Source organism: Desulfoluna sp. HI9BLuna (genome assembly GCF_056829775.1).
Window position 1 is genome coordinate 3017031 of the sequence record NZ_CP186555.1, and the last position, 57671, is coordinate 3074701.

Annotated in this window: 45 protein-coding genes and 1 tRNA gene (1 of these 46 only partly in view); 10 read left to right on the forward strand and 36 right to left on the reverse strand. The window is 58.5% G+C overall.

The features are described 5' to 3' along the window. Positions 1–69: 69 nt before the first annotated feature. The 7 genes from ACOYW0_RS12215 to ACOYW0_RS12245 all read right to left on the reverse strand — a co-directional run bounded on the left by ACOYW0_RS12215 (position 70) and on the right by ACOYW0_RS12245 (position 9803). On the reverse strand, positions 70–1839 hold the full coding sequence (locus ACOYW0_RS12215; RefSeq protein WP_482418696.1) for an acyclic terpene utilization AtuA family protein: 1770 nt from the start codon (positions 1837–1839) through the stop codon (positions 70–72). Between the two features lie 199 nt (positions 1840–2038). After that, complete coding sequence (locus ACOYW0_RS12220; protein WP_482418697.1) at positions 2039–2818, reverse strand: enoyl-CoA hydratase/isomerase family protein; 780 nt, start codon at positions 2816–2818, stop codon at positions 2039–2041. Between the two features lie 346 nt (positions 2819–3164). Beyond that, the gene (locus ACOYW0_RS12225; protein ID WP_482418698.1) at positions 3165–3689 is read right to left on the reverse strand and encodes an acyl-CoA carboxylase biotin carboxyl carrier protein subunit; all 525 of its coding nucleotides are present in this window, start codon (positions 3687–3689) and stop codon (positions 3165–3167) included. Positions 3690–3850: 161 nt separating this feature from the next. Continuing rightward, positions 3851–5341 carry an acetyl-CoA carboxylase biotin carboxylase subunit gene (gene accC, locus ACOYW0_RS12230; RefSeq protein ID WP_482418699.1) on the reverse strand — a complete coding sequence of 497 codons (1491 nt, stop codon included), beginning with the start codon at positions 5339–5341 and terminating at the stop codon, positions 3851–3853. Positions 5342–5516: 175 nt separating this feature from the next. Continuing rightward, positions 5517–7133, reverse strand: coding sequence for an acyl-CoA carboxylase subunit beta (locus ACOYW0_RS12235; protein WP_482418700.1), 1617 nt, complete (start codon positions 7131–7133; stop codon positions 5517–5519). Between the two features lie 478 nt (positions 7134–7611). Beyond that, complete coding sequence (locus tag ACOYW0_RS12240; RefSeq protein ID WP_482418701.1) at positions 7612–8649, reverse strand: acyl-CoA dehydrogenase family protein; 1038 nt, start codon at positions 8647–8649, stop codon at positions 7612–7614. An 11-nt stretch (positions 8650–8660) separates the two neighbouring features. After that, complete coding sequence (locus tag ACOYW0_RS12245) at positions 8661–9803, reverse strand: acyl-CoA dehydrogenase family protein (protein ID WP_482418702.1); 1143 nt, start codon at positions 9801–9803, stop codon at positions 8661–8663. Positions 9804–10640: 837 nt separating this feature from the next. Here ACOYW0_RS12245 and ACOYW0_RS12250 point away from each other — a divergent pair. The 3 genes from ACOYW0_RS12250 (at position 10641) to ACOYW0_RS12260 (ending at position 14923) form a co-directional block, all read left to right on the forward strand. Continuing rightward, positions 10641–12290, forward strand: a complete 1650-nt coding sequence (locus tag ACOYW0_RS12250) for a BCCT family transporter (RefSeq protein WP_482418703.1) — start codon at positions 10641–10643, stop codon at positions 12288–12290. A gap of 21 nt (positions 12291–12311) precedes the next feature. Then, complete coding sequence (locus ACOYW0_RS12255; protein ID WP_482418704.1) at positions 12312–12995, forward strand: S1 family peptidase; 684 nt, start codon at positions 12312–12314, stop codon at positions 12993–12995. Between the two features lie 425 nt (positions 12996–13420). Beyond that, a complete protein-coding gene (locus ACOYW0_RS12260; protein ID WP_482418705.1) occupies positions 13421–14923 on the forward strand; it encodes an HD-GYP domain-containing protein in 1503 nt (500 codons plus the stop codon). 244 nt (positions 14924–15167) lie between these two features. On the opposite strand, the gene ACOYW0_RS12265 is transcribed toward ACOYW0_RS12260, so the two are convergent. From ACOYW0_RS12265 to ispG, 3 genes are all read right to left on the reverse strand, one after another. Beyond that, entirely contained in the window at positions 15168–17318 is a 2151-nt protein-coding gene (locus ACOYW0_RS12265) for a RelA/SpoT family protein (protein ID WP_482418706.1), read from the reverse strand. 195 nt (positions 17319–17513) lie between these two features. Next, complete coding sequence (proS, locus tag ACOYW0_RS12270) at positions 17514–19034, reverse strand: proline--tRNA ligase (protein WP_482418707.1); 1521 nt, start codon at positions 19032–19034, stop codon at positions 17514–17516. A 72-nt stretch (positions 19035–19106) separates the two neighbouring features. Next, a complete protein-coding gene (ispG, locus tag ACOYW0_RS12275; RefSeq protein ID WP_482418708.1) occupies positions 19107–20183 on the reverse strand; it encodes a flavodoxin-dependent (E)-4-hydroxy-3-methylbut-2-enyl-diphosphate synthase in 1077 nt (358 codons plus the stop codon). Positions 20184–20803: 620 nt separating this feature from the next. Between ispG and ACOYW0_RS12280 the strand changes: the two genes are divergently transcribed. Next, positions 20804–21202, forward strand: a complete 399-nt coding sequence (locus ACOYW0_RS12280; protein WP_482418709.1) for a hypothetical protein — start codon at positions 20804–20806, stop codon at positions 21200–21202. 155 nt (positions 21203–21357) lie between these two features. Then, positions 21358–21567, forward strand: coding sequence for a rubredoxin (locus ACOYW0_RS12285; RefSeq protein WP_482418710.1), 210 nt, complete (start codon positions 21358–21360; stop codon positions 21565–21567). 150 nt (positions 21568–21717) lie between these two features. Here ACOYW0_RS12285 and ACOYW0_RS12290 read toward each other — a convergent pair whose 3' ends face one another. From ACOYW0_RS12290 to rpmF, 13 genes are all read right to left on the reverse strand, one after another. Next, a complete protein-coding gene (locus ACOYW0_RS12290; protein WP_482418711.1) occupies positions 21718–22344 on the reverse strand; it encodes an MBL fold metallo-hydrolase in 627 nt (208 codons plus the stop codon). 21 nt (positions 22345–22365) lie between these two features. Continuing rightward, positions 22366–22770, reverse strand: coding sequence for a transcription antitermination factor NusB (gene nusB / locus ACOYW0_RS12295; RefSeq protein WP_482418712.1), 405 nt, complete (start codon positions 22768–22770; stop codon positions 22366–22368). Then, positions 22771–23250, reverse strand: a complete 480-nt coding sequence (ribH, locus tag ACOYW0_RS12300) for a 6,7-dimethyl-8-ribityllumazine synthase (RefSeq protein WP_482418713.1) — start codon at positions 23248–23250, stop codon at positions 22771–22773. It abuts the gene before it with no gap. 103 nt (positions 23251–23353) lie between these two features. Then, complete coding sequence (locus ACOYW0_RS12305; RefSeq protein ID WP_180138515.1) at positions 23354–24583, reverse strand: bifunctional 3,4-dihydroxy-2-butanone-4-phosphate synthase/GTP cyclohydrolase II; 1230 nt, start codon at positions 24581–24583, stop codon at positions 23354–23356. 76 nt (positions 24584–24659) lie between these two features. Continuing rightward, positions 24660–25316 carry a riboflavin synthase gene (locus ACOYW0_RS12310; RefSeq protein WP_482418714.1) on the reverse strand — a complete coding sequence of 219 codons (657 nt, stop codon included), beginning with the start codon at positions 25314–25316 and terminating at the stop codon, positions 24660–24662. A gap of 70 nt (positions 25317–25386) precedes the next feature. Then, positions 25387–26487, reverse strand: coding sequence for a bifunctional diaminohydroxyphosphoribosylaminopyrimidine deaminase/5-amino-6-(5-phosphoribosylamino)uracil reductase RibD (gene ribD / locus ACOYW0_RS12315; protein WP_482418715.1), 1101 nt, complete (start codon positions 26485–26487; stop codon positions 25387–25389). A 63-nt stretch (positions 26488–26550) separates the two neighbouring features. Beyond that, positions 26551–27012 carry a transcriptional regulator NrdR gene (gene nrdR / locus ACOYW0_RS12320; RefSeq protein ID WP_180138521.1) on the reverse strand — a complete coding sequence of 154 codons (462 nt, stop codon included), beginning with the start codon at positions 27010–27012 and terminating at the stop codon, positions 26551–26553. A gap of 44 nt (positions 27013–27056) precedes the next feature. Then, a complete protein-coding gene (locus tag ACOYW0_RS12325) occupies positions 27057–27512 on the reverse strand; it encodes a deoxycytidylate deaminase (RefSeq protein ID WP_180138523.1) in 456 nt (151 codons plus the stop codon). A gap of 76 nt (positions 27513–27588) precedes the next feature. Beyond that, positions 27589–28833 (reverse strand): serine hydroxymethyltransferase, encoded by a 1245-nt coding sequence (gene glyA / locus ACOYW0_RS12330; protein ID WP_482418716.1) that lies wholly within the window; start codon positions 28831–28833, stop codon positions 27589–27591. Positions 28834–29180: 347 nt separating this feature from the next. After that, positions 29181–29639 carry a ribose 5-phosphate isomerase B gene (gene rpiB, locus ACOYW0_RS12335; RefSeq protein ID WP_482418717.1) on the reverse strand — a complete coding sequence of 153 codons (459 nt, stop codon included), beginning with the start codon at positions 29637–29639 and terminating at the stop codon, positions 29181–29183. A gap of 131 nt (positions 29640–29770) precedes the next feature. Beyond that, positions 29771–30001 (reverse strand): acyl carrier protein, encoded by a 231-nt coding sequence (acpP, locus tag ACOYW0_RS12340; protein WP_180138529.1) that lies wholly within the window; start codon positions 29999–30001, stop codon positions 29771–29773. Positions 30002–30019: 18 nt separating this feature from the next. Next, positions 30020–30769, reverse strand: coding sequence for a 3-oxoacyl-[acyl-carrier-protein] reductase (gene fabG, locus ACOYW0_RS12345; protein WP_482418718.1), 750 nt, complete (start codon positions 30767–30769; stop codon positions 30020–30022). Positions 30770–30849: 80 nt separating this feature from the next. After that, on the reverse strand, positions 30850–31032 hold the full coding sequence (gene rpmF / locus ACOYW0_RS12350; protein ID WP_180138532.1) for a 50S ribosomal protein L32: 183 nt from the start codon (positions 31030–31032) through the stop codon (positions 30850–30852). 268 nt (positions 31033–31300) lie between these two features. On the opposite strand from rpmF, the gene gltX reads away from it, so the two are divergent. Both gltX and ACOYW0_RS12360 read left to right on the forward strand, forming a co-directional pair. Then, on the forward strand, positions 31301–32701 hold the full coding sequence (gene gltX, locus ACOYW0_RS12355) for a glutamate--tRNA ligase (protein WP_482418719.1): 1401 nt from the start codon (positions 31301–31303) through the stop codon (positions 32699–32701). Between the two features lie 181 nt (positions 32702–32882). Further along, positions 32883–32956, forward strand: a tRNA-Gln gene (locus ACOYW0_RS12360). Between the two features lie 271 nt (positions 32957–33227). Here the strand turns inward: ACOYW0_RS12360 and ACOYW0_RS12365 are convergent. The 10 genes from ACOYW0_RS12365 to ACOYW0_RS12410 all read right to left on the reverse strand — a co-directional run bounded on the left by ACOYW0_RS12365 (position 33228) and on the right by ACOYW0_RS12410 (position 47025). Next, positions 33228–34112 (reverse strand): hypothetical protein, encoded by an 885-nt coding sequence (locus tag ACOYW0_RS12365; protein ID WP_482418720.1) that lies wholly within the window; start codon positions 34110–34112, stop codon positions 33228–33230. 3 nt (positions 34113–34115) lie between these two features. Continuing rightward, positions 34116–34970 (reverse strand): AmmeMemoRadiSam system protein B, encoded by an 855-nt coding sequence (gene amrB / locus ACOYW0_RS12370; protein ID WP_482418721.1) that lies wholly within the window; start codon positions 34968–34970, stop codon positions 34116–34118. Between the two features lie 429 nt (positions 34971–35399). Continuing rightward, positions 35400–36953 carry an acyl-CoA carboxylase subunit beta gene (locus ACOYW0_RS12375; protein ID WP_482418722.1) on the reverse strand — a complete coding sequence of 518 codons (1554 nt, stop codon included), beginning with the start codon at positions 36951–36953 and terminating at the stop codon, positions 35400–35402. An 864-nt stretch (positions 36954–37817) separates the two neighbouring features. Further along, positions 37818–39161: a sodium ion-translocating decarboxylase subunit beta gene (locus ACOYW0_RS12380; RefSeq protein WP_482418723.1), complete on the reverse strand. Its 1344-nt coding sequence runs from the start codon at positions 39159–39161 to the stop codon at positions 37818–37820. A 58-nt stretch (positions 39162–39219) separates the two neighbouring features. Continuing rightward, complete coding sequence (locus ACOYW0_RS12385) at positions 39220–41310, reverse strand: biotin/lipoyl-containing protein (RefSeq protein WP_482418724.1); 2091 nt, start codon at positions 41308–41310, stop codon at positions 39220–39222. A gap of 18 nt (positions 41311–41328) precedes the next feature. After that, positions 41329–41565: an OadG family protein gene (locus tag ACOYW0_RS12390; RefSeq protein ID WP_180138544.1), complete on the reverse strand. Its 237-nt coding sequence runs from the start codon at positions 41563–41565 to the stop codon at positions 41329–41331. Between the two features lie 777 nt (positions 41566–42342). Then, complete coding sequence (locus ACOYW0_RS12395; RefSeq protein WP_482418725.1) at positions 42343–43524, reverse strand: pyridoxal phosphate-dependent aminotransferase; 1182 nt, start codon at positions 43522–43524, stop codon at positions 42343–42345. Between the two features lie 618 nt (positions 43525–44142). Beyond that, positions 44143–45270 carry a tRNA guanosine(34) transglycosylase Tgt gene (gene tgt / locus ACOYW0_RS12400; RefSeq protein WP_482418726.1) on the reverse strand — a complete coding sequence of 376 codons (1128 nt, stop codon included), beginning with the start codon at positions 45268–45270 and terminating at the stop codon, positions 44143–44145. Between the two features lie 435 nt (positions 45271–45705). Beyond that, positions 45706–46758, reverse strand: coding sequence for a tRNA preQ1(34) S-adenosylmethionine ribosyltransferase-isomerase QueA (gene queA / locus ACOYW0_RS12405; RefSeq protein ID WP_482418727.1), 1053 nt, complete (start codon positions 46756–46758; stop codon positions 45706–45708). 3 nt (positions 46759–46761) lie between these two features. Further along, positions 46762–47025, reverse strand: a complete 264-nt coding sequence (locus tag ACOYW0_RS12410; RefSeq protein WP_482418728.1) for a DUF2065 domain-containing protein — start codon at positions 47023–47025, stop codon at positions 46762–46764. A gap of 303 nt (positions 47026–47328) precedes the next feature. Between ACOYW0_RS12410 and gatB the strand changes: the two genes are divergently transcribed. Beyond that, positions 47329–48774: an Asp-tRNA(Asn)/Glu-tRNA(Gln) amidotransferase subunit GatB gene (gene gatB / locus ACOYW0_RS12415; protein ID WP_482418729.1), complete on the forward strand. Its 1446-nt coding sequence runs from the start codon at positions 47329–47331 to the stop codon at positions 48772–48774. 286 nt (positions 48775–49060) lie between these two features. On the opposite strand, the gene ACOYW0_RS12420 is transcribed toward gatB, so the two are convergent. Next, entirely contained in the window at positions 49061–50272 is a 1212-nt protein-coding gene (locus ACOYW0_RS12420) for a hypothetical protein (protein WP_482418730.1), read from the reverse strand. A gap of 535 nt (positions 50273–50807) precedes the next feature. Here ACOYW0_RS12420 and ACOYW0_RS12425 point away from each other — a divergent pair. Together ACOYW0_RS12425 and sat are read left to right on the forward strand one after the other, a co-directional pair. Continuing rightward, on the forward strand, positions 50808–52250 hold the full coding sequence (locus ACOYW0_RS12425) for an FG-GAP-like repeat-containing protein (protein ID WP_482418731.1): 1443 nt from the start codon (positions 50808–50810) through the stop codon (positions 52248–52250). Between the two features lie 380 nt (positions 52251–52630). After that, positions 52631–53902, forward strand: a complete 1272-nt coding sequence (gene sat / locus ACOYW0_RS12430; RefSeq protein ID WP_482418732.1) for a sulfate adenylyltransferase — start codon at positions 52631–52633, stop codon at positions 53900–53902. Between the two features lie 707 nt (positions 53903–54609). Here the strand turns inward: sat and qmoC are convergent. After that, entirely contained in the window at positions 54610–55782 is a 1173-nt protein-coding gene (qmoC, locus tag ACOYW0_RS12435) for a quinone-interacting membrane-bound oxidoreductase complex subunit QmoC (protein WP_482418733.1), read from the reverse strand. A gap of 103 nt (positions 55783–55885) precedes the next feature. Continuing rightward, positions 55886–57671, reverse strand: the 3' portion of a protein-coding gene (locus tag ACOYW0_RS12440) for an FAD-dependent oxidoreductase (protein WP_482418734.1). Its footprint extends 539 nt past the window's final position; 1786 of the gene's 2325 nt are visible here — the last part of the coding sequence; its start codon lies beyond the right edge, outside the window — the gene reads right to left on this strand; the stop codon is at positions 55886–55888.

Genomic DNA, 57671 nt, shown 5'->3' on the forward strand with positions numbered 1-57671 from the left:
GAGGTGGCTCACCTCGCCGCCGGAGGCACGCTTTTTGAGCCGACTTTAACCATAAAATTCTTATCTCAGTCAGTTTCCCAGCGTTTTCGGCACCTCCATGGGCTGGCATCGGAGGTATTCCCCCAGGGTTTTGGCCTGGGCGTCGATGCGGGAGGAGGCTGCCACGCCATCGCCCAGGATGCCCCGGATGTAAAAATTGACGGCGTTCAGGTTGGGCAGGGACCAGCGGTCCACGGCAAAGGGGGCCAGGTCGGGCAGGAGCTCTTTGAGGCGCGCCGGGGTTAGGGTCTCCTGCAAGAAGTGAAAGGCCTCGGGGGTCCTGGCCCAGACGCCGAGGTTGGCGTTGCCTCCTTTGTCCCCGGAGCGGGTGGCGAACAGGTGGCCCATGGGCAGGGTGATGGTGGCACCTGTCGTTGGCGCTTCGTCACCGGGCGTATCCGGGGGCAGTGCTCCTGCGCCGTTGCCCTCTACGGGGTCCACGAGGATGGTGGTGTTGTGGATGTGGACGGCTTCGCAGAGGTTGCCTTTGTGGATGAGGGCGGGCCAGTGGATGATCTCCGGAACGGCAGGTGCCGGAGGAGCCGTGAGGTTGAAGCCAGGGATGGAGGAGAGGGCGAGCTCCACCACCTTTGCGGTGAAGGCGCGGCCCACTTTTTTCTCGTCCGGGTCCCGCACGGTGATGCGCAGGAGGTTCATGGCCTCTTCCATGCATCGGGGGCAGGGGTGGGCGCTGCGTAAGAGCTGGGTCTCCACCGAAGCAAACCGCTTCCGCCCTTCGGGGCCGTCAAAGAGCATCTCTTCCACGATGCGGGCTTTTGCGTCCGGGTCAAGGCCCGTGAGAAGGACCGAGACTGTGTTCCGATACCCTCCGATGGTGTTGATGCACACTTTGGCCGTGGCAGGGGGGGGCGAACCCTTGCAGCCCGAGAGCCGCACCCGGTCTTTTCCTTCACCGGAAATGCGCAGGGTGTCGAAGCGGGCCGTGACGTCCGGGTTCAGGTAGGCTGGAGATTCAATTTCATAGAGAAGCTGGGCCGTGACCGTACCCACGGAGACCAGGCCTCCGGTGCCTTCGTGCTTGGTGATGACCGACGAGCCGTCTTGTTCCATGACGGCCAGAGGAAAGCCCACCTTTGTCCAGGAGGGGACCTCTTGGAAATGGGAGTAGTTGCCCCCGGTGGCCTGGGTACCGCACTCAATGACGTGACCGGCCGCCACCGCCCCTGCCAGGGCGTTCCAGTTATCCCGTTTCCAGCCGAAATGCCAGGCGCAGGGACCGGACACAAGGGATGCGTCGGCAAGGCGCCCGCCGATAACGATATCCGCCCCTTGACCCAGGGCTTCGGCAATTCCCCAACCCCCCAGATAGGCGTTGGCCGTGATGGGAAAGCCCCCGCCCTCGGACAGGGGCGTGCCCCGGTCAAGGTGGCAAAAGCTTTCTCCGCCCTTCTGAAGGCCTGCAAGGTTGGGCATGAGGTCGTCTCCTTCGATGCAGGCAATAACCGGTGAAAGCCCCAATGCCGCCGCCACCTTTTCAAGGGCCGCGCAAAGCCCCCTGGGGTTGAGCCCTCCTGCGTTGGCCACCACGCGGATTCCGCGCTCCAGGCAGGTGCCCATCACCTCTTCCATCTGTTTCAAAAAGGATCCCGCATACCCCAGGGACGGATCCTTGCGTCGGGCCTTGAACAACAGGGCCATGGTCAGCTCTGCCAGGTAATCCCCGGTGAGCACATGGATCTCCCCGTCCTCCACCATCTCCTTCATGGCCGAGAACCGATCCCCGTAAAACCCGCTGCAATTGGCAATGATCAAGTTTTCGTCAGCATGTTCGTGTGGCATGAGGCCTCCTGCTAGCTTATGCCTCCGGCGGCCCTGCCGGGGGCTAAACTTTTAAAAAGTTTAACAAATAGGTCTTAAAAACTCATTTTTGAAGCGATCTCGTTTAAAGGCGAATGTGATTTGACCCGAGGAACGAGGGGAAAAAGCGCATTCGCGACCTGCTTTCAAGGTGGCACACCTTGCCGCCGGAGGCTTTTTTTTATGTTCCGTTAAACTCCGGTGTCCGTTTTTCCATAAAGGCTTTCAGGCCTTCGGCGGCGTCTTGTGTGGCGATGACGCGGGTGAGGGCCTGGGCGAGGCTGTCAACGGCTTTGTCAAAGGGCAGGGTCTCCACGGACGCGAAGGCCTCCTTGCCCAGGCGCAGGCCGATGGGGCTTTTGCCCGCCAGCAGGCAGAGAAGATCACGGGTCTCGGTCTCAAGGGTTTCTGTGGGGTGCAGGGCCGTGACAAGGCCCATGGACAGGGCTTCATCCGCTTCGATCATGCGCCCGGTGAGGATCATCTCCATGGCTTTCTTGCGGGGGACGTTGCGGAAGATGAGGGCGCCGATCATCATGGGGAAGAGCCCCACGTTGACCTCCGGGGTGCCGAAGCGGCTCTTGTCGTCGGCCAGGACCATGTCACAGGCGAGCATCAGGCCCATGCCCCCTGCCAGGCAGTACCCCTGAACCATGGCCACCGTGGGCTTGGGAAAGGTGCGGAGCCTGTGGAGCAGCCGGGCGTAGGCCAGGGCCGTGGGCAGGGCATCCCCATCGGTCTTGATGGCCGAGCCCAGGTCCGCCCCGGTGCAGAAAGCCCGGGATCCCGCACCCCGGATGAGGACGCACCGTACCGAGGCATCCGTCTCCACGGCGTCCAGATGATCGTGGAAAAGGGCGATGGCCTCCGGGCTCAAAGCGTTTTTACGGGCCTCGCGGTTGATGGTGATGCAGGCCACGGCATCCGTGACCGTGTAAAGCAGGTGGGGTGCGTCTGTCATGGCAATCTCCTTTGGTGTGGAAAGCGGTGCCTGTTGATGATCATCATTGGGAAAAAACGCCGTAACTATTCAGCTTATGCCTCCGGCGGCCCTGCCGGGGGCTAAACTTTTAAAAAGTTTAACAAACAGGTTTTAAAAATCTTTTTGAGTGAATTTTTACATTAAAGGCGGATGTGATTTGACCCGAGGAACGAGGGGCAAAGCGCATCCGCAACCTGATTTCAAGGTGGCACACCTTGCCGCCGGAGGCTATTTTTTGAGCTGAATAGATACACGGTCTCTTTGGACAGGGTCGCAAGCGTCGACGTCGCATGAGTCGTGATTTTAACATTGCTGATTGTCCGGTTTAGCCGCCGGTTCCTGTTTTTTCTTCCTCCTGCCCTTTGGGTTCAAGGCTTACAAGGATCTCACCCGGCATCACCTGATCGCCCGGGTTGGCGTTGATGGCCGAGACCCTGGCGTGAAAGGGGGCTGCCAGTGTGGTCTCCATCTTCATGGCGGAGACGGTGACAAGGGGGGTGCCTTTGTCCACCTGGTCGCCCGGGGCCACGAGGACGGCCACCACCACCGAGGGCATGGGCGGAGTGACGTCTCCCGGCAGCTCGTCGGGGGGGCTTGGTGCGTGGGCAAGCCGGTCCGCGTCGAAGATTTCCACGGGAACGCCGCCTATGGTGACGCGTTTGCCGCCTTCGATCTCCTCGACATGGGCAAGGAAGCTTCGGCCGTTGATAAACAGATGGAGTTTTGTCTTATCCACGGGTACAGCCGAGACGGTGTAGGGGATTCCGTCGATTTCAGTTGTGAATTCGTCCTTGTGGGCGGTACAGGTGAGGACGGTTTCGGTGTCTCCTGTTTTGCATCGGTAGTCCATGGCCTTCTCCATGTGGAATGAACCTTCGTTTGATGGCTTTTGGTGAAGCGCTTTGCCTTTTATGATGATTACGGGCGAAGCCCGTCAGCGAATGGGATCGGCCTGAGGAACAAAGGCCGGGAGCATTCGCGAGCCTGGGGTGCAAGGGATTTATCCCCTGCTTATATTCGAAAAGGCCCGAGCCGGGTCCAGGGGGACGGGTGGGCAGAGGGGCCTTGGGGCTGTGCAGTCTTTGCCTGGCCGAAGAGGTCGTGGGCAACGTAGGCGAGGAGGGCCTCGGTCACCGGAGGGGTTGGGGCCCAGCCCGAGAGGGTGGTGTCAATGGTGTCGGTTTTGATCTGGCCGTCCCGGAACGCTTCGGATTCCAGAAGGTCGATGAGAAAGGGCACGGGGCTTTTGATGCCGGTGATGACGGTTTGTTTCAAGGCCTGGAGCATGCGCTGGGTGGCAGCCTGTCGGTCCTGGCCGAAGGTGATGAGCTTGGAGAGAATGGGGTCGTACTCCATGGGCACGGTCCACCCCTGGTAGACCCCGCTGTCCACGCGGACGCCGGGGCCTGAGGGTTCTTCCAGGGTCCGGAGGGTGCCGGGGCAGGGCATGAAGTTGTTTGCCGGGTCTTCGGCGTAGATGCGGCACTCCACGGCGTGGCCCCGTGGGATGATGTCCTCCTGGGACAAGGCCAGGGGCTCGCCCGCTGCAATGCGGATCTGCTCTCTCACCAGGTCCACGCCGGTGACCATCTCGGTGACGGGGTGCTCTACCTGAAGGCGGGTGTTGACCTCCAGAAAGTAAAAGTTCATCTCCTGGTCCACCAGGAACTCAAAGGTGCCTGCGTTGGTGTACCCCACGGCTTTGGCCGCGTTGACCGCCGCCATGCCCATGGTGTGCCTGAGCGTTTCGTCCACCACCGGCGAGGGGCATTCCTCCACGATTTTCTGGTGGCGCCGCTGGGCCGAACACTCCCGCTCAATAAGGTGGATGGCGTTTCCGAAGGTATCGGCCAGGATCTGTACCTCGATGTGGCGGGGCCCTTCTAAGTATTTCTCGATGTAAACCTCGCCGCTTCCGAAGGCAGCCAACGCTTCGGCCGAAGCTGCCGCCAGGGCCGCCTCCAGCTCCGCAGGCCGCGAGACGGTTCTCATCCCCTTGCCCCCGCCCCCGGCAGCCGCCTTCACCACCACGGGATACCCCATGGCAAGGGCCGCCTTCTCCTGCTCTTCCAAGGAGGCCTCACCCCCCAAGGTCCCCGGGATGATGGGAAGCCCTTCGGCAGACAGTCTTTTTCTTGCCGCCGTCTTGTCCCCCAGCAGGTGGATCACCTCAGGCTCCGGTCCAATGAAGAGAAACCCCTCGGCCCTGCATCGTTCCGCAAACTCCGCGTTCTCCGCCAGGAACCCGTATCCCGGGTGGATCGCTTGAGCCCCCGTGCTACGTGCCGCCCCAACAATGGCGTCCATGTTGAGATAACTCTGCGCCGCCTCGGCAGGCCCGATACACACTGCCTCGTCCGCGGCCAGCACATGGGCCGCCTTGCGGTCCACCTCCGAATACACCGCCACCGTCCCGATTCCCATCTCACGGCAGGTGCGCATAATCCGAATCGCAATCTCCCCTCGATTGGCGATCAATACCTTATCAATGGTCTGAGTCATTTTTTGCCTCGTCGTTAACATCGGGTTAAAAAGCGTGCCTCCGGCGGCCAGGGGATAAATCCCCTGGACCCCAGGTTCGGGAATGCTCTTTCGCCTTCGTTCCTCAGGCTCATCACATTCCCTATAGTCCTCAGCTTTCGAGGTGGCACACCTCGCCGCCGGAGGCTATTTCTTTTCACATCCTGAACACTCCAAACCCTTCCTTGTCGTCACGCAGGGGGGCGTTGAGGGCTGCGGAGATGGAGAGGGCCAGGACGGTGCGGGTGTCTTTGGGGTCGATGATGCCGTCGTCCCAGAGGTGGGAGGTGCTGTAGTAGGCGTCGCCTTCCTTTCGGGCGGCGTCCATGACCGGGACCTTGATCTGATCGACCATCTCGTCGGTGAGGGGGGGCTGTCCTTCCCGGGCGAGTTGGTCGTTTTTGACGGTGACAAGGACGCCTGCGGCCTGCTCGCCGCCCATGACGCCGATCTCGTGGCAGGGCCAGGTCCAGAGGAGGCGGGGGCTGTAGGCCCTGCCGCACATGCCGTAGTTTCCGGCGCCGAAGGAGGCTCCCACCATGACGGTGAACTTGGGCACCGAGGCGGTGGCCACGGCGTTGACCATCTTGTGGCCATCCTTGGTGATGCCCTGGGCCTCATAGGCCTTGCCGATGATGTAGCCGTTGATGTTCTGGAGGAAGACCAGGGGGATGCCACGTCGGTCGCAGAGCTGGATGAACTGGGTGGCCTTGAGGGCGCTCTCGGAGAAGAGGATGCCGTTGTTGCCCAGGATGCCCACGGGGTAGCCGTGGATATGGGCGAAGCCGCACACCAGGGTAGAGCCGTACAAAGGCTTGAATTCGTGGAAGTCGCTGCCGTCCACGAGGCGGGCGATGATCTCCCGGACGTCGTAGGGTATTTTCAGCTCATGGCTGACGATGCCGTAGAGCTCTTCGGGGTCGTAGAGGGGCTCGGTGGGCTCGGCCATGGGCATGGTGCTTTTGCCATTTCCGGGAAGCTGGCGGACGGACTCGCGCACCATGGCAAGGGCCTGGGCATCGTTTTCCGCCTGGTAATCAGAGACCCCGGACTCCCGACAGTGGAGGTCGGATCCGCCCAGCTCTTCGGCGGTGACTTCTTCGCCGGTGGCGGCTTTGACCAGGGGCGGTCCGCCCAGGAAGATGGCGCCGGTGCCCTTTACATGGACCACCTCGTCGCTCATGGCCGGGATGTAGGCGGCCCCGGCCGTGCAAAGCCCCATGACCGAGGTGATCTGAGGGATGCCCATCTTGGACATCATGGCCTGGTTGTAGAAGACCCGGCCTCCGTCGTCGATATCGGGAAACACCTCGGACTGCAGGGGTAGAAAGGCCCCGCCCGAATCAATGAGGTAGACCGTGGGCAGGCGGTTCTCCATGGCCACGGCCTGGCACCGGAGGGTCTTTTTCACCCCCATGGGATAGACCGTGCCCCCCTTGATGGTGGGGTCGTTGGCGTGGACCATCACCTCCCGGCCGTGAATTACTCCGATGCCCATGACGCTGCCCGCACCGTGGACCTTGCCGTCGTACTGGCCGTAGGCTGCCAGGGCCCCCAACTCCAGAAAAGGTGTGTTGCGATCCAAGAGAAGGTCCAGCCGCTCCCGCACCGACAGCTTGTTTTGCTGAGCCAGCCGGGATTTCGCCTTGTCTGACCGGGCCTCCCGTGCTTCCTGGAGCCGTTCCTTCAAAACCCCCACCCGCTCGGACATTGCCTCAACATTCTTTCGGTAGGTGTCAGACGTTGTATTCACCGCAGATCTGATAACAGCCATATATCCTCCGTGTTTGGAATCATTTCTTAGGGCACAGGGAAAAAACAAAAGCGTGCCTCCGGCGGCGAGGTGAGCCACCTCGAAAGCTGATTGCCATTGCGCTTCGCCCTTCGTTCCTCAGGGCAAATCGCAATGGCGTTCGCTGCGGGCTACGCCCGCCACAAAAGCAGGTGATTGTCCTAACATTTCTACAAGTTCCGCAAGGCTGTGGTCACGGTGTCTCTACTTGACCGAAATTGGATTCAATCATGGTGTCTTTAGCAGCGAGGTGTGCGACCAGGTTTAAAGTAAGCGAATCCCCACTGCCCTTCATCTGGTTTCTATAAGAATGAAACAGGCCTCTTCTGCAAAAGCGGTTGTTACGTGGCACACCCCACGCGAATGCCCCGAAAACGTGAGCATCAAGGCTGCCTCCATGCATTCGCCATAGGGTTTCCAGGTGCCCCCACCTGGCCGCCGGAGGCTGCTTTTTATGCCGTTAATATTTCAGCAGCATGTTGCCGATGGCCTCTTTGGTCTGGCCCACGGAGGCGCCTTCCACGCGCAGGGCCTGAATGGTTGCCAGGCGGTCGGCGGGGCCTCCTTTTTCAAATCCTTGTTCGCCCATGACGGAGAGGGCGGAGGAGGCGATCTCTTCGGCGGCGTTGCTGCAGAAGACCCGGGCGCAGTGGGCGGCCATGGCGGCGTCGCTCTCTTCGGTGGCGATGAGGGCTGAGGCGTTGGCGTTCATGAGGCGGCTGGTCTGGAGCAGGGTGTACATGGTGGCCAGGGTGAAGCCCACTTCCTGGCGTGCGATGGGGGGCTTGCCACCGTCGGGTTTGGTTTTGGCCGCTTTTTTGGCCTGTTCGAAAAGGGCGGCGGCGTGGCCGGTGGCTTCGGATGCCTGGAGCTGGGTTTTCAGGAGGGTGAGAAGCGGGGCCATGGGGGCGCCTGGCTCAAGGACGGATACGTGGGTATGGGCAAGGCTTGCGCCGCGGGCCGTCAGGGTAAATAGGCCGGTGGCTCCCCGGGTGAGGAAGATATCCTGGGTTCCCTGCTCGATGAGAAACAGGGCCGGGGCTTCGTCCACGGTGCCTGCGGCCACGATAAGGTCGGCGATGTCGGCTCCGGGGATGCCCGTTAAGGTACCGGATATGAGGGTCTCGTTTTTGTGGGATGTTCCGGTGAGGCCTTCGGCGCCCGGAGGGGTGTCAAAGGCTGCGGTGGCAAGGGTTTTTCCGCTTTGGACGGGTTCCACCCAGTCTGCGTGCCAGGATTTCTGGCCAAACCGCTTTAGAAGGGGCGCTGCGATGCGCAGGCCGTATTCAATGGTGCGGTAGGCGTTGGGGTTCCACTGGGCCAGGCGTTCCTGTGCGCCGGGAAGGGCCGTGGCGAGGCCGGGGGCGTCCAGGGTTGTGTAGCCGGTATCCGAGAGCAGGTCGATGAGGGCTTTCGGGTGCTCATCGGGGTGGGTGCCGAGGATGGTTTCAAGGGAGAGGAACAGGTCGCGTTCTTCCCGGGTGTGCTCAAAGTTCATGGCAGGTCCCCCTATATCATTTTGGAGATGATCATTTTCTGGACATCGGAGGTGCCGCCGCCGATGGGGGCGAGGCGTCCGTCCCTGAAGATGCGTTCCATGCCGTACTCGTGGCAGTAGCCGTATCCGCCGTGGAGCAGGAGGGCGTCGTTGCTGGGGCCCAGGAGCCAGTCCCCCACAAAGAGTTTGGCCACGGCTGCTTCCAGGTGGTTGACGGGCTTGCCCTGGCCTTTGCACCAGGCGATACGGTAGACAAGGAGCTTGGCCGCTTCGGCGAAGATCTTCATGGAGGCGAGTTTCTCTTTGGTGGCGTAGAACGCGCCGATGGGGCGCCCGAACTGTTCCCTGCCCTTGGCGTAGGCCACGGAGCGGGCAAGGGCGTGGTTGATGCCGCCCACCATGGGGGAGAGCAGGGCGCTGCGGTCCCACTCCACGGTCTGCATGGCCATGAGAAAGCCCGTGCCTTCGGCGCCCACCAGGTTTTCTGCAGGGATGGCGCAGTCGGAGAAGAAGAGTTCCGATGTCTGGGAGCTTCTGCAGCCCAGTTTGTTCATGGGCGGCCCGGCCTCAAAGCCGGGGGTGCCTTTCTCGACGATGAATGCGGAGATGCCGTCGTGGGCTTTGGTCGGGTCGGTTTTGGCGTAGATGAGGGCCACATCGGCGATGGGGCCGTTGGTGATGAAGGTTTTGCTGCCGTTTAACACATAGGTGTCGCCCTTTCTGGTGGCCGTGGTTTTCATGGAGGCGACGTCGGAGCCGGCGCTGGGTTCGGTGAGCCCCATGCAGCCGATTTTTGCGCCGGAGATGAGGTCCGGCAGGTATGTTTGCCTTTGGGCCTCGGTGCCGTGGCAGCAGAGGGTGTCGGCGCAGAGGAAGGAGTGGGCGCCGTAGGAGAGGGTGAGCCCTCCGTCCACTCCTGCTTCTCCCAGGGCTTCTCCAGCCAGAACCGTGGTGACCACGTCGGCGCCGGAGCCGCCGTAGGTTTCCGGGAGGTGGAGGCCCAGAAGGCCGAACTCTCCCATTTTCCGAAAGGCGTCAAAGTCGAAGGTGTGGTTCCGATCGTTCTCTTCCACGCGGGGGACGATCTCTTTCCGGGCAAATCGGATCACCTCTTTTTTGAACATCAGTTGGTCTTTGGTAAACGCGAATTCCATAAGGCCTCCAGGGGTGGGATGGATGGATCCGGCGAAAAGGCAGGGCCGGCGGGAAGCTTGGGTAAAACGCAATTCCAGAATTGAATGATATTCAGAATAAAAATATAATTCATATCAAAAGTCAAGAAAAGAGTGGGGAGATCCGGGGCAAGGGTCGGGTATCACGCGAGATTTTCAGGGGCGTCAGGCCGAATACGGTGTGGCGTTGAATTCCCATCTAATATTAGGAATCCTTGTGTTGCAAATGTCCCGTTATGCGAAAATTTAAATCTGTGAAACAGAAGGTTACGTGTATGGCGAGATTCCCTTGATGGGCGTACGTCTGCGCCATAAGGCGGGGATGGGGCGCTGTTAGCATCATAATTACAAGGGTTTTAAAGTTCCTTTATTTATGTTAGCCTGTTTCGGTTTTTGCGAGATGACTGACTTTGCCGCGCTTTTTATGTGCGACCAAGTTTTGAAAAGTTATTTGAAAACAAATTGTTGCTTTATTGCTTTCTTAGTATTTTAAATTTCGGGTAGTATGCTGCTCGTGTAAGGTATGAAGTGAGTGATCATCCCGCATGTTTTCTCGGCCCCCGGTAAGGTTGTCCTTAATGCCCGTGGGCCGGATTCCGGTTGTTCCGGAGAGGCGAGAAGGATCTGCAGGCATATTTTTCATGGGACTCGCACGGCAGCTTTCCGGCAGCAACACCCGAGGAAATCAGGTTTATGGCTTGATTTCCTCGGGTGTGCTGCAGGGTTTCATGATGCTCTGAAGGCCCGGTTAAACAGGGTCGGCGGCCAGGGATCTTCATCGCCCTTCGGGTTTCTTGAAACACTCAGTGGATTTTTCTTATGACAGACAGCGAGTTAAACCCTCAGGGGGCTTCCGATGCCTCTTCTGCGCCTTCGGGCGCGTCTCCCCGCTTTGATGTCCATCCCCAGGTTTTTTTCACCTCAGCAGCCATTATTGTTGGCTTTGTGGTGTTTACCATCTTTTTTCACCAGAAGGTCGGCGATTTTTTTGGGCCGCTTCAGGCCGCGATTTCCTCCAATGCCGGCTGGTTTTTTATCTGGACCATGAACATCATCCTCTTCTTTGCCCTCTACCTGATGTTCAGCCGGTACGGAGACATCCGACTGGGAGGGGAAGACGCCGAACCTGATTTCAGCACCCTCAGCTGGTTTTCCATGCTCTTTTCCGCGGGCATGGGCATCGGCCTTCTTTTTTACGGGGTGGCAGAGCCCATGTACCACTTCGGTGCCAGCCCGTTTCCTTCAGATGGCCCCACGGAAGCAGCGCGAACCGCCATGGCCATCACTTTTCTCCACTGGGGATTCCACCCCTGGGCCGTCTACTCCATCGTGGGACTGGCCCTGGCCTTTTTCAGCTTTAACAAAGGGCTTCCCCTCTCCATCCGCGCGGTGTTTTACCCCCTTCTCGGAGAGCGTATCCACGGCTTCTGGGGCAACGTCATCGACATTCTGGCCACGGTGGCCACCCTTTTTGGTGTGGCGTCGTCCCTGGGGTTCGGTGTTCAGCAGATCAACGCCGGTCTGGCCCACCTTTTCGGGTGGGAGCAGAGTGCCACCACCCAGCTATGGCTCATCGCAGGGATTACGGCCATTGCAACGACGTCTGTGGTGAAGGGGCTGGATGCGGGTATCCGAAGGCTCTCGGAGCTCAATGTTTGGCTGGCCACGGGGCTGTTGCTCTTTGTTCTGGTGTGCGGTCCCACGCTCTTTATTTTCAACGGTCTCCTCGAAAACATCGGATCCTACATTCAGAACTTTCCCAAGCTGGCCACCTGGAGCGAAACCTTTGAGAACACCAACTGGCAGAACGGCTGGACCGTCTTTTACTGGGGGTGGTGGATTGCCTGGTCTCCCTTTGTGGGGATGTTTATCGCCCGAGTCTCCAAGGGGCGTACCGTCCGTGAGTTTATCATGGGGGTCCTCTGCATTCCGGCCTTTGTCACCTTTGTGTGGCTGACGGTGTTCGGGAACTCCGCGCTGTTCATCGAGATGTTCGGTGGCGGCGGCATTGCCGAGGCTGTGGCCAAGAACGTGCCGGTCTCTTTGTTTGTCCTTCTTGAGCACTTTCCTTTATCCGGCATCTCCTGTGTGCTGGGGGTTCTCGTGGTGGTGAGCTTTTTCGTGACCTCGTCGGATTCGGGGTCCATGGTCATCGACATCATCACCGCCGGCGGTAACCCGGATCCCCCCATTCCCCAGCGTCTTTTCTGGGCCATCCTGGAAGGGGTGGTGGCGGCGACCCTGCTGCTCTGCGGCGGCCTGGCCGCCCTGCAGTCTGCGGTAATCACCACGGGCCTTCCCTTCGGCATTGTCCTGATCATCATGTGCGTGAGCCTGAAGAAAGGGCTCAACGAGTACATCGGGGTCCAGACCTTCAGCGTGAAGACCGGGAAAAAGAAGGGCGAAGAGTTTGAGATCGAGGGTGCCGAGGCGCCCCACGTTGTGTTTGCGCGTAAGAAGAGCGCCTGATCTGCAAAAGGAGGATAAGCGATGTTACAGGATGTGAGTCAGAAATTTGCAGGCGGGTGCATGATGCTGGTGCGGAAGAAGGAGAGCTCCGTTGTGTTTTTGGGGACGGCCTTTCTCATGCACGACGACGGGTACCTGCTGACGGCAGCCCACCTCATTGAGGAGGATCCCGAAGGCTTGATGGTGGTTCCCACGAGCAACCCGGACGATTTCATGCCCATCAGCCTGGACCGGGTGTCGGCCATGAGCGTCTCGGTGGCGGCTGCGGACACGGTCCACAATGTGGCGCTTTTGGAGATCGATCGAAACCTGCGTATCCGGACTCCGGACCACCTTGGGGGGACCACCGAGAACCTGATTATAGGTACCAGCCTTCTCAGCCTCGGGTTTCCCTTCGGCCACGACGAAATGCACAACCTCGTGGCCCAGAGTGCGATTCTGAGCTCCAAGGTGTGCTCCAGAAACGGAAAGCGGCTTTTGCTTTTCGACACCATGGTGTTTGACGGCGTGGCCGGAGGCCCCCTGGTCAATGCCGATGACGGCCGGGTTATCGGGGTGGTCATCGGGCGATTTTCCCCGGTTGAAGACGGGGGTGATTTTGCCCGGGGCAGTCGGCCTTCGGGGTACCACACCCAGATCAGCTATGCCGTCTCCATTGAGTACGGCCTTGCCTTGATGGAAAAAAAGGGGCTCGAGGTCTCCTGACGAATCTGATGTGATCTGTTGAGAAACATGAAAACGCCTTCGGTGAGAACCGAGGGCGTTTTTTTTGTGCGTGACGTGCATTGCCGGGTGCATATGGACGTGTGGCTGCAAGACCCCGCGTGGATGGTTATGCTCCCGGTTTTATTTTTTTTTACGACCGGTAGGGCGCTGGCCTGGCGCAGATTGTCCATGATTTGTCAACAGATGTTGACAGTGGGAAGGGGCAGGTATATCACACGTCAGATCCCGGGTGAAAATGTTCCCTGCATCATGACGGGTGCGGCTTGACGTTTACCCTGGGGGGGACGCGGTCCCCATGCGATCAGGGTTGAATGGCTCCATAGCGATTCGGCATCATTTTTACGTCGGAAGTTGCTTTGAGCTGAACACTGACGACCTCTTTTACCCTCCGGGAGTTTGCTTACATGCGTTGCAATACCGTTGCCGAGAGCCAGGAGTACGACCCGCGGGCCTCGGTTCATTATATACTGGTCCTTGCCGTCATGGGAGGCTACGGAGTTGGGATCTGTCCCATGGTTGCATCGGTTCCGAAGATGCCGTGGTTTCTCTTAATGGGCACCGCATTGATTTTGGTGCGCGGGGCAAGGTGGCTTCTCAGTCGTTTCGTGTTTTGTATCACGTCTCCCCGGCTGCAGGTGGCCGGGCTCTTTTTTCTGGATGTGGCGCTTTTGGGCCTGGTGGGGCTTCTCGTCAGCGTGCTGTTGGACACCTGGTGGGGTGGCGGGACGAGGAGTTCGGTTGAGGTGATCACCGGCTTTTTGAGCCTGGGCTTTTTTGTCGGGGCGGACCTGGGGTTGATCCACAACCGTCGACTGGCCATGAAGATCGGGCGGGGGCTTTTTACCACATCGGGACACTTTGTGTCCGTGTCCAGAAAGCTGGTGCTGGTTACGGTGGCCTCCCTTACGGCGGTGACCGTTACCATGATTGTCGTCTATTTCAATGATTTTTGCTGGCTGGACAGCCACATCATGACGGCTGAGGACAGGAAGTCGGTCTTTTTCAACCAGGCTTTTATCATCACCATTCTCATGGGGTACACGGCCAACATCGTCATGACCTATGCCCGGAACATTCACCTGTTTCTGGAGGAAGAGACCCGGACCCTCAGGGCGGTGTCCGCCGGTGATTTCGACACCCGGGTGCCTGTGGCCTTCAACAACGAGCTCGGGGTTATCGCCAGCTACACAAACCGGATGATCGCAGGGCTTAAAGAGCAGAACCTCATGGTGGAGCGGCTGCGGGACGTGATCATCAACAGCATGGCCTCCCTGGCCGAGACCCGGGACAACGAAACCGGCTCCCATATCCGGCGAACCCAGCATTACGTGAAGCTCCTGGCAGAGACCCTGGCACAGGTGCCTGCCTACGGCGGGGTACTGCCCCCTTCGGTGGTGGATCTTCTGTACAAGACCGCTCCCCTCCATGACATCGGAAAGGTGGGGGTGCCGGACGCGATTCTTTTGAAAACGGGTCCCCTGACCAAAGAGGAGTTTGCCGTAATGAAGCTCCATACCCTCAAGGGGGAGGAGGCCATCCGGCGGGCCGAGCTGAAGATGGGGCCCGGTGCGGACACCTCGTTTCTGGCCTGTGCCCGTGAGATTGCGGGAAGTCACCATGAGAAGTGGGACGGCAGCGGGTATCCCCGGGGACTTGCGGGTTCGGACATCCCCCTTTCGGCAAGGCTCATGGCCCTGGCCGATGTCTACGACGCCCTGCGGTCCCAAAGGGTCTACAAGGAGGCCTGTCCCCATGAAGAGGCTCGCAAGATTATTCTGGAGGGCCGGGGGACCCATTTCGATCCCGCTGTGGTGGATGCTTTTGTGGCCTGCGAACACCGATTTGTGGAGATTGCACGCTGTTTTGAGGACAAGGCCGGGGAGGACGAGGTGCTTCGGGCGGGGTGACAACTACCCTGACACAGGGGGCTCTTCTATGTTTAAAGTGAGGTAACTGTTCAGCTCAAAAAAAACAGCCTCCGGCGGCAAGGTGTGCCACCTTGAAAGCAGGTTGCGGATGTGTTTTGCCCTCGTTCCTCGGGTCAAACCACATCCGCCTTTAAAGTAAAAATTTATTCAAAAAGTTTTTTTTAAAATCTGTTTGTTGAACTTTTTTAAACGTTTAGCCTCCGGCAGGACTGCCCAAGGCGCATCAGTCGCCGATGCGTCGCACCTCTCGGACGGAGCGGATGCGCTTGATGTTCTGGATGACCTTTTTGATCTGATCGGTGTTGCTGACGTTGAGGGTAAAGGTGCATTCGTAGCCGCCCTGGTCCTGGCGGCTCATGACCAGGTCCACGATGTTGGCGCGGCTGTCGCTGATGGCCGAGGTGATCTTGGCAAGCAGGCCCACCTGGTCCTGGGATCGCACGAGGATGCTTACGGGAAGGCTCTCCTGGGTTTCGCTGGCCCAGGTGACGTCCACGCAGCGCTCCGGGCTCATGGTGAGGGCATTGGTGCAGTTGCTGCGGTGGATGGTGATGCCCTGGCCCTGGGTCACGTAGCCGGTGATCTCGTCCCCGGGGACGGGGTTGCAGCATTTGCCCAGGCGGATGAGGATGTTGTCGATACCCTTGACGATGACGGCATCCCCCTCTTTTTTCTTCCGGGACCGGCCCATGAGCCGGTGGAAGAGGGAGTGTTCGGGCTTGTCTTGCTTGCTCTCCTGGGGAAGGAAGCGGTTTGCCACCTGGCGGGGGGTCACCTTGCCGTAGCCCACGTTTTCCACGAGGGAGGAGGCGCCCTTGAAGCCGAAGGCAGCGGCGGCCTCTTCCATCTCCGGCGTGGCCGAGAGCTTGTTGAAGTTGAGGCCGTGTTTCCTGAACTCTTTTTCCAGCAGGTCCTTGCCAAGGGCCACGCTGTGCTCTTTCTCCTCGGAGCGGATGAAATGCCGGATCCTGGCGCGGGCTTTTACGGTTTTTACAAAGCCGATCCAGTCCTTACTGGGGGTGTTGCCCTTGGTGATGATGATCTCCACGGCGTCACCGGTCTGGAGCTCATAGGTGAGGGAGACCAGGCGGCCGTTGACCTTGGCGCCGCTGCACTGGTTGCCCACTTCGGTGTGGATGGCGTAGGCAAAGTCGATGGGGGTGGCGCCTTTGGGCAGGGTTTTTATCTCCCCCTTGGGGCTGAAGACGTACACCTCGTCCTGGAAGAGGTCGATGCGGACGTTCTCCATGAACTCGCCGGGGTTTTTGACGTTTTCCTGGTTCTCCACCAGGTCCTGGACCCAGGCGTAGGCTTCCCCCAGTTTCTCGTCGGCCACCTTGCCCTCTTTGTAAGACCAGTGGGCGGCGATGCCGGATTTGGCGACTTTGTCCATCTCCTTGGTGCGGATCTGCACCTCGATGCGGTGCCCCCCGGGCCCCACCACCGTGGTGTGGAGGGACTGGTACATGTTGGGCTTGGGCACGCCGATGTAGTCTTTGAATTTTCCGGAGATGGGGTTCCAGGTGCTGTGGATGATCCCCAAGGCCGTGTAGCACTGGGGGATGGTGTCCAGGATGATGCGGAAGGCCACGAGGTCGTAGATTTCATCAAAGGTGAGCTGCTGGGAGACCATTTTGTGGTGGATGCTGTAGAGCTGCTTGTAGCGGCCCATGACTTGGCCGTGAAGCCCTGCGTCCTCCATGAGCCCCTTGATGCGGTTTTTGGTGGAGGAGACCACCTCTTCCTGGGACAGCTGGTCGTCTTTTACCTGTTCCCTGATTTTTTTGTACTCTTCGGGTTGCAGGGTTTCAAAGGCAATGTCCTCCAGCTCCTGTTTGAGCCAGTAGATCCCCAGGCGGGAGGCGATGGGCACGTAAAGGTCCATGGTCTCCTTGGCGATTTGCCTCTTTTTCTCCTCGCGCTTGTGGAACTTCAGGGTGCGCATGTTGTGGAGACGGTCGGCCAGCTTGATGAGGATGACGCGGATGTCGTTGGCCATGGCCAGGATCATCTTACGGATGCTTTCGGCCTGGCGTTGCTGGGAGGTGGCAAAGCTGAGTTTGCTGAGTTTGGTGACCCCGGCCACGATGTGGCACACTCCGGTGCCGAAGTACTGGGCGATCTCCTCTTCGGTGGCGTGGGTGTCTTCAACCACGTCGTGGAGCAGGGCGGCAGCCACGCTCTCCACGTCGAGTTTCATGTCGGCCAGGATGTAGGCCACTTCCAGGGGGTGAGTGAGGTAGGGCTCTCCGGACAGGCGTGTCTGGCCGTCGTGGACGCGCGCGGAAAAGATGTAAGCCCTTTCCACGATGTCCAGGTCGGCATCGGGATGGATTTCTATGATTCTGTCCAGGATATCGTTTATACGGATCATCGGTACTGCTGCCTCACCACGTGGCCCCGGGGCCATTTTTTACGTTAAGGTTTTTTTGAACATGTAACGATTCAGCCATTGATAACGCGACACGTTAGAGCGCACTGTTTAAAGAAAAACCGTATCGTTACGTTGACATCAAACAAAAACCAAAGGGGCCGTCACCGGATGTGGCGGCCCCTTTGGGGGTATTCATTAGTATGCCTTGGCGAAGATCACCCGTTTTTTGCTGGGCTTGCCGCAGCAGATGCAGGTTCCCTCTTCCTCGTCGCCTTCAAAGGGGATGCATCGGATGGTGACCTTCAGGTCGGTTTTGATCTTCTCTTCACAGTCGCCGTCCCCGCACCAGTGGGAGAGGGCAAATCCGCCGTGGATTTCGGGCTTCTCTTCATTTTCCGGGGTAAACCAGGCGTAGAATGCCTCTTTGTCGTCCACGGGACGGGTGTTGGCTTCCCGGTGGGCCAGGGCCCGGTCGAAAAGGGCCTGCTGGATCTCGTCCAGGATGGCGGGCAGGGTGGCCAGGAGCTCTTCGCGTTTGACCCCGCGCTTCTCTTTGGGGGAGAGGTCCCGGCGTGCCATGAACACCGAGTCCTCTTTCATGTCCCGGGGGCCGATCTCGGCGCGGACGGGAATGCCTTTTTTGATCCAGTCCCAGCCTCGGGCGCCGCCGATCTCGCGCTCGTCCACTTCCACCTCGATGGCGCGGCCGTGGTAGGTCACCTGGGAGAGTTCTTCGGCAAGCTTCCTGGTGTAGGCCAGGACCTCTTCTTTTTCTTCGGGCTTGCGGAAGATGGGCAGAAGCACGATGTGGGCCGGGGCGATGCGGGGGGGCATGATGACGCCGTCGTCGTCGCCGTGGGTCATGATCATGCCGCCGATGAGGCGGGTGGAGGTGCCCCAGGAGGTGGTCCAGGCGTACTCTTCTTTTTCGTCGGCGCTCTGGAAGGTGATGCCCGATCCCTTGGCGAAGTTCTGGCCGAGGAAGTGGGAGGTCCCAGCCTGAAGGGCTTTTCGGTCCTGCATCATGGCTTCGATGCAGAGGGTGTCCACGGCGCCGGGGAAACGCTCGGAGTCGGATTTGCGGCCCCTGATCACCGGCATGGCGAGGTACTCTTCAGCAAAATTGGCGTAGACCTCCAGCATCTGTTCGGTGCGGGAAATCGCCTCTTCGGAGGTGGCGTGGGCGGTGTGCCCCTCCTGCCAGAGGAACTCGCTGGTGCGCAGGAAGGTCCGTGTGCGCATCTCCCAGCGCACCACGTTGGCCCACTGGTTGATGAGGACGGGAAGGTCCCTGTAGCTGGTGATCCACTTGGCAAAGGAGTCCCCGATGATGGTCTCGGAGGTGGGGCGCACGATGAGGGGCTCGGCGAGCTCCCCTGCGGGCACCAGGCCCCCTTCGGGCCCTGCTTCGAGGCGGTGGTGGGTCACCACGGCGCACTCCTTGGCAAAGCCTTCTACGTGCTCGGCCTCTTTTTCAAGGAAGCTCAAGGGGATGAAGAGGGGAAAGTAGGCGTTTCTCACACCGGTCTTCTTGAATTTGGCGTCCATGGACTTCTGGATGTTTTCCCAGAGGGCATAGCCCCAGGGCTTGATCACCATGCACCCGCGCACAGGGGAGCTTTCGGCCATGTCGGAGGCCTTGACTACCTGCTGGTACCACTGGGGGTAGTCTTCGGTTCGGGTGGGGGTAATCGCTGTCTGTACCTTTTTTGCCATTGTTGTCCTCATGGGTATATCGGCCGGTTTTTAATGCAGGCCGTGATCGTTTCTGTATGGGCTGTTGAGTCGTTACGCTTTGTTTTTTTCAAAATCATCGATGGCGGCCAGGAGCACCTCCACCAACTGATCTTCGGGGAATTTTTTCACCACCTGTCCCTTTTTGAACAGAATCCCGATGCCGTGGCCGCCGGCCACGCCGATGTCGGCTTCCCGGGCTTCTCCTGGGCCGTTGACCACGCATCCCATGATGGCGATCTTGATGGGAGTCTTTCGGCCGATGAGGGCCTGTTCCACCTGTTCCACGATGGAGAACAGGTCGATGTTGCAGCGGCCGCAGGTGGGGCAGGAGACAATCTCCGGGCCGAAGCGCCGGAGCTCCAGGGACTTTAAGATCTCCTGGCCTACGCGGATCTCCTCCACCGGGTCCCGGGTCAGGGAGACGCGGATGGTGTCCCCGATGCCCTCGGAGAGGAGCATGCCGATGCCGATGGACGACTTGACCACCCCGGGAAACAGGGAGCCCGCTTCGGTAACCCCCACGTGCAGGGGATAGTCCACCTGACCGGAGAGGAGGCGGTAGGCCTCCACGGTGCGTGTGACGTCCGACGCCTTGAGGGAGATCTTGATGTCGAAAAAGTCGAGCTCCTCAAGGATCCGGATGTTCTCCATGGCGCTGGCCACCATGGCCTCTGGGGTGACCCCGTCGAACCGGTCCAGGATCTCCTGGGAGAGGGACCCGGCGTTGACCCCGATGCGGATGGGCAAGCCGCGCTCTTTGGCGCAGGCGACCACCTTGACGACCTTTTCCCGGCTGCCGATGTTCCCCGGGTTGATGCGCAGGGCATCGGCTCCGTTTTCAGCGGCGGCAATGGCCAGCCGATGGTCGAAGTGGATGTCTGCGATGAGGGGAATGGCGATCTCTTTTTTGATGGCGGCGATGGCTTCGGCTGCCTCCATGCCGGGGACCGCCACCCGGACGATCTCGCACCCCGCCTCTTGCAGGCGGTGGATCTGGGCCACGGTGGCCTTGATGTCTTCGGTGCGGGTGTTGGTCATGGACTGCACCGAGATGGGGGCGTCACCGCCCACGGCCACCCCTCCGACACGGAGGGTTCGTGTTTTTTTTCGTGTCTGAACCAGGGACATGGGTCGTATCTCTTTCGTCGGAAGGGGCCGGTGCCATACGGCTTCGGCAGGGTGGGGCCGCTACGGGCCGGGGCAGACTCACCCCGGCGCGGTGCCGTGGGGCTTGGCGAAAGCGCCTTCCAACTGTTATTGTATCAGACGGGCTGTGGGCAAACCAGACGGTTCCCTCTCGTCGTGATGCATGTCTGAACGTCGGGCTCCCGGAAATGTAACAAACAGATCACTTGATTCACGGGGTTGCCGCCTTGTCCGGCGGCGAGCCGCCAGGGAGCCTTGCCTTTGTGGCGACCGGCTCTGCGGGGCGCGATCCGTGGGATGCATCCGGGGATCTTTCTTTGTGTAACGACACGGAAAAACAGGCAAACATCCCGTGCGCCACGGGGCGGTGCCCGTGACCATGGTCTTGGAGACGATGGTCACCACCGGAGCGTGGATGCCACCTGCCGGTCGGGATGAGTGGAGTGCGTTGTTTTTGGCGGGAGCCGTTACGGTAAATGTTGGAAAAGAGTATCAGAACAGCACAGCCCATGGCAAGGGAAATGAGGTGTGGAAAAGGCCCGTTTTATGGGGGCTTGGGGTAAATTAACCGAGGAACGATCTGTGTACGGGGAGGTAGCGCAATGGCAGTGTCAAAAGACCAGGTAGTCAAGGAGTTGAAGGGGGCTGCAAGGCAGGGGCGCATCAGCTGTGCCCTGGCCTTGTCCACGGCCCTGCGCTGTGGTGTGACCCCCGGGGAGGCCGGGTCATGCCTTGATGAGCTCGAAATTCGTATAGAGACCTGCCAGCTGGGGCTCTTCGGGTTTGGACCCGGCAAGCAGAAGCGGATCCAGATCCCAGAGGTCATCTCTGATGAGGTGGCGGCATGGCTGGATGAAAGCGCCGAGGCAAAGGGGCATGTCACCTGCAGGGAAATTTTTGCCAAGGCAAAGGAGGACGGTCTCTCCCGGGCCCTTCTGGCCGGGGCCTGCGAAAAGACGGGGGTCAAGATCCGGGCATGTCAGCTGGGAGCGTTTGTTTAAGCCGGGGGCAACCTCCGGTTGTCGCGTCAAAACATCTTGGAACAATACCAAAAAACTTGGTAGGCTATGCCGTAGTGTCCTTTCGTTGGTCCAGACAGCAGCCCGACATGATTTGTGGTGTCGACCCCTCGTCAATCCTTTCAGGAGGTGCTTCCATGGCTTCACTCAAAGACATGTATCAATGCCAGGTCCACAACTGCGGTTATGTGTACGACCCCGACAAAGGGGAACCCAAAACCAACACCCCGCCCGGCACCGCGTTTAAGGATCTGCCCGATGACTGGGCCTGTCCGTTCTGCCAGGCTTCCAAAAAGAGCTTCCGGCCCCTGGCAGGTCCCGGCTCGGTGGCGGAAGAGGAGGGGTAGGGAGGCAGGCGAGCCGCCGGAGGCTTGTTTGAGCTGAATCGTTACCGCTGTGACGCCTTAAAAAAAACGGGCCGTTTCCCATCTTTTTTTGGATGGGAAACGGCCCGTTTTGATTTGGTACCGGAGTTAGGGCGTCATGCCCGCCCCCTTCTACTTGAGAAAGGGGTTGTACTGCTTTTCGGTGCCGATGGTGGTCTTGGGGCCGTGGCCGGTGTAGACCACGGTATCATCGGGCAGGGAAAAGAGCTGCTCCTTAATGCTGGCGATGAGGGTGGCGTAGTTGCCGCCGGGGAGGTCGGTTCTTCCGATGGAGCCGTAGAAGAGAGTGTCCCCTGCAAAGGCCGCCTTCTCGTCCTTGCAGTATAAGGTGATCCCGCCGGGGGTATGCCCCGGTGTGTGGAGGACCGCCAGGGTCTTGTTGCCGAAGGTGATGGTGTCCCCGTCGGTGAGGAGACGGTCGGCCGGGGGCGAGTTTTCCGCCTTGAGCCCGAAGGCCATGGCCGTCACCGAGAGCTCCTGGAGCATGGACGCGTCGGCTTCATGGATCATGAGATCAGCGCCCGTGGCCTCTTTCAGGCGCTTGTTGGCCCCCACATGGTCAAAGTGGCCGTGGGTGTTGATGATGGCTTTAACGGTGAGCTTTTCATCGGCCAGGGCCTTCAAGATACGTGAGGCGTCGTCGCCGGGGTCGATAACCACTGCTTCGCGGGTGGTTTCGCATCCGAGGATGATGCAGTTTGCACCGATGGGTCCCACAACAAGGTCTGTGATCAACAAGGTCGGGTCCTCCTAAAGAGTTTAGCTTTTGTCAGCGGACACGGCATCGAGGATACCGTTGATAAAGGCGCCCGACTCTGCGGTTCCAAAGTGTTTGCCGATCTCAATGGCCTCGTTGATGGCTACCTTGTCCGGGACATCTTCAAGGAACATGATCTCAAACACCCCGACCCGCAAGGCATTGCGATCCACGGAAGACATGCGGTAGACCTTCCAGTTCTTGGATCGGTTTGCGATGGCGGCGTCGATCTCTTCCAGGTTGTCCAGAACACCTTCGGTGAGGGTATCGAAAAAGGGCAGATACGCCTCGTCGGTGATGTAGTTGTCCCGAAAGAGCTGCACCGCGTCGCGGCGGGCCTGGGGCTTTATATCCGCAAAAAAGAGAGCCTGCAACGCAAGCTCCCGTGCGCCTCGTCTTACTCCCATTTACTTCTGTCCTTCATCCATGACGGTCATGAGGTTGGCCATTTCGATGGCAGACAGGGCACAGTCAAAGCCTTTGTTCCCGGCTTTTGTGCCGGCCCGTTCAATGGCCTGCTCGATGGTATCGGTGGTGACGACCCCGAAGATGACGGGGATGTTGGCTTCCAGGCTGACATGGGCCACGCCCTTGGATACTTCGGCGCAGACGTAGTCAAAGTGGGGGGTGGCCCCGCGGATGACGGCACCCAGGCAGATGACGGCATCGTATTTATCGGTCTGCACGGCTTTCTGGGCCAGCAGGGGAATCTCAAAGGCACCGGGGACCTTGATGATGTCGATGTCGGCATCTTTTGTGCCGCTGCGCGTCAGGGCGTCCACGGCACCGCCCACAAGTCGTTCGGTGATGAAGTCGTTGAAACGGCTTACGACGATGGCAAATTTTTTGCCTTCGGAGGTCAGGCTGGACTGGATGATATTGGGCATGGTGAATCCCTTTCCCTATTGGTTTATAGGCGTCAGTCTAAAATGTGAAAACAGGAGCGACCGGCAAGCCGACCGCTCCGGGTTTGTTGTCCTTGGGGACTCCCTACATGTTGTGGGAGTCTTTTTTTGGCTCGATGTTCAGGGTGTGGCCCATCTTCAGCTTCTTGCAGGTCAGGTAGCCCTGGTTGTAGACGTTGGTGTGCACCTCAATGGGCACCTGCTCCACAACGGAGAGCCCGTAGCCCTGAAGGCCAACCATCTTCTTGGGGTTGTTGGTCATCAGGCGCATCTTGCGCACGCCGATGTCGGCGAGCATCTGGGCACCGATGCCGTAATCCCTCAGGTCTGCCTTGAAGCCGAGTTTTTCGTTGGCCTCCACGGTGTCGTAGCCCTGGCGCTGGAGTTCGTAAGCCTTCAGCTTGTTCACCAGGCCGATGCCGCGGCCTTCCTGGCGAAGGTAGAGGATGACCCCTGAACCTTCGTCGTTGATGCGGGCCATGGCGCGCTGGAGCTGATCGCCGCAGTCGCACTTCATGGACCCGAAGATATCGCCGGTCATGCACTCGGAGTGGACGCGTACGAGAACGGGCTCCTCCGGGTTGATCTCCCCTTTGACCATGGCGATGTGGGTGAGGTTGTCCAGGTCGTTTTCATAGGCGATGATCTTGAAGTCCCCGCCAAAGGAGGTGGGGATGATGGTTTCGGCGGCCCGCTTGACGAAGGACTCCTTCTTCATGCGGTACTCCACCAGGTCCGCCACGGTGCAGATGCCGATGCCGTGCTCCTTGCTGAACTCCTCCAGGGAGGGCATGCGGGCCATGGTGCCGTCGTCATCCATGATCTCGCAGATAACGGCGGCAGGCTTGAGACCGGCAAGACGCGCCAGGTCCACGGACCCTTCGGTCTGGCCCACGCGGACCATGACCCCGCCGTCACGGGCGCGCAAGGGGAAGATGTGGCCCGGGCGGGCAATGTCGGCCGCCTTGGTCTCATCGGCCACGGCCGTCAGGATGGTGGTGGCGCGGTCCGCGGCGGAGATGCCGGTGGTGACCCCTTTTTTGGCTTCGATGGAGACGGTGAACCCGGTGCCGAACTGGCTGGTGTTGTCGTCCACCATCATGGGCAGGTCCAGGTGGTCGCACATCTGAGAGGACATGGGCAGGCAGATGAGCCCCCGTCCGTATTTGGCCATGAAGTTGATGGCCTCGGGAGTGACCGCCTCGGCGGCCATGGTCAGGTCTCCTTCGTTTTCACGGTCTTCGTCATCGGCCAGGATGACCATGCGACCTGCGCGAATCTCTTCAATGGCTTCTTCGATGGATATAACGGGCATATCAGACTCCTCTTACTCCTCTTGCTCTCACTATATAAAGGGACCCGCATCGGTCCCTTTTTCTTGCGTCGTCGGCTTACAAAAATCCCTTGTCGGCCAAAAAGGCCATGTCGATGGAAGGGGCTTGGGGCTTCTGATCGGGCTTGGGCGTCATGAGAAATTTTTCGATGTACTTCCCCACCATGTCGGTTTCGATGTTGACGATGGAACCGGGCGGCTTCTGGCCGATGCTGGTGATTTCTGCGGTGTGGGGAATGATGCTCAGGGTGAAGGTGGTGTCGGTGACGGCGTTGATGGTCAGGCTGATGCCGTCTACTGCCACGGAGCCCTTTTCGATCATGTAGCGGGAGAGGTGCTTTTCCACGGCGATGGTGACGATGACGGCGTTGGCCTGGCGCTCTTTGCTGACAATGGTGCCCACGCCGTCCACATGGCCGGAGACGATGTGGCCGTCTAAGCGGTCGGAGAGGCGCAGGGCACGCTCCAGGTTGACGCGGGAACCCACGTGGATGCTGGAAAAGACGGTGCGTTTAATGGTTTCGGGGGCCACGTCCACTTCAAAGCGGCGGCCGTCCAGGACCACGGCGGTGAGGCAGGAGCCGTTCACAGCGATGCTGTCCCCGATCTTGACGCGGTCGAGGGGAAAGTCTGCCTCGATGGCAAAGCGGGACCCCTGGCCTGTGGGGCGGATGTCCCTGATGGTGCCGAATCCTTCAATAATTCCGGTGAACATACCTCATCGCCTCTTCTCAAGAAAGCTGGTCCTGAAACGGCTGGCACGCCCCGCAGGGCGATCGGCATCTTTACAGGTAGCCCTCGATCATTACGTCATTGTCAAAGTGTCGAACAGCAACCCGGGAAAGGGTCAGGGCCTCGTCCATGGAGAGGGGCCCTTTGCCTGCGGTGACGGGAAACCCGTCGTCTCCTGTGAGGAGCTTGGGCGCGATGTAGATGCGGAACTTGTCCACGATCTTTGCGTCCAGGGCGGATTTGAGAAGGGTCGCTCCCCCTTCGAGGAGGATGCTCTGGATCTTCTCTTTTCCCAAGGTTGCCATGAGTCGGTCAAGATCCACGTGATTGTCCTTTAAGGGGACCTCAAGGACCCGCGCTCCAGAAGCCTCAAGGCGCGCCTTTTTCCGGGCGGTCTCCTCGGCGTCCGTTGGGATCTTACCGCAAACGATTATTGTATCAGAATCGGAATTGAGCTGCAATACCCTCGCCTGGTCGTCAATGGTGAGGTGACTGTCGAGGATGATGCGGATGGGGTCTTTTCCCCCGGATTCCAGGCGGCAGGTGAGGGAGGGGTTATCGGCCTTGACCGTGCCGATGCCCACCATGATGGCGTCAACGGCGTGCCGGAGCTCGTGGACATGGCGCCTGGAGGATTCGCCGGTGATCCACTGGGAGTGGCCCGTGGATGCGGCGGTGCGGCCGTCTAAGGTGGCGGCGCTTTTGGCCACCACAAAGGGGCGGTTCGTCTGCACGTGCTTGATGAACCCTTCGTTGAGGGCCTCGGCTCTTTCCCGGAGGATGCCGGAGGTCACCTCGACCCCCTGGGACCTGAGGCGCTCGATGCCGCCTGAAGCCACGGGGTTGGGGTCTTCCATGGCAATGAAGACACGCCGGATCCCGGCGTTCAAGATCTTTTCGGTGCAGGGAGGGGTCTTGCCGGTGTGGTTGCAGGGCTCCAAGGTAACATAGATGTCGCCGCCTTCGGCCCGGTCTCCTGCCTCATCAATGGCAAAGACCTCGGCATGGGGGCCGCCGCAGGCCTTGTGCCAGCCGCGCCCCACCACCTGTCCGTTGTTGACCACCACAGCCCCGACCGCGGGGTTGGGGGAGGTCCATCCGATGCCTCGTGCCGCCAGGGCAAGGGCCATCTCCATGTACTCCTGAGCCTCCATGGCTCCCCCTTTGTTGCGCTGTTTGTAAAGCGCCGTCCCTTTAACGTACCGGGGACGGCCCGGCTACTGCGACTCCTTTGAGAGGAGCCCCTTGAGCTCCATGACAAAGTCGTTGACGTCCTTGAACTCCCGGTAGACGGAAGCAAAGCGGACGTAGGCGATGTCGTTTTTGCCGTGGAGCCAGATCATTACCTTCTCACCGATCTTCTGAGAAGGGATCTCTTTTTCTCCGGTCTCCCGCAGGTCCCGCTCCAGCTCGTCCAGGTAAGCGTCGATGACGTTGACGCTGATATCGAGTTTTTCACAGGCCCTGTAGAGGCCTGCGGCCACCTTGCTTCGGGTAAACTCTTCCCGGCGGCCGTCTTTTTTCACGATCATGACCGGGAGTTTTTCCACGTGCTCGTAGGTGGTGAAGCGCCTGCCGCAGGCGAGGCACTCCCGGCGCCTCCGGATTTCGTTTTTATCCTTGGTGTCCCGAGAGTCCACGACTTTTGTGTTGTCTTCGGCGCAGTAGGGGCATTTCATGGCGTTCTCCTTGTGACAGTGGTCTTGTGGGCCAATACTCCGGTTCAGGGGACCTGAATCACTTCAACACCGGCTTCGCTTAGCATCTCTTCGGAAATCGCGTCGGCATAACCCGACTGGTACACAATCTTCTTCACCCCTGCGTTGATCAGCAGCTTGGCGCAGATGGAGCAGGGGAGGTTGGTGCAAAAGAGGGTGGCGCCGTTGATGGACACCCCGTAGTGGGCGGCCTGCACAATGGCGTTCTGTTCTGCATGGACGCCGCGGCAGAGCTCATGGCGTTCCCCGGAGGGGACGCCCAATTGCTTTCTCAGGCATCCGGTCTCGGCACAGTGGCGCACCCCGCTGGGGGCGCCGTTGTAGCCCGTGGCCAGGATCCGCTTGTCCTTGACAAGGATGGCTCCCACCGCACGGCGTGTACAGGTGGAGCGCTTGGCCACCAGCTCGGTGATGTCCATGAAGTACTGGGCCCATGAGGGGCGAGTCTGTTCCGGTTCCATATGGGCGGCTCCTTGGCGGCGGGAGGGCCCGGCTTTGCGAGCCGGCCCTCCCTTCGATCAACGGGTCGGTGACCTGTTAGTCGGTAAACAGAGGGAAGGCGTTGCAGAGGGCCTTCACCTCCTGTCGAATGGTGTCGATGACGGCGGGGTTGTCCTTGTTGGTCAGGGCCTTGGCCATGAAACCCGCCACCTGTTTCATTTCGGCTTCCTTCATGCCCCGGGTGGTGAGTACCGGGGTGCCTATGCGGATCCCGCTGGTTACAAAGGGGCTGCGGGTGTCGAAGGGGACCACGTTCTTGTTGGCGGTGATGCCAGCGCGGTCCAGGGTCTCTTCGGCGTCCTTGCCCGTGATGTCCATGCGGGTGAGGTCCAGGAGCATGAGGTGGTTGTCGGTACCGCCGGAAACCAGGTCAAACCCGTTCTCCATGAGGGCGTCGGCCAGGACCGCGGCGTTTTTGACGATCTGTGCCTGGTAGGCTTTGAATTCGTCGGTGGCCGCTTCCTTGAAGGCGATGGCTTTGGCCGCGATGACGTGCATGAGGGGACCGCCCTGGATACCGGGGAAGATCTGCTTGTTCATGACGCCTGTGAGGTCTTTGCCGGAGAGGATCAGGCCGCCCCTGGGCCCCCTTAAGGTCTTGTGGGTGGTGGAGGTGACCACGTCCGCGTAGGGGACGGGGTTGGGATGGACGCCACCGGCCACCAGGCCGGCGATGTGCGCCATGTCCACCATGAGGGCGGCGCCGGTGCGCTGGGCAATGGCGGAAAACGCTTCGAAGTCGAGGGTGCGGGGATAGGCGCTGGCCCCGACGATGATAAGCTTGGGCTTGCACTCGCGGGCCATGGACTCCACATGGTCGAGGTCGATCATGCCGGTCTCTTTTTCCACGCCGTAATGGACAAAGTTGAACAACTTGCCGGAGAAGCTGGCGGGGCTGCCGTGGGTCAGGTGGCCGCCGTGGGCGAGGTCCATGCCCATGACAGTGTCGCCGGGCTCAAGCATCCCGAAAAGGGCCGCCATGTTGGCCTGGGAACCCGAGTGGGGCTGGACGTTGGCATAGGCCGCGCCGAAGAGCTCTTTGGCCCGTTCGATGGCAATGGCCTCGGCGGTGTCTACGTGGCCGCAACCGCCGTAGTATCGCTTGCCGGGGTACCCTTCGGCATACTTGTTGGTCAGGGGGGTGCCCATGGCTTCCATGACCGGGGTGCTCACCGCGTTTTCCGATGCGATAAGTTCAAGGTTGTTCTGTTGCCGCGAGATTTCGTTCTCGATGGCAAGGGCAATATCCGGGTCCACATCTCTAATACACTTCAGGTTCACCTTTGCTTCCTCTTCAGCCGTGTGTTCGGCGCGTCAGCCGGTTTTGGCTTGTCAGCCGGGTTTTCGGTTGGTGAAGGACGCCACGTCGAATGGCTTGTCGAAGCGCTGCCGGGGTCCGTGGGGACCGACCGGTGTGCGGCGGACGAACAGCGTGAGTTCGGTCCGTGCCGGGTGTCTTCCCTTTCAGCCCTTATCCCCAAGGGCGGCAGGTTGCCTTCGACGTGGGTCACCGCGATCAGGCTCACCGCCTGCGACCCCTGTCGCCGGGAATCCCGCCGTGCAGGCCCTGCTTTCAAGGGTTCGCTCCCCATAAAAAAGCGGTGTTGCCGTGCAGTTTTCCCTGTTGATCAGAAGGACTCAAACATCTGGATGCGATCCAGGTGACGTCCTCCCTCAAAGGGGGTTTCCATCCAGATCTGAACAAGGTCCAGGGCCAGGGATTCGCCGATGACGCGGGCGCCCATGACCAGGATGTTGCTGTTGTTGTGCATGCGGCTCATGCGCGCGGAAAAACCGTCGCTCACCAGGGCCGCACGGACACCTTTGAAGCGGTTGGCGGCCATGGACATGCCGAGGCCGGTGCCGCACAGAAGGATGCCCTTCGGGTGTGTCCCGTCGGAGACCTTGCCGGCCACCTCTTTGGCGAAATCGGGATAGTTGACGGACTCCGGCCCGTGGCATCCCGCGTCCACCACCTTGACGCCCTTTTTCTCCAGAAAGACTTTTATGGTCTCCTTCAGGGGGTAGGCGGCGTGGTCGCATCCGATGATGACTTCGGTCTCATACGGGGTTGTGTCGTTACTCATGATCTTATCGTGCCTTATAGATACAAGGAAGGGTGGGAACGGCCCACCCTGTCAACCTGATCGTCATGGTCTTTTTGTTTCTTCTCCCCATGAAGGGGAGCCTTGCCGAGTCGGCCTTGCGGCCGGCCGCGCTACATGCGCGCTTCGATGTACTCGATGGCGTCTTTGACGCGAACGAGCTTTTCCGCCTCGTCGTCGGAGATCTCGATATCGAAGACCTCTTCCATGGACATGATCAGCTCCACGAGATCCAGGGAGTCGGCTCCCAGGTCGTTGACGAAGTGTGCTTCGGGAACCACGTCACCGGCTTCGACTTTCAGCTTTTCAGAGACTACTTTTTTGATTTTGTCTTCTACGGACATCGCTACCTCATTGTGTCGTTATGATGTGAACATGCCCCCATTGACATGGAGTACCTGTCCGGTGATGTAGGCTGCCCGCTCAGAGGCGAGAAAACCCACAACACCGGCCACCTCGGAAGGTGAGCCGGTACGTTGCATGGGGATCTGGGCGATGATGGATCCGATGGCCTCCTCCGAAAGGGCGGCGGTCATGTCGGTATCGATGAACCCCGGTGCCACGGCATTGACCGTGATTTGCCTGGAGGCCAGCTCGCGGGCCGCTGAACGGGTAAGGCCGATGAGCCCCGCCTTGGAGGCGCAGTAGTTGGCCTGGCCGGCATTGCCCGTAACTCCAACCATGGAGGTGATGTTGATGATGCGGCCGGAACGCTGCTTCATCATGGGCCGTGCCGCGGCTTTCAGGCAGAAAAAAGCCCCTTTGAGATTGGTGTCGCACACCGTGTCCCAATCAGACTCTTTCATGCGGACCAAAAGCCCGTCCCGCGTAACACCGGCATTGTTGACCAGCACATCCACGCGCCCGGTCTCGTCCACCACCTTCTTGATAAAGGCGGAGACCTCCGCTTCGGAGGTGACATCCACACGGACGCCCACGGCCGTACCACCCTTTTCAGCGACAAGGGCTTCGGTCTGCCGTGCCGCCTCCTCGGAGGATGCGTAGTTGAAGTAAATGCGGGTATCGGGACCGGCAAATTCGAGACAGACCTCTCGGCCGATGCCCCGGGACCCTCCGGTGACGACGATACTGCGTGGATTGGTGTCAGGCATGGACCCTACACTCCAGGGAAAAAACGTGGCGCCTTGCACGCGTTGTTACTCGCGTGCGGATTCGACACATCGTGTGATCGCTACTCTTCGTCTTCTGCCAGTACGTTGCGACCCTTGTAGGTGCCGCAGTCGGGGCATGCCTGGTGCATCATCTTGGGCTCACCGCACTCGGGGCAGACGGACACGTTGGGGGCGTCAGTCTTGTAATGGGTGCGACGTTTTCGCGATCTGGCTTTGGAGGTCTTACGCTTAGGTACTGCCATGGTTATCTCCTAACTCATTTATTTCTTTAAAAAATTATGTATAATGATGGAACAGTCTTAACCGCCCTTATTTATTTTATTTAAAGGCGATTGTCAAGAATATTCACGTGCTTAGATTTTGGCTACTTGTGCTGGCAAAGCAACTGTGGTAATTGGCCATGAGCCGTAGATAGCGCAGATCCCTATCGATCCACAACGTTTTTTTTCGAGCGGGTGCGGATTGAAGGGCAAAATTTTTTTTAAAAAAATAGATACCACAGGAGATGCTATGGGTGAGATTATAACACGGTTTCCTCCGAGCCCCACGGGTTACCTTCATGTCGGCGGAGCACGCACCGCCCTGTTCAACTGGCTCTACGCCCGGAAAACCGGCGGGACCTTCATCCTCCGCATCGAAGACACAGACCTGGAACGTTCCACCGAGGCGTCGGTTCAGGCCATCTTCGACGGGCTGGAGTGGCTGGGGATCGACTGGGACCAGGGCCCCTTTTATCAGACCAAGCGTTTTGACCTTTATAAAAAGGTGATCGACAAGCTCCTTGAAGACGGCCACGCCTACTGGTGTACCTGCACCCCCGAGGAGATCGACGAGATGCGGGAGACCGCACGGGCCAAAGGGGAGAAACCCAAGTACAACGGGAAGTGCCGCGAGCGAAACCTGGGCCCCACCGAAGGGGCCGTGGTGCGCTTCAAGGTGCCCCTGGCCGGCTCCACCGCCTTTGACGACATGGTCAAGGGGCGGATCTCCATTCCCAACGCAGAACTCGACGACTTCATCATCCAGCGTAGTGACGGAACTCCCACCTACAACCTGGCTGTTGCTGTGGACGACCTGACCATGAAGGTGAACACCATCTTAAGGGGCGACGACCACGTCAACAACACCCCCAAGCAGGTCCTCATCGTCAAGGCCATGGGAGAAGAGGTGCCCACCTACGGCCATGTGCCCATGGTGCTGGGGGCGGACAAGGCCCGTTTGAGCAAGCGGCATGGCGCCACCAGCGTCACCGAGTACCGGGACATGGGGATCCTTCCCGATGCCATGATCAACTACCTGGCGCGCCTGGGCTGGTCCTGCGGGGACCAGGAGTTCTTCACCCGCGAAGAACTCATCGAAAAGTTCAACCCGGACAATATCGGTCGTTCCCCCGGCGTTTTTGACCAGGACAAGCTCATGGCCATCAACCACGAGCACATCCAGGCCAAGCCCACCGAGGAGATCGCCGACGCCCTCCTGCCCTTCCTTGAGAAGGCGGGCATTGTGGCCGACGACCGCACGCAGCTGGAAAAGGCCGTAAAGACCCTGGCCCCCCGAAGCCACACCCTGGTGGAGATGGCCGAGAACGCCCGGTTCTTTTTCCAAGGGGTGAAAGAGTACGATCCCAAGATGGCCAAGAAAGCCTTCAAGCCCGAGGCTGCCGACGTGCTCCTCGCGATGAAAGAAGCCCTGGCCGAGACCGAGTTTACTCAGGACGCCCTGGCCGCGACCTTCAAGGCCGTGGTGGCCAAGCTCGAGGTGGGATTCGGCAAGGTGGCCATGCCCATGCGCCTGGCCGTCTCCGGCACCGGTGCCAGCCCCGACATGTACGAGATGCTCGATGTCCTCGGCAAAGAGGAGACCTTAAAGCGTATCGACGACGCCGTGGCCCATATCCGGAGCCTGGGGTAGCGAGCCGGGCGGACAAGGCGCCGGAGATTTTTTCTGCGCCTTGTTCAGGGCAAAAATGCCCTTTGCCCAAAGAGGGTTAGGGTAAGCCCTCGGAAGGGGGCTTGAAAAAGGCGAAATTTTTGCTTGACTCAACCGGCCTCACCGGACTATATACCCTCTCGCAACCAATTGAGTTGCCTGCTGGGATGTCGTCTAATGGCAGGACTACGGATTCTGATTCCGTCTATTGGGGTTCGAATCCCTGCATCCCAGCCAACTAAAAAATAAAGCCCCTTCGAGCAATCGAAGGGGCTTTTTTGCGTTTGGGGTGTTGGCTCCGGCGGCAAGGTGTGCCACCTTGAAAGCAGATAGCAGATGTCATTTACCCCTCGTTCCTCGAATCAAATCACATCTGCATTTAAAGTAAAAATTCACTCAAAAAGATTTTTTAAAACCTGTTTGTTCAACTTTTTAAAAGTTTAGCCCCCGGCAGGGCCGCCGGAGGCATGGGCTGAATAGTTACAACTATTGTTGACGTGCATCCGGCTTATGCAAGCTCAAGCCCGGATTGGGCCCGGGTCGCCTTATCGTGGAAGGAGACGACGCGGGAGATCTCTTCGTCCATGGTATGGGATCCGAAGTGGTTGATCAGCTCACAGGTGGCCAGGTCTCTGGTTTTGTCCCCATAGGCCGAGAGCCATCGGCGAGCCTCCTGCTCTGCTGTTTCATCCCTCCAGGGGTACGAGACGTGCAGGCCGGGAAGCCCGCACCGCCAGGGTTTGGGGGTGAGGCGGGCCCGAAAGCATTTTTGGGTCTTGCAGAGCCGCATGTAAAGGGGGTCGGCACCCAGGACCTCCATCATGCCGGAGGTGAGCTCAGAGGTGGGGTCGGCGTGGGCATGGGTAACCAGGTAACGGAGGCCTCCCCGGGTGCGATAGGCCCGGATACCGAAACACGGGTCTGCCCTTACCATGGTCTCTACCTTGGACAGGGCTTCATACTCCTTTTGCTGCCGAGGGGGCAGGCAGCGGGCGCCGGTAAGCATGCGTGCCCTGTATTTGAGCCAGTCCCACAGGGACGGCATCGGCAGGTCCACGTCGATGAACATGGCCCGTGCTGTGTTGAGCACCCGGCATCCGTATCCGTTGAGGGTGACGGCGGCCCAGGTCGTGCCGTCCTCCGATGTCCACTCTTCAAGAATTTCTTCTCGCATGGGGCGATCGCCATAGAGGTAGGTGTCCGGCCGGTTGCCCTTGAGGATCATTTCGGCAACGGCGTCCGCCCGTTTGCGCCCCTTTTCCCTGGCGTCGGCAAGGCTGGTGTCGGACCAGCCCCAGCAGGCAAGGGGAGCCATGGGCTTGCCCGTGAGGATGTTTCGCATGCGAACGTCGTGTCGTGTGGTGCCTTTGGCCCAGTATTTTGGAATGTTCATGGCTTAGAATACCACCCCGGTGTATCCCACGAAACTGTCCGAGGGGCTTTTGTCAAAACTGGTGGTGTGAGCGATCTCAAGGCCGCGGGGGATGCCCAGGGACCGGGCTGCGGCCAGGGTGGCTGCCACGGCACCTGCGCAGCAGGCATTACGCCGGGCCAGGGCCTCGTCGGTGAAGTAGGCAGCATCAAGTTCTGTCATGTGGTCGATGGCCTCTCGATCGTTGGTATCGCAGACCCAGGCCCTCGCCTTTTCCCCCTTGCCCTGGGGGGTGAACCCGAAATTTGGGCCGTAGTGGGTGAGGTCGGTGGAGCCGATGACCTTGACGGTGAGGCCCAGGCTGCGTGCTGCGTCCACCACGGACTTGCCCACGGGCTCAGCACACTTGTTGGGGGCCACCCCCATGAGGCAGACCGGGGTCTCCCCGAAAAAGTACCGGATAAAAGGAAGCTGAAGCTCCAGGGTATTTTCAGGCGCCATGAAAGGGCTCATCTCCCGCCGCACATAAGGGGTTCTTCCCAGGGCCTCTGAGAAGGCCTCATGGACCCGCAGGTCTCCAAAGGGGGTTTCCAGGGTCCCTTCGGCCATGACGCTGGTGGGCTCAGACGGCCCCAGGTGGTGCCCGAACAGGACCACCAGGTCCGGCAAGTCACCCCGGGCCACGGTTTCGATGACCCGGCAGGCGATGCTGCCGGAAAAAAACCATCCGGCGTGGGGAACGATCCCTGCTTGAAATGCGTCCCCCGAGGGGCGTTTCAGCCATCCCTCCTTTCGATACCCTTCCACCTCCTTGAAGCAGGCCTCCCGGCTCTCCGGATACCACTGCCCGCGAAGGGCCGCGCGTTTTCGTGCACCCATGCTCTTTCCTCCTGAAATTTTGTCTCTATACGGTAGTATATCACGGGGTTTTGGGGAAGAAAAAGAAGGGGCGCAGCAACGTATTCAGGTGGCCTCCGGCGGCCCTGCCGGGGACCAAACTTTTGAAAAGTTAGACAAACAGGTTTTGTTTTTTTGAAGATTCATCCCTGCAGGGCATAGCCCCTCTTCTTTTGTAACAATTCAGCTTAAAATTGCCTCCGGCGGCCCTGCCGGGAGCCAAACTTTTAAAAAGTTTGACAAACAGGTCTTAAGTAAGCCTTACAGGCTACGCCGAAACAATTTCGACATTTTCGCATCCGCGCTACGTTTTGATCGCCCTGAAGGGCGATCAAAACGTAGCGCGGGTGCCTTAGAAGAGTTTTTTGCGGAGCTTTTTTTTAAAAAAGCGACCCGCCGGAGGCATGCTTTTTAAAGCGGGATATTTCCGTGTTTTCGGGGCGGTCGGGTTTCGTGTTTTGAGCTTATGACGTCCAGGGCATCGATGAGATGGTTGCGGGTTTCCGAGGGGACGATGACCGCGTCGATATAGCCCCGGGAAGCGGCGATGTACGGGGTGAGGAACAGGTCGTTGTATTCGCAGATTTTTTCATTGCGCATGGCCTCGGGGTTGTCGGCGCCTTTGATCTCTTTTCTGTGGATGACGTTGGCCGCGCCCTGGGCTCCCATGACGGCGATTTCGGCCGTGGGCCAGGCAAAGGCCATGTCCGCCCCCAGGTGGCGGGAGCTCATGGCGAGGTAGGCGCCGCCGTAGCTTTTTTTGGTGATGAGAAGGAGCTTGGGCACGGTGGCTTCGGAGTAGCTCCAGAGGAGCTTGGCACCGTGGCGGATGATCCCTCCCCACTCCTGCTGGATGCCGGGAAGAAAGCCGGGGACGTCGGCAATGGTGAGCAGGGGAATGTTAAAGGCGTCGCAGAATCGGATAAAGCGGCTGGCCTTGTCCGAGGTATCGATGTCCAGGCACCCCGCCAGGACCTTGGGCTGGTTGGCGATAACCCCCACGGTGCGGCCCCCCAGGCGGATGAAGCAGGTGATGATGTTGGGGGCAAAGAGGCTGTGGGGCTCGAAATAGGTTCCGTGATCGGCAACGGCCCGGATGAGGTCGAACATGTCGTAAGGCTTCACGGGGTTTTCGGGGATCAGGGTGTCGAGCTCCGGGCAGAGGCGGTGGATGGGTTCCTCGGAAAGGGCCCGGGGCGCGGTCTCCTTGTTGTTGGCCGGAAGGTAAGACAGGAGTATTTTAATGCGGTCGATGCACTCTTCATCGTCCTCGCAGGCAAAGTGGGCCACCCCGCTTTTGGTGCAGTGGGTCACGGCACCGCCCAGGGTGTCGAAGCCCACGTCTTCGCCGGTGACCGAACGGATCACGTCGGGGCCGGTGATGAACATGTGACTGGTCTCTTTGACCATGAAGACAAAGTCGGTCATGGCCGGAGAATAGACGGCCCCGCCCGCCGTGGCCCCCATGATGGCCGAGATCTGGGGGATGACCCCGGAGGCCGAGGCGTTTCGAAAAAAGATCTCTCCGTATCCGGCCAGGGCATCCACCCCCTCCTGAATGCGTGCGCCGCCGGAGTCGTTCATGCCGATGATGGGCACCCCGGCTTTCATGGCCATATCCATGATCTTGCAGATTTTTTTTGCGTGCATCTCACCCAGGCTGCCTGCCCGGGAGGTCACGTCCTGGGCATAGGCGAAGACAGGGCGTCCCCCCACGAGGCCGTGTCCGGTGATGACACCGTCGGCAGGGATTTCCACGCCCTCCATGCCGAAGTGGGTGCATCGGTGGGTCACAAAGCGGTCGATTTCCCGGAAGGTGCCCCTGTCAAAGAGGCGGTCCAGGCGTTCCCTGGCGGTGAGCTTGCCTTTGGCCTTCTGCTTTTCTACGGCCGGAGCTCCGCCCATGATCAGCGTCTGTGCGTCTTTTTCTTTCAGGTTGTGGATTTTGTTCTGGACGCGATTCATGCGGCCTCCTTGGGGGGTTCCCGGTTGATGATGGCGATGCGCTTTGCATGCAAGTGATAATCGGGGTGAACATTATTATCATGAAAGCTGAATCAGGGGAATGGGCCCCTTCTATTTTTTGGGCGAAAACCTGCATCGGAAAAGCCGTGCCGATTGCATGTGAGTCGGGTGCTTTGCTCCTGGTCCGAGTTGTGCCTGGGGCACGCCCCTGAGCGATCAGCCGTGGGGCCGGGACGAGAAGGGGTGGCAGGGCTGCGCAAGGAGGCTGAACGGTCGCTCAGTCATGAATTGTCTATCATGATTTTTTTCGGGCTGTCAAGACGGTGGCGTTCTAACGCACTGCAATTGTGGTTTAAATGGCGGGCCTGAGTGAGCCGGACCGTTTCTGGGTTTGTCACTGTTCAGCGTAAAACAGCTTCCGGGGGCCAAACGTTCACCAATTCTTGACAAACAGGACTTGCGCATGGCGTGGACCGGCCGAAAGCTTTGGGTGAGCCGACCCGTTTAAACAAAACGGGCATTGAACCGGAACGCTTTTACGGAGCTTTTATTCAAAAAGCGACCCGCCGGAGTCGGTGCGGTTAAATCGGCAACAGGCCGGTCGCGACAACGTACTCAGTGGCTTCGAAGCTTGTGAGCCAGTCCGCACAATCATCAGCGTTTATGCCGGGCGAAGCCCGAGGGCAATCAGCTGTCGAGGTGGCTCACCTCGACACCGGAGAATCATTTTTTCCACTCACATTACCCATAGAAGGCAAGATGAATAGTTACGAAGCGTTTTTGGCATAAAAAAAGCCCCGTTCCGGAGGAACGGGGCTTTGGGATTTTCTTATGTCGAGATCCGTTGACCGGATCAGGTGCTGCTTACCCGCAGAGGGCCAGGAGAACACCTGCGGCAACCGCCGAACCGATGACGCCGGCCACGTTGGGGCCCATGGCGTGCATCAGCAGGAAGTTGTGGGGGTTCTCTTCAACACCCACACCGTTGACCACGCGTGCTGCCATGGGAACGGCGGAGACACCGGCAGCGCCGATGAGGGGGTTGATTTTCTCTTTGCTCATGCGGTTCATCAGCTTCGCCAGGAGAACACCTGCCGCGGTACCGATGGCAAAGGCCACGAGACCGAGGAGGAGGATCCCCAGGGTTTCAAGCTGCAGGAATTTCTCCGCAGCCAGCTTGGAGCCCACGGAGATGCCCAGCAGGATGGTGACGATGTTGATCAGCTCGTTGGCGGCGGTCTTGGAGAGACGCTCCACCACGCCGCATTCTTTAAGCAGGTTGCCGAACATCAGCATACCGATCAGGGGCGTTGCATCCGGCAGGAGCAGGATACAGATGCCCAAGACCATCAAGGGGAAGACAATCTTTTCCACCTTGTTGACGTGGCGAAGCTGCTTCATCTCGATGCCTCGCTCCTCCTTGGAGGTGAAGGCCTTCATGATGGGCGGCTGAATGATGGGCACCAGGGCCATGTAGGAGTAAGCCGCAACGGCAATGGCACCCAGCAGGTCCGGCGATAGCCGTCCCGCAAGGAAGATGGCCGTGGGGCCGTCCGCGCCTCCGATGATACCGATGGCGGCGGCGTCCTGCAGGGAGAAGTCGATGCCGGGAACCACCTGGCTCAGCACCAGGGCGCCGATGAGGGTGGTGAAGATGCCGAACTGGGCGGCTGCCCCCAAAAGGGCTGTCTTTGGGTTGGCGATGAGGGGGCCGAAGTCGGTCATGGCTCCCACGCCCATGAAGATCAGCAGGGGAAAGAGCCCTGTCTTGATCCCGAAGCCGTAAATGAGGCCGAGGAACCCTTCGGGCCCGGCAATACCCGCCACCGGAATGTTGGCAAGAATGCCGCCGAAGCCGATGGGGATCAAAAGCAGGGGTTCAAACCCTTTTTTGATGGCCAGCCAGATCAGGATGCAGCCTACGGCAATCATGATGAGCTGGCCGATGCCCAGGGGGATCAGCTGGTGGTTGTCGATGGTTTTCTCTGCAAAGATTTCTTTGACACCGTTGACAAAGGCATTGAGTCCGGTGCTTTTCCAGAGCTTTTCCACTTTCCCCATGGAGGCGTCCGCGGCGGGAGCCGGCGCTGGCGCGCTGGCGGCACTTGCCATGGAGACCCCGCTGAAGAGGCAGAGAGCGACAAGGGCTGCCACAATTGCCAGGGGCTTGGTGGAGATTTTATGTGTCAATCTCATGTATCGAGTCATGGTCCTATCCTGTCCGTTCAGTCGTTTGAAGGCATAAAGAGTGCGATGGAGAATCACCTTAAGCAATGGTGACCAGGCTCTGGCCGGATGCCACCTGATCGCCCGCGGAAACAGCCACGCTGGTGACGGTGCCGTCAACGGGGGCCTTGACCTCCACTTCCATCTTCATGGCTTCCTGAACGAGAAGCGTGTCTCCTGCCTTCACGGCGCTGCCGTTTCCAACCAGGACCTTGATCACGGCGCCGGGCATCTGCGCCTTCACCTCTTCTCCGGCCCCGGCGGGGGCGGCAGGTGCAGGGGCGGCCGCTGCAGCAGGTGCTGCGGCTGCGACGGGAGCGCCGGCGGTTTCGATCTGGATGAGGACCTGATCGGCGTTCACCTGGTCACCGGTGGCCACGAGGATATCGGCCACGGTACCGTCCACGGGGGCTTTCACCTCCACTTCCATTTTCATGGCTTCCTGGACGAGCAGGGTGTCGCCGGCCTTGACCTGGGCGCCCTTGGCTGCGGAGATGCGAACCACGGCACCGGGCATCTGGGCCTTGACCGCTTCTTTCACGCCGGGAGCCGCGGGGGCGGCTGCGGCGGCAGGAGCGGCGGCGAGGCCTTCGGCCACATTGACGTTGTATGCTTTTCCGTTGACCACGGCGGTGTTGCCGTCGATTTTCACGGCGTAGGTGCTGCCGCCCACGGTGACGGTGTAGCCGTCCGGGGCTGCCTTGGCTTCGGCCTTGGGTGCTTCGGCCACGTTCTTGCGAACGCCGATGGTGGCTTTGCCGAGGAGGTAGTTGATGCCCTTGTCGCCACAAGCGCCCGCGATGAAGATGTTCTCATCGGTGGTGGGCAGGCCGTTGTCTTCGAGCTTCTTCTTGGCAGACGGGATGCCCTTGTTGGGATCCTCCTCGTTGATGTCGAGGGGGCTGCGGGTGGTGGGCTCAAGGCCCAGCTGCTCGGAGGCGATCTTGATGATTTCGGCATCGGGGGGCACGGGGGTCTTGCCGAAGTAGCCGAGGACCATTTTGCCGTAACCTTCGGCGATCTTCTTCCACTTGCCCATCATGACGTTGTTGAAGGCCTGCTGGAAGTAGAACTGGCTCACGGGGGTTACGGAGGTACCGAAACCGCCCAGGCGAACCACTTCGTCCATGGCTTCGATGATCTCGGGGAAGCGGTCCATGATGTTGTTGTCACGCATCATCTGGGAGTTGGCGGTGAGGGCACCGCCGGGCATGGGAGACCAGGGAATGATGGGCTCGACAGCCTTGGCTTCGGGGGGCAGGAAGTAGTCCTTCATGCACTCTTTGAAGACTTCCTCGGCCTCACGGATTTTGTCGATGTCGCAGTCCAGCTCGTACTCGGTGCCGCGCAGGGCGTGCCACATGGTCATGATGTCGGGCTGGCAGGTACCGCCGGAGCAGGGAGCCATGGAGAGGTCGATGACGTCCACGCCCGCGTCCAGGGCGGCCTTGTACCCGATGACACCGATACCGGCGGTGTCGTGGGTGTGGAACTGAACAGGAATGTCCGCCGGAATGATCTCCTTGGCCCGCTTGATGGTCTCGTAGACCGTTGACGGGAAGCTGGTGCCGGAGGCATCCTTGAAGCAGATGGAGTGGTACGGAATGTCCGCATCCATGATCTGCTTGAGCATGTCGACGTAGAAATCGGCGTCGTGGGCGCCGGTACAGCCCGGAGGCAGGGCCATCATGGAGATGACCACCTGATGGTTGAGGCCTGCTTCGGCGATACACTGACCGCTGTAGATCAGGTTGTTGACGTCGTTCAAGGCATCGAAGTTACGGATGGTGGAGATGCCGTGCTTCTTGAACATTTCGGCGTGCAGCTTGATCATGTCCTTGGGCTGAGAGTCCAGGGCCACCACGTTGATGCCTCGCGCCAGAGTCTGCAGGTCTGCGTCGGGGCCAGCGGCCGCGCGGAACCTGTCCATCATATCAAAGGCGCACTCGTTGCTGTAAAAGTAGAGTGCCTGAAACCGCGCGCCGCCGCCTGCTTCAAAGTAGTTGCAGCCCGCTGCGGCTGCCGCTTCAACGGCAGGCATAAAATCGTCAGTAAATACTCGCGCTCCGTAGACCGACTGAAAACCATCACGAAACGCTGTGTTCATGAAACGAACTAATTTCTTAGCCATAATCTTCTATCCCTTTCGTTAGCTGCGCGCGCAGGCTTTTACAGCCGCAATGGCCACCGCGATTTCAGTCAGGTCATCTCCAGCCTTTTGAAACACTGCGGTTTTTGGTTTTTCCAAAGGTCCACCCGTCACTTCGGCATCGGTAAATCGCTCTAACACCTTTGCCGAGATTTTCATTGCGTAGACCAGGAGGGTCAGAAACGCGAAGACCACCCCCATGCCTGCAACCATCAATCCCAGACCTTCAACTATCATACTCTATCCCCTCCACATAATAATCGATGTCTTTGACCGGAGGCGTTTCACGTGTGGGTTCACAGGGTGAATGTGCGGGGTCGACGGTGCGGTCGATACATCCCGCGGCAGGCAATAAAGCCACGCCCGGTGCGAAAGCATCTTTTCTCATGATGATCCCGTGTTGCCACGGCATCCATGTATGCCGAACGGCACCTGCCCGTATCCCATCGGGCAGGGGGCATTCGCGCATCAATCTTCAATATCGGTAAAGGCAGGTCAAACCCCCGAAAAATCGGCAGGCAATGGACCCTTAGGGGGCAGTACTCCCTTGGGGTGACACGTGTCACCTTGAGACGGCTCCCAATTCCTTTTTTGTCGTCAGACGTACGTTAAATGTGTCGTTCAGATCGAGGTATTGGCCATGTAGGCACTGAAAGTATATTACTAGAATCGAACAATTTTGTATATTTGGGCGACAATGTCAAGTAAAAAATACGAGCTATTGTAGGATGATACCTTGGTATTGACAGGAGGCGATGGGGCGGGGAACTTGGCAAGCAGTGGAATTCATGAATATTGGGGGCGGAAGGGGACGGGTTTGTGGTGAGGGCCTGCGGTATAGGGTCACCCTACGGAGGATGCGCTGATTGGCTTTCATTTCGTGTGGTTCGAAGGTGTCTGGCTGGGGACGGGTAAAAATCCGGCGGAAAGATGCAGATGAAAAAACATCTTTCCGCCGGGTAACCTCTGAAAGGAATGTGAACGGAGTTTATCGCGGTTTTCCTCTGCGAGTAACTACTTGTATTTTTTCATCACCCTGGCAAATCCCGGGAGAGCCCCGGTGATAGTTTTCGCGTCCACGCAGAAAGAGATACGGAAATGTCCGGGCCCTGCGAATCCGCTGCCCGGTACCACGAGGATCAGTTCCTCCTGGAGTTCCCGCGCAAACTCCACGTCGTTTTCGATGGGGGACTTGGGAAAGAGGTAAAAAGCCCCTTTGGGGGCGGTGAATTCATACCCGGCCTCGGTGAGGCCGTCCACCAGAAGCTCCCGGTTTTTTTCGTAAGGCGTCATGTCCACGTTGACCCCCTGGATGTCGGCGATGACCCGCTGCATGATGGCCGGAGCGTTGACATACCCCAGGATACGGTTGCACAGGGCCAGGCCGCCCAGAAAGAGGCCCTTGCCCTCGAAGTCGGGGTGGATGGCAATGTAGCCGATGCGCTCTCCGGGGATGGAGATGTCCTTGGAGTAGGAGGTCACCACCACGCTGTTGGGGTAGCTGGTCATGATGGAGGGCACGGTGATGCCGGCGTAGGTGATCTTCCGGTAGGGTTCGTCGGAGATGAGGACGATGGGATGGCCGATGTCCTGGCTCTTGCGGGCCAGAAGGTCTCCCAGGGCATCAAGGCTCGCTTTGTCGTACACCTGGCCGGTGGGGTTGTTGGGGGTGTTGATGAGGATGGCCTTGGTCTTTTCAGAGACCGCCTCTTCGATGGCGGACAGGTCCAGGGTGAAATCCGGGTTGGTCTGAACGGTCTTTACAACGCCCCCGTGGTTGTCGGCGTAGAAATTGTACTCCACAAAGTAGGGCGCCGGGCAAATCACCTCGTCGCCGGGATCAAGGAGGGTCTTGAGAACCACGTTGAGAGCGCCGGCCGCGCCGCAGGTCATGACAATGTCGTTTTCATCCAGGGTGACCCCCTGCTGCTCGGAAACAAACCCGGCCACGGCCTCGCGCACAAAGGGGTAGCCGGTGTTGGGCATGTAGGAGTGGATGCCTTCACCGGAAGAGGCCGCCACCTTCATGAGGCTCTCTTTGAACTCAGCCGGGGGGGCGAGGTAGGGGTTGCCGAGGCTGAAGTCGTACACCTTGTCCGCGCCGTGCTCTGCTTTGAGGCGGGCTCCTTCCTCAAACATTTTGCGGATAAATGATGATTTTTCGATGGCACCCTTGATCTTGGTCGAAATGGTCATGAAATCCTCCGGTCCGTCTATCTCTTGTGGTGAATGAAAAGAACGCATATCAGCCACGAAGCCTGCGGTGTGTCCTGGCAGGCGGTATCGTCGCGGCGTCCATGTTTTTACCTGGGAACCGATACGGCTGCTGCAAACCAAACGAAACGAAACGTTTGATGAGATCGGTGTGAATCACTTTTATTTCACAGGATGTGGAAAAAAATCAAAGAAATTTATGCATACGAAGGAAGGGGACTGAGAAAACGGGGGGAGAACCGGCGTTGCTTAAGCCTCATCGGGGAGGGTGCGCTTGCGCACCGCATGTTGTTGGGAAACCCTTTGATGGGTTGGGCTAATGAAGCTTCATGCATCGCAAACCTTGGAAGCTCTGAAGCCGTATTGCGATCACAAGGTCCGTCAATGGTGCGCAAGCGCACCCTACAGTTGGTTGATGTTTCTGGCACCCTCGTGAAAAGGGCGGACTCCGCTTCTATGCCGGAGGTTGGTCACCCTTTTCCGTAAGCAACGGGCGGAGCCCGTCAGCAAATGTGAAGGGGCGAGGAACGAGTCCCGGAGCATTTGCCATAGGGTTTCAAGGTGCCTCCACCTTGCCGCCGGAGGCACGTTTTTGTTTCACTACTGAATCCCGCCCTCCATGGCGGCGTAGAAGCCTTTGCGCCAGGCCATGAAGCGGTCTTCGAGGATGGCTTGCCTGATTTCCCCCACGAGGTTCATATAATAATGAAGGTTGTGGATGGTGTTGAGGCGGTAGGCCAGGAGCTCCTTGGATTTGTAGAGGTGGCGCAGGTAGGCCCTGGAGTAGTTTCGGCAGGTGTAGCAGGTGCACACCGGGTCCAGGGGTTTTTCATCTTTCTGATACCGCTGGTTGGCGATGTTGAGGGCCCCTTCGGAGGTGAAGAGTTTGCCGTTTCGTGCATTCCGGCTGGGCATGACGCAGTCGAACATGTCGGCGCCCATCATGACCAGCTCCACGATGTCTGAGGGGGTGCCCACGCCCATGATGTAGCGGGGCTTCAGGTCCGGCATCTGGGCCAGGGTGTGCTCGCCCATCTCCATCATCAGATCCTTGGGCTCGCCCACGGAGAGGCCGCCGATGGAGTATCCGGGAAAATCGATGCCGCAGATCTGCTCCACAGACGCCGTGCGCAGGTCCTTGTACATGCCGCCCTGGACAATGCCGAAGGCGTTGTTGCGCAGGTCGGTCTCCTGCTGCCAGAAATCATAGCAGCGCTGGGCCCATCGGGTGGTGAGCTCCATGGACTCTTTGGTGGCCTTGTGGTCCGACGGGTAGGGCGTGCACTCGTCCAGGCACATCATGATGTCCGAGTCGATGTGGTTCTGCACCTCAATGGATTTTTCCGGGGTGAAGAGGTGCCGGGACCCGTCGATGTGGGACTGAAACGAGACCCCCTCTTCCGTCCGCTTGGTGAGCTTGGCCAGGGAAAAGAACTGAAACCCCCCGCTGTCCGTTAAAATGGGGTGCTTCCATTTCATGAAATCATGGAGCCCGCCAAAAACGTCCAGCACATCGGTGCCGGGCCTTAAATAAAGATGGTAGGTGTTGCCGAGGATGATCTGGGCGCCGGCTTCTTCAAGGTCCTCAACCGACACGGCCTTAACCGACCCCACCGTGCCCACAGGCATGAAAATGGGGGTCTTGATCTCGCCCCGACGCGTCTTGATGGTGGCTGCCCGTGCCCGACACTCTGTGGACTGAGCTTCTTTGGTATACGTAAGTCTCATGGTTTTCCTTTATGTAAAAGCTGCCTCCGGCGGGCAGGAGCTAAAGCCCCTGTACCCCAGGTTTGCGAATGCTCCAACCTTCGTTCCTCAGGTTGTCACATTCGCTGACGGGCTTCGCCCGTGTAGAACAACAGGCTGTTTTTATATGACGGTTGCCTCCGGCGCTTGCCTGAAAGAGGTTGCTTGAAGTCGAAACGCTTTTACGGCTAACGAGGATACTGCTCACGTTACGATAACGTATTCTGTTACTTCGAGGCTTGTGACGCTGCTTGCATTAACCGATAACGTTTGTATCGGGCGAAGCCCGAGCCGTAGGCCCTTGCTCTTTGGCTCGAGGAACGAGAGACAAAGAGCAAGGGCAATCAGCTTTCGAGGTGTTTTCGCTACAGTGGCTTCGCCACCCTCGCCGCCGGAGGCATGCTTTTTCGGTCCGCTTTAGTCAATAAACATCGCATCGCCATAGCTGAAGAAGCGGTATTTCAGTCTGACGGCTTCTTCGTAGGCGGTGAAGATGGTGTCTCTTCCGGCAAAGGCGGAGACGAGCATGAGAAGGGTCGACTCCGGGGTGTGGAAGTTGGTGACCATGGCGTCCACGCATTTGAACTGGTAGCCGGGGTAGATGAAGATGTCGCAGGGGCCGGCCCCGGGTGCAAGGGTGCCGTCATCGGCGGTGGCGAACTCCAGGGTGCGCACCGAGGTGGTGCCCACAGCGATGACCCGGCGGCCTTCGGCTTTGGCGTTGTTTATGGCGGCTGCGGTGGCTTCGGAGACCTCGTACCATTCAGTGTGGATGGCGTGATCCCGGATGTCGTCCACTCGCACGGGCTCGAAGGTACCGTATCCCACGTGGAGGGTGAGCTCGGCGATCTCCACGCCCTTGGTTTTCAGGGTCTCCATGAGGTCCCCCGTAAAGTGGAGCCCTGCGGTGGGGGCGGCCACAGCCCCGCGGTTTTTGGCGTAGACCGTCTGGTAGGTCTTTTTGTCGAAGGCGTCCGCGTCCCGTTTGATGTACGGGGGCAGGGGCATGTTGCCGTGGGTCTCAAGGAGGCGGTCAAAGTCGCCGTCACACGCAAACCGGAGGCGGTAAATGCCCTGGTCAAAGCTTTCCACAACGGCGGAGAAGCCGTCTCCGAAGCGGATGGGCGTCTCGGGCTTGACCCGCTTGGACGCCTTGAGCAGGCATCGGCAGGAGAAAGCACCGTTGCGGTCCATGGCTGCCATGCCTTCCCGGTAGTCCAGGATCAGCACCTCCACCTTGCCGCCGGTCTCTTTGTGGCCGATGAGCCGGGCGGGGATGACGCTGGTGTTGTTTACAACCAGGAGGTCTCCTTTATTAAGGAGGCCCGAGAGATCGGAAAAATGTCGGTGGTGCCTTGAACCGGTGTGACGCTCCAGATGCAGGAGCCTGGAGTCGGTACGGTTTTTTTCCGGGTGGCGTGCGATGAGTTCTTCCGGAAGGTCGAATCGATAATCACTGAGTTGGTACATCTCTTACATATTCCCCAGATAAACGAGGGCAAGCCCTCCAAGCATCATGAACAGCCCCATGCTTCTCAGGCGATTTTCCGGTTGGGCGGCCAGGGTCAGGAGAATCTGGCGGGCCCTGTTCGGGAATCCGAACCAGGGAAGTCCCTCAACAATCATCACCATTCCGATAACGCAAAGAAAATATTTCATATGGTCTGCCGTGCCTTGACACATCGGTGGAGACGAGCGGTGTTCGTGGTTTGTCCCGTCCGGTGTGGTTCGTTTCATGTGCCGGTCACCTTGACATCGGCGCAAAACAGTTTGAAAAACCCGTATTTATAGTATGGAGATCGGGGTTTGTCAAAACGTATATTTTTGGTATCCGTGTTTGGTGGCGAGGGGATGGGAAGGGCCGTGATGAGTCTGGTGGTGCGTAACGATCTGTTGTGTCGGGAAAGTCCCTCGACCATGAATAAGGGTTTGTCATCAAACCTGAAATCTTCTATAATCCATCCTTTTATATACATACCGGTCTGTCGGCTTGATGGACTGGTTCTTTGTTATGATATCGCCCATGCAGCGGAGTCGGATATGGAATATGAAGTCGTCATTGGCCTTGAAATACATGCGCAGCTGAAAACCAAAACAAAAATCTTTTGCGGGTGCTCCACCGCCTTCGGGGCGGAGCCCAACAGCCAGACCTGCCCGGTCTGTACCGGCATGCCCGGGGTGCTTCCGGTGCTCAACAAAACCGCAGTGGCTTATGCGGCCAAGGCCGGGGTGGCAACCAACTGCACCATCAACCGGGTGAACCGTTTTGCCCGTAAGAACTACTTCTACCCGGACCTTCCCCTGGGGTACCAGATCACCCAGTTTGCCCTGCCCATTGCCGAGCACGGTCATCTGGACATCGATCTGGAAGACGGTTCCACCAAGCGCATCGGCATCACGCGGATCCATATGGAAAACGATGCGGGCAAGCTCAATCACGACCCCATGCGTCCCATCAGCCTGGTGAACCTCAACCGTGCCGGGGTGCCCCTCATCGAGATCGTCTCCGAACCGGATATGCGCTCTGCTCAGGAGGCCGGTGCCCTGGTCAGAAAAATCCATCAGCTCGTGCGCCACATCGGGGTATGCGACGGCAACATGGAAGAAGGGAGCCTGCGCTGCGATGCCAACGTCTCCCTGCGGCCCAGGGGCCAAGAAGAGTTCGGTACCCGCACAGAGATGAAAAACTTAAACTCCTTCAGGAACATCGAGCGGGCCATTCGATATGAGATCAACCGTCAGGCCGATATTCTGGATAACGGCGGCGAGGTGATCCAGGAGACCCGCCTCTGGAACGCCGACAAGGAGATCTCCACCTCCATGCGCAGCAAGGAAGACGCCCACGACTATCGATACTTCCCGGATCCCGACCTCCTGCCCGTGGTCATCGACGACGCCTGGTACGATGAGATCGCAGGCAGCCTGCCCGAGCTCCCCGATGCCATGAAGAAGCGCTACATGGACGAGCTGAGCCTGCCAGCGGCGGATGCCGAGGTCCTCACCTCGTCCATTGAGCTGGCCACCTATTTCGACAACTGCCTGGCCATCTTCGGCTCCAAGCCCAAGCAGGCCAAGATGGTTGCCAACTGGGTTATGGGATCCGTCCTGGGACTTCTGCACACCGACGGCATGGACCTTGGCAACGTGCCCGTGTCCCCGGAGATGCTGGCAGGGCTCCTCTCCCTTGTTCAGGAGGATGTCATCAGCGGCACCATGGCCAAGACCGTCTTTGACGAGATGGCGGCCACAGGCAAAGAGGCCAGGGTGATTGTGGATGAAAAGGGCCTTGCCCAGGTCTCCGACACCTCTGAGATCGAAGGCATCGTGGACAAGCTCCTGGCCGACAACCCCAAAGAGGTGGAGGCCTTCCGCGGCGGCAAGAAGAAGCTCATGGGCTTTTTCGTGGGTCAGGTCATGAAAGCCACCAAGGGCAAGGGCAACCCCAAGGTGGTGAATCAGCTTTTGAATGAGAAGCTGAACGGTTGATGGGCTGAAAGATCGAACGTGTAAAAAAAAGCCTCCGGCGGCCCTGCCGGGGGCCAAATTTTTAAAAAATTTGATAGATAGGTTTTGTATTATTTGAGCCTCTGCTGTGGATATATAGCAGGGGCTTTCTATTTGGTATAAGCGCGTTTGGCGAAGTGGATAGTGGCGGCGCGGTGAGCTGCGTTGCGTGAGGTGCCAGCGGGCTTGTGAAAAGGCTTGGAAACAAAAAAAGGCCCGCCAAAACGGCGGGCCTTTTTTAATGGCTAAGAACTATGCATTCCTAAAATTAGAAAGCAACGTTCATTTTTACGTAGCCCCAAACGCCTTCGTCTTCGAAAGACTTTTCAGCGGCGTCATCACCGTCAAGGTAAGCGATACCGGTAGAGAGGGTTACGGCGTCAGACGCTTTGTAGTAAGCGTTGACATCAAGTTCGTAAACTTTGTCGAAGGTGGCGTTGCCGACTTTAAATTCATCGTCAAAGTTGGTCATAGCATAAGCCAGAGAGGTGTCGACAGAAACGGTCTCTGTAAGGGCCTTGGAAACCTTTACACGAGCCAGGGAAACACCGTCAATGGTGATGTCATCACCAAGTACTTCCATGGGGCAGAGTTCGTCACCTACGTAGTAGGCAACATTGTCGTCGGTGCTGGAGTAGAGGATACCAGCGTTAACGCCGAGCCCTGCAACGGTGGTACCAGCATCGAGCCAGAGACCGAATACGGATCCGTCATAGGGGGTGGCCAGGGAGTCGTCATCGTAAGAAGCGAAGGCAAACTCAGATTCGAGGTTGATGGCGCCCACTTTACCGTTTACGGCAACCTGAGCTTTGGTGACCTTGGTACCGGCATTGAGAACGTTGTCAAGGTCATCTTTCCAATCAGACTGAACATCCTGATAGTAGATAGCAGGCTGGATGGTGAAATCACCAGCTTTCATGGTAAGACCAACAAGGTAGCCATCAACATCAGCGTCATCGTCTTGTCGGCCAGCCTTCTGATCGTCAGCGTCGATTGAGAATTCGCCTTCAGCGATTTTTTCTGTTTTGAAAGTCAGAGTACCAAAGGGGAGAGCCTGATCAGCCTGAATGAAGTACGTGCGCTGGGAGCTGTCACCGAAGAGAGTACCCCAAGTGTCAAGGTTGCCAGCGATACCGCCGATGAAGGTGGTGCCGGTGGTGAACTTGTGGGTCATGGTAGCTTTGCTGATCTCAAAGTAGTTCTGGCTTTTTGAGTCGGCTGCACCGCCCTTGATGTTGGTGCTGTGATCCCAGTTGGTGTCGAAGGCTTCAGCAGTGATGTCTACGGAAGTGTTTTCGTCAACGATGATGCTGGTTTTAATTTCGAGGTCAGATTCGTAGTAGCGGTAATCTTTGCCGCTATCGGGATCCTGGATGTAGTTCCCTTTGATGAAAAAAGAACCGCCCATCTTCACTTCTGCGAAGGCAGGAGCGCTGATGAAAAGGCCGGCGAGCATTGCAGCGAACACTTTCTTGAACATTAATAAATCTCCTTATCGTTCAGGTTTCAAATAGTCCCCCGGCGCGTTGGCATTCTTAGCTTCGGACAGGTCCCTGAAGGCGCGTCAGACCGATCGCAAGGCTCCATGCGCGGCATTGCCGGTGTTGACCATGACTCCGGTTTCGCAGGAAGGTAGCACCATACTGTTTGGAAATCGTTAGAAAAATACGAAGATTTCCGGGTGTAACAACAAGCAGCAACCGGATAACATAAAGCAACACATCCATTATGTTACCTTAATTAAGATTAAGTTTTTAAAAAATTTCATTGGGAATGTCAATATAATTTTACGATTTTGGAAGGGTAATGTTTGAAGAAATTGTCAATAAAAACAGTTTGGTGGCGTATCCCTGTTTTGCGGGTAGAAAAAACTTCACCCAACGGGAATATGATGATAGTCTAAAAAAAGTGAAGTTTCTGTGTATTGTCAATACACTACTTATGTAAAGCACCCTTATATAAAATAGGTATGAACACGGCGTATTTGCCGGGAGAGGATGTCTATGAGATTCCACATGAAGAAACGGGTTGCCGGTATGGTGGCAACCATGGTCCTCCTGCTGGGGGGGACGGCCATGGGGGCGCAGCCCTGCCTGTCCATTGACGAGGTGGCCTACAACGGACCTGAAGCGAGCGGGTACCTGAAAACCGGTGTGGCCCAGATGGTGGCCAACCGACTCGGGGAGGCCGGGGTCTCCGTTAACGCAGAGTGTGACGGGCCTTCCCTTGCCATTAGCGTTACGCTGTTTGGCGGGACCGCCAACCTTGGTGCCTCCATGGAACAAAAGGGCTTCCATTTTTCCCGATCCGGCACCGAATCAGAGCTCATTGGCTTTGTGGGCGAGCTGGCCGATGAGGTGGCCGGTAAAATGACAGCTGGAGTGGAGGCGCCCAAGGCGACTCCGGTGCCTGCGCCTGTTGTTAAAAAAGAAGCGCCAGCCACTGCGCCTGGGGCCACCGAAGAAGATGCCGTGCGAAGCGATATTTTTTCCATGGAGGTCCAGAGCGTGGCTGCTGCGGACTTGAACGGAGACGGGGTGGTGGAAGCCGTGGCCGCTACAAGGGGAACCCTGCTTCTTTTCAACGTATCTAAAAAGGCCATTGCTGAGTCTGCCCGGGTGAGTTACCCCGATTATCTGAAGCCGGTCCGTCTCGATACCCTTGATTTTGACGGAGACGGGAAAGCCGAGCTCCTTGTTTCGGCTGTCCATGCTGTGAATCAAGATCCCTTTACCCTGGTGTTCCGGCATAATGGCACTACCCTGGTTCAGGTGGGCAATCCCGCGCCGTTTCTTTCGGCTGTGGTGACTCTCCCCGAAGGGGGGAAAGTCTGTATCGCGCAGAGGCTTGACGGCATCGATTACTGGGGTGATATACACCGGGTGAGTCTGGGGTCAAAGGGGCTTGAACTGGGTCAGCCCCTTGAGATGAATGGGGCTTTCAATGTCCTTGGCTGGGACACGGCCCCCGTGTTGAAAGGTGATGGCAACGGGTATTACCTTCTTTCCGAGGGTGGTCGTCTGGGGTTCTGGAATAACGCTTCCGACCATTCCAGCGTGTACCGGAGTGACGAAAATTATGGGGGTTCCCGGTTTTTTCTCTCCAAGACCGAAGGGTCCAAAGAGCGTGAAGAACGGCGCTATCTGGTTTCACGGGTTCAATCCGTGGATCACGGAAATTTTAAAGGGGTGGGTGTTCTTCAGCACAAGGATTCGCTCGGACATCTGTTCCAGGGCCTGAAACGTTACAAGAACGGCCGTGTGGTGGTTGTGGGCTGGAATGGCTACGAGCTGGTTCCGGTTGCAAGCTCGGCAGCCATCAAAGGTTTCCTGATCGACTTTGATATCGTAGATATCGACGGAGACGGCGAGCTGGAGGTTTTCGGTGGCGTCCTAAACAAAAAGGCCGGTCTTTCAGGGAAAGGTCGCTCCTACTTTGTTTTGTCTTCCCTGAAGTAATTCAAAGGGGACATATCTGTCCGTAGAGGCTGATTTGACATCAAAAAGACGGCACCGCTCCTTATCATCAAGGGGCGGTGCCTTTTTTTTGATCTTTTTTCATGTCGGTCTTTGGCTCTACAGGTGGTGTGGCGGTTTTGAAAATGCACCATATGGGGTGAAAAATCAATCAAGCCGTGAAAAATAAAGCAAAATTTAGGATGTGATAAAACGTCTATCATCATCTGTGTTGATGAAAGTCCTAAATTCAACTTGACAAAGCGGGCCTTGTTTCCTATTCATCTACTTTAATAATAGAGATAACGCACATGAAGTAAATGTGAAGAACATTTATTCGAATTATATCCAAGTCATTTTTTTTAATGAAAGGAGACGTGCTCATGTCCAACTTAGTTGCTCCCCATGGTGGGAAAGGCCTGACCATTTGCCTTCTCGAAGGTGCTGAAAAGGAAGCTGAACTCAAAAAAGCTGAAGGGCTCAAGAAAATCACCATCAGCCCCCGCGCCGAAGGCGACCTCATCATGATGGGCATCGGCGGTTTCAGCCCCCTCACCGGTTTCATGACCAAAGCCGACTGGAAAGGTGTTTGTGACGATTTCCTCATGGCTGACGGGACCTTCTGGCCCATCCCCGTGACCCTCGACGCCTCCAAAGAAGACGCTGACGCCATCACCGACGGCGAAGAGATTGCCCTTGTGACCGCCGAAGGCGAGATCATGGCTACCATGAAGGTCACCGAAAAATACGAGATGACCGAAGCCGACAAGCGCTACGAGTGCGAGAAGGTCTTCATGGGTGAAGGCACCCCCACTGCAGAAGAGTTCTGGAAAATCGCTGAAGATGATCACCCCGGCGTTCAGATGGTTATGAAGCAGAAGGCTTTCAACCTGGCCGGTCCCGTGAAGGTTCTTTCCGAAGGCGACTACCCCGAGAAGTACAAGGGTGTTTACCTGACCCCCGCCCAGTCCCGTGCCATCTTCGAAGAGCGCGGCTGGAAAACCGTTGCTGCCCTGCAGCTCCGTAACCCCATGCACCGCTCCCACGAGTACCTGGCCAAGCTTGCTGCCGAGGTATGCGACGGCGTGTTCATCCACTCCCTCGTTGGTAACCTGAAGCCCGGCGACATCCCCGCGGAAGTACGCGTAAAATGCATCGACACCCTCGTTGACAAGTACTTCGTCAAAGAGAACGTTCTCCAGGGCGGGTATCCCCTTGACATGCGTTACGCTGGCCCCCGTGAAGGCCTCCTCCACGCCACTTTCCGTCAGAACTACGGTGTCTCCAAGATGATCATCGGTCGTGACCACGCTGGTGTTGGCGACTTCTACGGCATGTTCGAAGCCCAGGATCTCTTCGACAAGATCCCCATGCCCGAAGATGCAGGCAAGCGCCTCCTCTGCGAGCCCCTGAAGATCGACTGGACCTTCTACTGCAAGAAGTGCGACGGCATGGCTTCCCTGCGTACCTGCCCCCACAGCAAAGAAGACCGCGTTATCCTTTCCGGCACCATGCTGCGTAAAGGCCTCTCCGAAGGTACCGAGATTCCCGATCACTTCGGTCGTGAAGAAGTTCTCGTCATCCTCCGCGAGTACTATGCCAGTCTCACCGAAAAAGTTGAGATCAAAACCCACGCTGCCGCTCTCGGCAAATAGCATGGGTGTTCACTCCTGACGGGGTGAGATAGTAGGTTTGCTTGTCAAAGGGCGGTGCAGAGATGCACCGCCCTTTTTTTTATGGCTCCGGTCAGGGCCGCCGGGGTTTTTCCGTTTGAAACACATACCATACCCACACGCCAATACCCTGAAAACATGTCCATGGTGTCTGCTCCATGTATTCGCCACAGAGCTTCAAGGTGCCCCACCTTGCCGCCGGAGGCCTGTTTTTCCATTCCCTTGAACCATAGAAAGCACCGTCTGAATCGCTATTCGTTGGAACATAGACGGAATACCAAGTGGCGAGGAAGAGGGAGTGCGGCACCCGTCACCATGGGCGTGAGCCGCCTTAAATGCCACAACGTGGGTGCATACAGAGTCCAGAGAGTCTGTGGGCTTGTCTGGCTTTATGGGTGTTGGGGGGCTGCTCAAGATGCCAAAAAGGCTCAAAATGGAATGAATCTTTATTCAGGCATAGGAAGGGTGGGGCGATGATGAAACTCTCATTATAGGCGTTTCGTGTTTCCCTATGGATAGTGGGTAGGCATTGGAGACCGAAATTGCCGGGAAGATGCGGCGGCTCTGGAAGGAATTTGGTCTGCCATGGCTTTTGGGGGCTATCCCTGCCCTGTTCTGCATGGCAAATAAAAAAAGGAGAGCCGCGCTTTGCGCGGCTCTCCTTTTTTATTCAGATGCAGCTTCAGCCACTACTGGCGGTTTGCATACTCTGCGTAGGTCATGCCCACAATGCGGTAAACAAAGTGTGCCAGCTTGGAGAAGGGCACATACGCAAAGAGGTGGAAGACCGCGATCAGGTGGATGTAGTACAGCAGGTAGGTCCCGAAAGTGCTGCCTGCCAGGCGGGCCATCTCCGTGAGGAGACCGGTGGCGCCCAGGAGAACGACCAGGCCGAGGAGGTACCAGTCTTTGTAGTTGCTGGTCTCGCTCTTGCCGAGACGGTCTTTGATCATCAAGGCTGCGCCCAGGACGATGAGGATACCGCCCAGGTTACCGAACCACTTGAGGGGGTTGACCTGAGAGTAGGGGCCTGCGCTTCCCACCACATAGAGAAGGAAGAAGCCGATGCTGGTGGCGATAAAGCAACCCACAAATCCGTAGAGGACCATCATGTGGGCGGTGCCGCGAGCCTTGTTCTCTCCGCACTCGTTGAACTGGGTGTGTTTGAGGATCTTGGGAATCACGGCGGGGATGGTTTTCAGGAATGCCTTGATGTCCAGGTCCTGCTTGTCGGTTTTGCCTTCGGCCAGGGCGTTTTCGTGCATGTCGTTGAGCATGCGCTTAAGGCCGAGGTAGAAGACGGTGATTGCGGCAATGGCCAGGGGGATAAAGGTAATGTCCACCAGCCAGGAGGAGATGAAACGGGCCTGGGCGATGGGGGCGTCGGTGTGGTGCACCCAGTGGGCGCCGAAAAAGCCGAAGATCTTCTCCATGGTGCCGCCCATGGTCATGGTGATGATGGCCATGAGGGCGAACCAGACAGCCGGAATGGCCGTAAGGATCCAGAACTTGCTCTTGTCGGTGACCATTTTGGCCAGTTTTTTGGGCTGAGCGTACTCGGTAATGGCATAGGAGCGAATGGCCGAGAGCACGTCGCCGGGTTGAGCCCCGCGGGGGCACAGGGTAGAGCAGTCGCCACAGGCATGGCAGAGCCAGATGTCGGCGCTTCCCACCAGGCGATCCTTGAGGCCCCAGGAGGCCGCAATCATCTCTTTTCGGGGAAAGGGTGAGTTTTCGGGGGCGATGGGACATGCCACGGCGCAGGTTGCACACTGAAAACACTTCTTCAGGGAGTCGCCACCGAGTCCCACCACTTCATCAATGAACTCCAGGTTTGGATTCACAAGGGTTTTATCGGACATGAGAATTCCTCCTCATCGTTTTCTGCGTTAGAAACTCGCTTGAAGGGGCCTCCCCCGAAAGCATCAGGGGAGGCTCCGATCATTGCATCATAAGAGCCGGGTCTTAGAAGCCCTTGAAGGGGTTCGGACCCAGGGCCACCACCTGCTCGACAAAGCCGTTGACGATTTCAGGCAGCTTGTCTGCCTCGTCGATGGCGATCTCGAACTGGGCCACGCGCTCTTCCTCGAGGGCGAGGGAGGCCAGGGCGTCGCCGATCTTCTTCATACGGACATCGGCCAGCTCAGAGCCCTTGACGAAGTGGCACTGGTAGTCGTCCCCGTGCTTGCAGCCGAGGAGGAAGACACCGTCCATACCCTGGGAGAGGGCGTCCTTGATCCAGACCACGTTGACGGAACCCAGACAACGAACCGGGATGAAGCGAATCTGGGCGTCAACGCCGAGCTTCTTCATGGCGGCCATGTCCAGGGCGGGCAGGGCGTCGTTCTCGCAGATCAGGCCCAGGATACGCATGGGGGGCTCGTAGTAGTCGTCCTCGGAGGGAACCCAGACGGACTTGACCTGGGAGCCCACGGAGTCGATGCTGTAATCGGCAAAGCCGATGATACGCTCGGGGCAGGCACCCATGCAGGTACCGCAACGACGGCAACGCGTGGGGTTGGGTTTCGGGGTCCCGCGCTCGTCGTCGTCCAGGGCGCCGAAGGGGCATTCTTCGGTGCAGCGCTTGCACTGGGTACAGCGCTGGAAGAAGAAGTCCGGGAAGGTCATGTCCCCGCTTCGGGGGTGCACGGCCACGCCGCGGTTGACGGACTCAAGGCACTGGATGGCCTTGAGGGCCGCACCGGAGGCATCTTCGATGGACTCTTCCATGGTCTGGGCCCGACGGATGGCGCCGGCGGCGTAGATGCCGGTGCGCTGGGTTTCGTAAGGGAAGCAGATGAAGTTGGAGTCTGCGTACCCGTCGAAGATGTCGTTGTCGCGGAAGCCGGGGCCCTGGCGGTAGGCCAGGTTGATGACGGCGTCGTCCACGGTGACGGGGACCATGCCGGCGGCCACGACCACGAGGTCGGCCTTTACCTTGAGGCTGTCGCCCAAAAGGGTGCCGTTGGCTTCAACGGTAAAGGCTTTGCCTTCTTTGGTAACGGAGGCGATGTCGCCCTTGGTCATGAAGACCCCGTTGTCCTGCTGCATGCTCTTGTAGAACTCCTCGGTAAGACCGGGGGTGCGCATGTGCTGGTAGAAGATGTATGCCTTGCCGTCTTCGTAGTCTTCGCGGACGTACTTGGCCTGCTTCAGGGCCACGAGGCTGGTAACGGAACCGGCGTACTCGAAGTCGCGGTCGCTGCCGGCACCGGGGCTCTGGATGAAGACCACGTTTTTGGCCTCTTTGCCGTCAGAGGGGCGAGTCAGCTTGCCTGCGGCTGCCATCTCTTCAAACTGGGCGTTGGTGATCACGTCCGGATCGTCGATGGAGAGGTGGGGGTATGACTCGGCGGTGAGCTCGGCGGGGCGCCAGCCGGCGGCCAGGATCACGGCACCGAATTTTTCCCCTTCGGGGTCGAGGTGGAGGATGTCCTCACGGCCTTCGTTGTACTCTTTGTACTTTTCAGCCAGGGACTCGGCGTCCAGCTCGTTGCCGGCCTCGTCCACCTTCATCTCATCGGGAAGGGGGAAGGGCACGTCAAAGGGGATCTTCTCGCCGGGCTTTTTAAGGGTCACGGTGAAGTCACCGGGCTGGCCGGCGATACGGGCCACCACCGTGCTGGTCTTGACGGTGATGTTGGAGAAGCCGTCAAGCTTGGCGAGGGTGTCGCCGATGACCGGAGGCAAGAGCTCGGTGTAGGGCTCGCCCTGGGGCATCTGCTTGCGCATCTTGGCTGCCCAGCCGCCC

Coding starts and splice junctions, on each gene's coding strand:
- ACOYW0_RS12420 (WP_482418730.1), bottom strand. CDS start 50,272: ATGTTCAAGAAAGTGTTCGCTGCAATGCTCGCCGGCCTTTTCATCAGC.
- tgt (WP_482418726.1), bottom strand. CDS start 45,270: ATGAGACTTACGTATACCAAAGAAGCTCAGTCCACAGAGTGTCGGGCA.
- ACOYW0_RS12375 (WP_482418722.1), bottom strand. CDS start 36,953: ATGAATCGCGTCCAGAACAAAATCCACAACCTGAAAGAAAAAGACGCA.
- rpmF (WP_180138532.1), bottom strand. CDS start 31,032: ATGGCAGTACCTAAGCGTAAGACCTCCAAAGCCAGATCGCGAAAACGT.
- ACOYW0_RS12225 (WP_482418698.1), bottom strand. CDS start 3,689: ATGGACTACCGATGCAAAACAGGAGACACCGAAACCGTCCTCACCTGT.
- nrdR (WP_180138521.1), bottom strand. CDS start 27,012: ATGAAATGCCCCTACTGCGCCGAAGACAACACAAAAGTCGTGGACTCT.
- qmoC (WP_482418733.1), bottom strand. CDS start 55,782: ATGTCCGATAAAACCCTTGTGAATCCAAACCTGGAGTTCATTGATGAA.
- ACOYW0_RS12305 (WP_180138515.1), bottom strand. CDS start 24,583: ATGCCCGTTATATCCATCGAAGAAGCCATTGAAGAGATTCGCGCAGGT.
- ACOYW0_RS12215 (WP_482418696.1), bottom strand. CDS start 1,839: ATGCCACACGAACATGCTGACGAAAACTTGATCATTGCCAATTGCAGC.
- ribD (WP_482418715.1), bottom strand. CDS start 26,487: ATGGAGGCTCAGGAGTACATGGAGATGGCCCTTGCCCTGGCGGCACGA.
- ACOYW0_RS12250 (WP_482418703.1), top strand. CDS start 10,641: ATGACAGACAGCGAGTTAAACCCTCAGGGGGCTTCCGATGCCTCTTCT.
- ispG (WP_482418708.1), bottom strand. CDS start 20,183: ATGTCCCTGGTTCAGACACGAAAAAAAACACGAACCCTCCGTGTCGGA.
- nusB (WP_482418712.1), bottom strand. CDS start 22,770: ATGGGAGTAAGACGAGGCGCACGGGAGCTTGCGTTGCAGGCTCTCTTT.
- ACOYW0_RS12240 (WP_482418701.1), bottom strand. CDS start 8,649: ATGAACTTTGAGCACACCCGGGAAGAACGCGACCTGTTCCTCTCCCTT.
- ACOYW0_RS12380 (WP_482418723.1), bottom strand. CDS start 39,161: ATGACTCGATACATGAGATTGACACATAAAATCTCCACCAAGCCCCTG.
- proS (WP_482418707.1), bottom strand. CDS start 19,034: ATGGCAAAAAAGGTACAGACAGCGATTACCCCCACCCGAACCGAAGAC.
- ACOYW0_RS12310 (WP_482418714.1), bottom strand. CDS start 25,316: ATGTTCACCGGAATTATTGAAGGATTCGGCACCATCAGGGACATCCGC.
- acpP (WP_180138529.1), bottom strand. CDS start 30,001: ATGTCCGTAGAAGACAAAATCAAAAAAGTAGTCTCTGAAAAGCTGAAA.
- accC (WP_482418699.1), bottom strand. CDS start 5,341: ATGACTCAGACCATTGATAAGGTATTGATCGCCAATCGAGGGGAGATT.
- ribH (WP_482418713.1), bottom strand. CDS start 23,250: ATGCCCAATATCATCCAGTCCAGCCTGACCTCCGAAGGCAAAAAATTT.
- ACOYW0_RS12245 (WP_482418702.1), bottom strand. CDS start 9,803: ATGGAATTCGCGTTTACCAAAGACCAACTGATGTTCAAAAAAGAGGTG.
- ACOYW0_RS12395 (WP_482418725.1), bottom strand. CDS start 43,524: ATGACCATTTCGACCAAGATCAAGGGTGCCATCGAAAAATCATCATTT.
- ACOYW0_RS12285 (WP_482418710.1), top strand. CDS start 21,358: ATGGCTTCACTCAAAGACATGTATCAATGCCAGGTCCACAACTGCGGT.
- ACOYW0_RS12425 (WP_482418731.1), top strand. CDS start 50,808: ATGAAGAAACGGGTTGCCGGTATGGTGGCAACCATGGTCCTCCTGCTG.
- queA (WP_482418727.1), bottom strand. CDS start 46,758: ATGTACCAACTCAGTGATTATCGATTCGACCTTCCGGAAGAACTCATC.
- ACOYW0_RS12365 (WP_482418720.1), bottom strand. CDS start 34,112: ATGAACATTCCAAAATACTGGGCCAAAGGCACCACACGACACGACGTT.
- ACOYW0_RS12410 (WP_482418728.1), bottom strand. CDS start 47,025: ATGAAACGAACCACACCGGACGGGACAAACCACGAACACCGCTCGTCT.
- sat (WP_482418732.1), top strand. CDS start 52,631: ATGTCCAACTTAGTTGCTCCCCATGGTGGGAAAGGCCTGACCATTTGC.
- fabG (WP_482418718.1), bottom strand. CDS start 30,769: ATGCCTGACACCAATCCACGCAGTATCGTCGTCACCGGAGGGTCCCGG.
- ACOYW0_RS12325 (WP_180138523.1), bottom strand. CDS start 27,512: ATGGAACCGGAACAGACTCGCCCCTCATGGGCCCAGTACTTCATGGAC.
- rpiB (WP_482418717.1), bottom strand. CDS start 29,639: ATGAGTAACGACACAACCCCGTATGAGACCGAAGTCATCATCGGATGC.
- ACOYW0_RS12280 (WP_482418709.1), top strand. CDS start 20,804: ATGGCAGTGTCAAAAGACCAGGTAGTCAAGGAGTTGAAGGGGGCTGCA.
- gltX (WP_482418719.1), top strand. CDS start 31,301: ATGGGTGAGATTATAACACGGTTTCCTCCGAGCCCCACGGGTTACCTT.
- ACOYW0_RS12235 (WP_482418700.1), bottom strand. CDS start 7,133: ATGGCTGTTATCAGATCTGCGGTGAATACAACGTCTGACACCTACCGA.
- ACOYW0_RS12390 (WP_180138544.1), bottom strand. CDS start 41,565: ATGATAGTTGAAGGTCTGGGATTGATGGTTGCAGGCATGGGGGTGGTC.
- gatB (WP_482418729.1), top strand. CDS start 47,329: ATGGAATATGAAGTCGTCATTGGCCTTGAAATACATGCGCAGCTGAAA.
- ACOYW0_RS12260 (WP_482418705.1), top strand. CDS start 13,421: ATGCGTTGCAATACCGTTGCCGAGAGCCAGGAGTACGACCCGCGGGCC.
- ACOYW0_RS12220 (WP_482418697.1), bottom strand. CDS start 2,818: ATGACAGACGCACCCCACCTGCTTTACACGGTCACGGATGCCGTGGCC.
- ACOYW0_RS12265 (WP_482418706.1), bottom strand. CDS start 17,318: ATGATCCGTATAAACGATATCCTGGACAGAATCATAGAAATCCATCCC.
- amrB (WP_482418721.1), bottom strand. CDS start 34,970: ATGGGTGCACGAAAACGCGCGGCCCTTCGCGGGCAGTGGTATCCGGAG.
- ACOYW0_RS12255 (WP_482418704.1), top strand. CDS start 12,312: ATGTTACAGGATGTGAGTCAGAAATTTGCAGGCGGGTGCATGATGCTG.
- ACOYW0_RS12385 (WP_482418724.1), bottom strand. CDS start 41,310: ATGGCTAAGAAATTAGTTCGTTTCATGAACACAGCGTTTCGTGATGGT.